The organism is Ralstonia sp. SET104, from assembly GCF_003851545.1.
In the GTDB taxonomy this organism is placed as follows: Bacteria; Pseudomonadota; Gammaproteobacteria; order Burkholderiales; family Burkholderiaceae; genus Ralstonia.
Genome location: NZ_BHVX01000002.1, coordinates 227011 through 283119, shown reverse-complemented (window position 1 = coordinate 283119; position 56109 = coordinate 227011). Strand labels below are relative to the sequence as shown.

The 56109-nt window shown below is 62.4% G+C and carries 53 protein-coding genes and 1 tRNA gene (1 of these 54 only partly in view); 13 read left to right on the top strand and 41 right to left on the bottom strand.

Annotated features, from left to right (window positions below; translation table 11 throughout):
- The first annotated feature begins 104 nt into the window (after positions 1-104).
- The 3 genes from PSUB009319_RS03930 (at position 105) to PSUB009319_RS03920 (ending at position 3252) form a co-directional block, all read left to right on the top strand.
- Positions 105-1832 (top strand): PhoH family protein, encoded by a 1728-nt coding sequence (locus tag PSUB009319_RS03930; protein ID WP_124380941.1) that lies wholly within the window; start codon positions 105-107, stop codon positions 1830-1832.
- Between the two features lie 118 nt (positions 1833-1950).
- Positions 1951-2376, top strand: coding sequence for a hypothetical protein (locus PSUB009319_RS03925; RefSeq protein WP_124381074.1), 426 nt, complete (start codon positions 1951-1953; stop codon positions 2374-2376).
- Positions 2377-2529: 153 nt separating this feature from the next.
- The gene (locus PSUB009319_RS03920) at positions 2530-3252 is read left to right on the top strand and encodes a C40 family peptidase (protein ID WP_124380940.1); all 723 of its coding nucleotides are present in this window, start codon (positions 2530-2532) and stop codon (positions 3250-3252) included.
- Between the two features lie 77 nt (positions 3253-3329).
- On the opposite strand, the gene PSUB009319_RS03915 is transcribed toward PSUB009319_RS03920, so the two are convergent.
- From PSUB009319_RS03915 to PSUB009319_RS03875, 9 genes are all read right to left on the bottom strand, one after another.
- Positions 3330-4340: an inorganic phosphate transporter gene (locus PSUB009319_RS03915; protein ID WP_124380939.1), complete on the bottom strand. Its 1011-nt coding sequence runs from the start codon at positions 4338-4340 to the stop codon at positions 3330-3332.
- Positions 4341-4354: 14 nt separating this feature from the next.
- Positions 4355-4981: a DUF47 domain-containing protein gene (locus PSUB009319_RS03910; RefSeq protein ID WP_124380938.1), complete on the bottom strand. Its 627-nt coding sequence runs from the start codon at positions 4979-4981 to the stop codon at positions 4355-4357.
- Positions 4982-5129: 148 nt separating this feature from the next.
- Complete coding sequence (locus tag PSUB009319_RS03905; RefSeq protein WP_012435397.1) at positions 5130-6518, bottom strand: replicative DNA helicase; 1389 nt, start codon at positions 6516-6518, stop codon at positions 5130-5132.
- Positions 6519-6660: 142 nt separating this feature from the next.
- The gene (gene rplI / locus PSUB009319_RS03900; RefSeq protein ID WP_124380937.1) at positions 6661-7113 is read right to left on the bottom strand and encodes a 50S ribosomal protein L9; all 453 of its coding nucleotides are present in this window, start codon (positions 7111-7113) and stop codon (positions 6661-6663) included.
- 24 nt (positions 7114-7137) lie between these two features.
- Positions 7138-7416, bottom strand: a complete 279-nt coding sequence (gene rpsR / locus PSUB009319_RS03895; protein ID WP_037022304.1) for a 30S ribosomal protein S18 — start codon at positions 7414-7416, stop codon at positions 7138-7140.
- A 12-nt stretch (positions 7417-7428) separates the two neighbouring features.
- Entirely contained in the window at positions 7429-7755 is a 327-nt protein-coding gene (gene priB / locus PSUB009319_RS03890; protein WP_124380936.1) for a primosomal replication protein N, read from the bottom strand.
- A gap of 41 nt (positions 7756-7796) precedes the next feature.
- Positions 7797-8165, bottom strand: a complete 369-nt coding sequence (gene rpsF, locus PSUB009319_RS03885) for a 30S ribosomal protein S6 (protein ID WP_124380935.1) — start codon at positions 8163-8165, stop codon at positions 7797-7799.
- Between the two features lie 93 nt (positions 8166-8258).
- Positions 8259-9251, bottom strand: coding sequence for an asparaginase (locus tag PSUB009319_RS03880; protein ID WP_124380934.1), 993 nt, complete (start codon positions 9249-9251; stop codon positions 8259-8261).
- A 137-nt stretch (positions 9252-9388) separates the two neighbouring features.
- A complete protein-coding gene (locus PSUB009319_RS03875) occupies positions 9389-10165 on the bottom strand; it encodes a ferredoxin--NADP reductase (protein WP_027677555.1) in 777 nt (258 codons plus the stop codon).
- A 253-nt stretch (positions 10166-10418) separates the two neighbouring features.
- Here PSUB009319_RS03875 and lexA point away from each other — a divergent pair, with 253 nt between their 5' ends.
- The gene (gene lexA, locus PSUB009319_RS03870) at positions 10419-11069 is read left to right on the top strand and encodes a transcriptional repressor LexA (RefSeq protein WP_124380933.1); all 651 of its coding nucleotides are present in this window, start codon (positions 10419-10421) and stop codon (positions 11067-11069) included.
- A gap of 120 nt (positions 11070-11189) precedes the next feature.
- On the top strand, positions 11190-11375 hold the full coding sequence (locus PSUB009319_RS03865) for a hypothetical protein (protein WP_124380932.1): 186 nt from the start codon (positions 11190-11192) through the stop codon (positions 11373-11375).
- A 24-nt stretch (positions 11376-11399) separates the two neighbouring features.
- Here PSUB009319_RS03865 and PSUB009319_RS22855 read toward each other — a convergent pair whose 3' ends face one another.
- From PSUB009319_RS22855 to PSUB009319_RS03855, 3 genes are all read right to left on the bottom strand, one after another.
- Positions 11400-11567, bottom strand: a complete 168-nt coding sequence (locus PSUB009319_RS22855) for a hypothetical protein (RefSeq protein WP_185453415.1) — start codon at positions 11565-11567, stop codon at positions 11400-11402.
- A gap of 152 nt (positions 11568-11719) precedes the next feature.
- Positions 11720-12031, bottom strand: a complete 312-nt coding sequence (locus PSUB009319_RS03860; protein ID WP_124380931.1) for a cupin — start codon at positions 12029-12031, stop codon at positions 11720-11722.
- Positions 12032-12047: 16 nt separating this feature from the next.
- Positions 12048-13778 carry a dipeptidase gene (locus PSUB009319_RS03855; RefSeq protein WP_124380930.1) on the bottom strand — a complete coding sequence of 577 codons (1731 nt, stop codon included), beginning with the start codon at positions 13776-13778 and terminating at the stop codon, positions 12048-12050.
- Between the two features lie 132 nt (positions 13779-13910).
- Here PSUB009319_RS03855 and PSUB009319_RS03850 point away from each other — a divergent pair, with 132 nt between their 5' ends.
- Entirely contained in the window at positions 13911-14303 is a 393-nt protein-coding gene (locus PSUB009319_RS03850) for a DUF4440 domain-containing protein (RefSeq protein WP_124380929.1), read from the top strand.
- 56 nt (positions 14304-14359) lie between these two features.
- On the opposite strand, the gene PSUB009319_RS03845 is transcribed toward PSUB009319_RS03850, so the two are convergent.
- The 3 genes from PSUB009319_RS03845 to PSUB009319_RS03835 all read right to left on the bottom strand — a co-directional run bounded on the left by PSUB009319_RS03845 (position 14360) and on the right by PSUB009319_RS03835 (position 16722).
- A tRNA-His gene (locus PSUB009319_RS03845) sits at positions 14360-14435 on the bottom strand.
- 88 nt (positions 14436-14523) lie between these two features.
- Complete coding sequence (gene dusA / locus PSUB009319_RS03840) at positions 14524-15522, bottom strand: tRNA dihydrouridine(20/20a) synthase DusA (protein ID WP_260392880.1); 999 nt, start codon at positions 15520-15522, stop codon at positions 14524-14526.
- A gap of 90 nt (positions 15523-15612) precedes the next feature.
- Positions 15613-16722: an enoyl-CoA hydratase/isomerase family protein gene (locus PSUB009319_RS03835; protein ID WP_124380927.1), complete on the bottom strand. Its 1110-nt coding sequence runs from the start codon at positions 16720-16722 to the stop codon at positions 15613-15615.
- 146 nt (positions 16723-16868) lie between these two features.
- Here PSUB009319_RS03835 and PSUB009319_RS03830 point away from each other — a divergent pair, with 146 nt between their 5' ends.
- A complete protein-coding gene (locus PSUB009319_RS03830) occupies positions 16869-17783 on the top strand; it encodes a sterol desaturase family protein (RefSeq protein ID WP_124380926.1) in 915 nt (304 codons plus the stop codon).
- Between the two features lie 66 nt (positions 17784-17849).
- Here the strand turns inward: PSUB009319_RS03830 and typA are convergent, their stop codons facing one another.
- Complete coding sequence (gene typA / locus PSUB009319_RS03825; protein WP_124380925.1) at positions 17850-19670, bottom strand: translational GTPase TypA; 1821 nt, start codon at positions 19668-19670, stop codon at positions 17850-17852.
- A 250-nt stretch (positions 19671-19920) separates the two neighbouring features.
- On the opposite strand from typA, the gene PSUB009319_RS03820 reads away from it, so the two are divergent.
- The 4 genes from PSUB009319_RS03820 (at position 19921) to PSUB009319_RS03805 (ending at position 24955) form a co-directional block, all read left to right on the top strand.
- Positions 19921-20442 (top strand): MarR family winged helix-turn-helix transcriptional regulator, encoded by a 522-nt coding sequence (locus PSUB009319_RS03820; RefSeq protein ID WP_185453409.1) that lies wholly within the window; start codon positions 19921-19923, stop codon positions 20440-20442.
- A gap of 74 nt (positions 20443-20516) precedes the next feature.
- Positions 20517-22049 (top strand): AdeC/AdeK/OprM family multidrug efflux complex outer membrane factor, encoded by a 1533-nt coding sequence (locus PSUB009319_RS03815; RefSeq protein WP_124380924.1) that lies wholly within the window; start codon positions 20517-20519, stop codon positions 22047-22049.
- Positions 22050-22105: 56 nt separating this feature from the next.
- Positions 22106-23395: an HlyD family secretion protein gene (locus tag PSUB009319_RS03810; RefSeq protein WP_124380923.1), complete on the top strand. Its 1290-nt coding sequence runs from the start codon at positions 22106-22108 to the stop codon at positions 23393-23395.
- A gap of 3 nt (positions 23396-23398) precedes the next feature.
- Positions 23399-24955 (top strand): DHA2 family efflux MFS transporter permease subunit, encoded by a 1557-nt coding sequence (locus tag PSUB009319_RS03805; protein WP_124380922.1) that lies wholly within the window; start codon positions 23399-23401, stop codon positions 24953-24955.
- Between the two features lie 65 nt (positions 24956-25020).
- Here the strand turns inward: PSUB009319_RS03805 and truB are convergent, their stop codons facing one another.
- From truB to PSUB009319_RS03765, 8 genes are all read right to left on the bottom strand, one after another.
- The gene (gene truB, locus PSUB009319_RS03800) at positions 25021-25977 is read right to left on the bottom strand and encodes a tRNA pseudouridine(55) synthase TruB (protein WP_124381072.1); all 957 of its coding nucleotides are present in this window, start codon (positions 25975-25977) and stop codon (positions 25021-25023) included.
- Position 25978: 1 nt separating this feature from the next.
- Positions 25979-26350, bottom strand: a complete 372-nt coding sequence (gene rbfA / locus PSUB009319_RS03795) for a 30S ribosome-binding factor RbfA (RefSeq protein ID WP_124380921.1) — start codon at positions 26348-26350, stop codon at positions 25979-25981.
- 126 nt (positions 26351-26476) lie between these two features.
- Positions 26477-29371 (bottom strand): translation initiation factor IF-2, encoded by a 2895-nt coding sequence (infB, locus tag PSUB009319_RS03790; RefSeq protein WP_124380920.1) that lies wholly within the window; start codon positions 29369-29371, stop codon positions 26477-26479.
- Positions 29372-29433: 62 nt separating this feature from the next.
- Complete coding sequence (gene nusA, locus PSUB009319_RS03785; protein ID WP_124380919.1) at positions 29434-30909, bottom strand: transcription termination factor NusA; 1476 nt, start codon at positions 30907-30909, stop codon at positions 29434-29436.
- Positions 30906-31394, bottom strand: a complete 489-nt coding sequence (gene rimP / locus PSUB009319_RS03780; protein ID WP_124381071.1) for a ribosome maturation factor RimP — start codon at positions 31392-31394, stop codon at positions 30906-30908. The genes nusA and rimP overlap by 4 nt, the downstream gene beginning before the upstream one ends.
- A 206-nt stretch (positions 31395-31600) precedes the next feature.
- The gene (locus PSUB009319_RS03775; RefSeq protein ID WP_124381070.1) at positions 31601-33400 is read right to left on the bottom strand and encodes a pseudouridine synthase; all 1800 of its coding nucleotides are present in this window, start codon (positions 33398-33400) and stop codon (positions 31601-31603) included.
- 90 nt (positions 33401-33490) lie between these two features.
- Positions 33491-34333, bottom strand: coding sequence for an SMC-Scp complex subunit ScpB (gene scpB / locus PSUB009319_RS03770; protein WP_124381069.1), 843 nt, complete (start codon positions 34331-34333; stop codon positions 33491-33493).
- Between the two features lie 486 nt (positions 34334-34819).
- Positions 34820-35563, bottom strand: a complete 744-nt coding sequence (locus tag PSUB009319_RS03765) for a sulfite exporter TauE/SafE family protein (RefSeq protein ID WP_124380918.1) — start codon at positions 35561-35563, stop codon at positions 34820-34822.
- A gap of 181 nt (positions 35564-35744) precedes the next feature.
- Between PSUB009319_RS03765 and fnr the strand changes: the two genes are divergently transcribed.
- Positions 35745-36473: a fumarate/nitrate reduction transcriptional regulator Fnr gene (gene fnr / locus PSUB009319_RS03760; RefSeq protein WP_124380917.1), complete on the top strand. Its 729-nt coding sequence runs from the start codon at positions 35745-35747 to the stop codon at positions 36471-36473.
- A 21-nt stretch (positions 36474-36494) separates the two neighbouring features.
- Here the strand turns inward: fnr and PSUB009319_RS03755 are convergent, their stop codons facing one another.
- From PSUB009319_RS03755 to PSUB009319_RS03715, 9 genes are all read right to left on the bottom strand, one after another.
- Positions 36495-36749 (bottom strand): hypothetical protein, encoded by a 255-nt coding sequence (locus tag PSUB009319_RS03755; RefSeq protein ID WP_124380916.1) that lies wholly within the window; start codon positions 36747-36749, stop codon positions 36495-36497.
- A complete protein-coding gene (locus PSUB009319_RS03750) occupies positions 36746-36973 on the bottom strand; it encodes a FixH family protein (RefSeq protein ID WP_124380915.1) in 228 nt (75 codons plus the stop codon). Before PSUB009319_RS03750 ends, PSUB009319_RS03755 begins: the two co-directional genes overlap by 4 nt.
- A 36-nt stretch (positions 36974-37009) precedes the next feature.
- Positions 37010-38479, bottom strand: coding sequence for a cytochrome c oxidase accessory protein CcoG (gene ccoG, locus PSUB009319_RS03745; protein ID WP_124380914.1), 1470 nt, complete (start codon positions 38477-38479; stop codon positions 37010-37012).
- Positions 38476-39399 (bottom strand): cytochrome-c oxidase, cbb3-type subunit III, encoded by a 924-nt coding sequence (ccoP, locus tag PSUB009319_RS03740; RefSeq protein ID WP_124380913.1) that lies wholly within the window; start codon positions 39397-39399, stop codon positions 38476-38478. The genes ccoG and ccoP overlap by 4 nt, the downstream gene beginning before the upstream one ends.
- Before the next feature lie 12 nt (positions 39400-39411).
- Positions 39412-39594: a cbb3-type cytochrome oxidase subunit 3 gene (locus tag PSUB009319_RS03735; RefSeq protein WP_124380912.1), complete on the bottom strand. Its 183-nt coding sequence runs from the start codon at positions 39592-39594 to the stop codon at positions 39412-39414.
- A 3-nt stretch (positions 39595-39597) separates the two neighbouring features.
- Complete coding sequence (gene ccoO, locus PSUB009319_RS03730) at positions 39598-40281, bottom strand: cytochrome-c oxidase, cbb3-type subunit II (protein ID WP_124380911.1); 684 nt, start codon at positions 40279-40281, stop codon at positions 39598-39600.
- A gap of 10 nt (positions 40282-40291) precedes the next feature.
- A complete protein-coding gene (gene ccoN, locus PSUB009319_RS03725) occupies positions 40292-41749 on the bottom strand; it encodes a cytochrome-c oxidase, cbb3-type subunit I (RefSeq protein ID WP_124380910.1) in 1458 nt (485 codons plus the stop codon).
- Between the two features lie 95 nt (positions 41750-41844).
- Positions 41845-42024, bottom strand: a complete 180-nt coding sequence (gene ccoS / locus PSUB009319_RS03720; protein ID WP_124380909.1) for a cbb3-type cytochrome oxidase assembly protein CcoS — start codon at positions 42022-42024, stop codon at positions 41845-41847.
- A 9-nt stretch (positions 42025-42033) separates the two neighbouring features.
- Entirely contained in the window at positions 42034-44577 is a 2544-nt protein-coding gene (locus PSUB009319_RS03715; protein ID WP_124380908.1) for a heavy metal translocating P-type ATPase, read from the bottom strand.
- 176 nt (positions 44578-44753) lie between these two features.
- On the opposite strand from PSUB009319_RS03715, the gene PSUB009319_RS03710 reads away from it, so the two are divergent.
- Positions 44754-45596 carry a 2-phosphosulfolactate phosphatase gene (locus PSUB009319_RS03710; RefSeq protein ID WP_124380907.1) on the top strand — a complete coding sequence of 281 codons (843 nt, stop codon included), beginning with the start codon at positions 44754-44756 and terminating at the stop codon, positions 45594-45596.
- A 13-nt stretch (positions 45597-45609) separates the two neighbouring features.
- Here the strand turns inward: PSUB009319_RS03710 and zapE are convergent, their stop codons facing one another.
- From zapE to ugpA, 8 genes are all read right to left on the bottom strand, one after another.
- Positions 45610-46707 carry a cell division protein ZapE gene (gene zapE / locus PSUB009319_RS03705; RefSeq protein ID WP_124380906.1) on the bottom strand — a complete coding sequence of 366 codons (1098 nt, stop codon included), beginning with the start codon at positions 46705-46707 and terminating at the stop codon, positions 45610-45612.
- A 91-nt stretch (positions 46708-46798) separates the two neighbouring features.
- The gene (lpdA, locus tag PSUB009319_RS03700; RefSeq protein ID WP_124380905.1) at positions 46799-48235 is read right to left on the bottom strand and encodes a dihydrolipoyl dehydrogenase; all 1437 of its coding nucleotides are present in this window, start codon (positions 48233-48235) and stop codon (positions 46799-46801) included.
- 70 nt (positions 48236-48305) lie between these two features.
- On the bottom strand, positions 48306-49556 hold the full coding sequence (gene odhB / locus PSUB009319_RS03695) for a 2-oxoglutarate dehydrogenase complex dihydrolipoyllysine-residue succinyltransferase (protein ID WP_124380904.1): 1251 nt from the start codon (positions 49554-49556) through the stop codon (positions 48306-48308).
- Between the two features lie 136 nt (positions 49557-49692).
- The gene (locus PSUB009319_RS03690; RefSeq protein ID WP_124380903.1) at positions 49693-52557 is read right to left on the bottom strand and encodes a 2-oxoglutarate dehydrogenase E1 component; all 2865 of its coding nucleotides are present in this window, start codon (positions 52555-52557) and stop codon (positions 49693-49695) included.
- Between the two features lie 291 nt (positions 52558-52848).
- Complete coding sequence (gene ugpQ, locus PSUB009319_RS03685) at positions 52849-53601, bottom strand: glycerophosphodiester phosphodiesterase (protein ID WP_124380902.1); 753 nt, start codon at positions 53599-53601, stop codon at positions 52849-52851.
- Complete coding sequence (locus PSUB009319_RS03680; protein ID WP_124380901.1) at positions 53598-54707, bottom strand: sn-glycerol-3-phosphate import ATP-binding protein UgpC; 1110 nt, start codon at positions 54705-54707, stop codon at positions 53598-53600. The genes ugpQ and PSUB009319_RS03680 overlap by 4 nt, the downstream gene beginning before the upstream one ends.
- 18 nt (positions 54708-54725) lie before the next feature.
- Positions 54726-55574: a sn-glycerol-3-phosphate ABC transporter permease UgpE gene (ugpE, locus tag PSUB009319_RS03675; RefSeq protein WP_124380900.1), complete on the bottom strand. Its 849-nt coding sequence runs from the start codon at positions 55572-55574 to the stop codon at positions 54726-54728.
- A gap of 18 nt (positions 55575-55592) precedes the next feature.
- Positions 55593-56109 carry the 3' portion of a sn-glycerol-3-phosphate ABC transporter permease UgpA gene (gene ugpA / locus PSUB009319_RS03670; protein WP_124380899.1) on the bottom strand. The gene runs 365 nt beyond the window's last position, so only the last 517 of its 882 coding nucleotides appear in the window; its start codon lies beyond the right edge, outside the window; it ends in the stop codon at positions 55593-55595.

The following is a 56109-nucleotide window of genomic DNA, read 5'->3' as shown; positions in this document are numbered from 1 at the left end:
ACATTGCGACGCGCCCATCCGTTTTCCCGCGTTTTCCGCCAGCGCCGCCCCGCCATGCGCGGGCGGTGTTTCGTTGTTGTTCCACCCAGAGAGGTAATCGAAGCATGCCGCTGCCGACCATGCCCACCCAGCCAGCCCAATTGCTTGACCCGGCTGAATTCAAGCCTTTCGGCAAAGCCGGAAAGCCGAAGGCGGGTCAGGAACCTCGAAAACCGGTGCCCGCGCTCGAGCGCGAGGCGTTGTCAGAAACCGGTCGTGCGCAACCCAAACGCAACGCAGCCAGTACGGCCCGCGCCCGCTCGGGCGAAGCATCGCCCATGGCGAAAGACGCGTCGCGCGAACACGCAGGCATTCTCGCCAAGGCCGTCGACAAGGTGAGCGCCACCGGCAAATCCACGGAAACCGCCGCCCGACGCCGTGCCCGACGCGATGAAGGCCCGACCAAGCTGTTCGTGCTCGACACCAACGTGTTGATGCACGATCCGACATCGCTGTTCCGCTTTGAAGAGCACGATGTCTATCTGCCGATGATGACGCTGGAGGAGCTGGACAACCACAAGAAGGGCATGAGCGAAGTTGCGCGCAACGCCCGCACGGTCAGCCGCACGCTCGACCAGCTTGTGGCCGGCACCGACGGCGTGATGGATGACGGTCTGCCACTCTCCAAGCTGGGCAATCGCGATGCGCAGGGGCGCCTGTTTTTCCAGACGCGCCTGAATGACATCAAGTTGCCCGACGGTCTGCCGCAGGGCAAGGCCGATAACCAGATTCTGGGCGTGGTGGCCGCGTTGCAGCAGCAGCGGCCGGATCGCAGTGTCGTGCTGGTGTCCAAAGACATCAACATGCGGATCAAGGCGCGCGCCCTCGGCCTGCCGGCGGAGGACTACTTCAACGACCGCGTGCTGGAAGACACCGACCTGCTCTACAGCGGCATCATGGCCCTGCCGGCCGACTTCTGGCAAAAGCACGGCAAGAACATCGAGAGCTGGCAGGATCCGAAGACGGGCACAACGTTCTACCGTCTGTCCGGCCCGCTGGTGCCGTCGTTCCTGGTCAATCAGTTTGTCTTCCTGGAGCCAAATGACGGCAGCCTGCCGTTGTACGCGCAGGTCAAGGAGCTGAACGGCAAGACCGCCGTATTGCAGACGCTCAAGGACTACACGCACCAGAAGAACAACGTCTGGGGCGTAACCGCGCGCAACCGCGAGCAGAACTTCGCGCTGAACCTGCTGATGCATCCCGAGGTCGATTTCGTCTCGTTGCTCGGCCAGGCCGGTACGGGCAAGACGCTGCTGGCACTGGCGGCAGGCCTGGAGCAAGTGCTGGACCAGAAGCTCTACAACGAGATCATCATCACGCGCGCTACAGTGCCCGTGGGTGAAGACATCGGTTTCCTGCCGGGCACGGAAGAAGAAAAGATGCAGCCGTGGATGGGCGCCTTCGACGACAACCTCGAAGTGCTCCAAAAGTCTGACGACAACGCTGGCGAATGGGGTCGTGCAGCCACGCAGGAACTGATCCGCTCGCGCATCAAGGTCAAGAGCATGAACTTCATGCGCGGCCGCACGTTTGTGAACAAGTTCCTGATCATCGACGAAGCGCAGAACCTGACACCCAAGCAGATGAAAACGTTGGTCACGCGTGCCGGCCCTGGCACCAAGATCGTCTGCCTGGGAAACATCGCGCAGATCGACACGCCGTATCTGACGGAAGGATCGTCCGGCCTGACCTACGTGGTGGATCGCTTCAAGGGATGGAGCCACAGCGGCCACATCACGCTGGCGCGTGGCGAGCGTTCGCGACTCGCGGATCACGCGTCAGACGTGCTTTAACAGTCATGTCGCGGCAAATTCATCTGCCGCAAACCGTTGCGCCATCAGGCCGCGCTTTTGCGCGGCCTTTTTCTTGCTGCGCGTGGGGCACCTCTCCCTTTTTCTGATGGAGGCCATGATGCCCATGCAGCAAAACCTGCAGACCCGATCGCGCTTGACCCTGACGTCGGCCGCGCTGGCGATGATGCTGTCCGCCGGCGCCTCCATTGCGTTCGCCGACAACCTCACGCCAAAGACCGCCGGCCAGATCAGCTACGTCTGCGGCGGCGTTGCACAGGACGAGCAGCAGGCATTGAACAGCGAAGCGCGCGACTACAACCTGTCTCTGCTGTTCACGCAAGGTGCGCGCGGCGAATATCTGGCCGACGTGGACGTCAAACTTACGCGGCACGGCAAGGAGGTCGCAAGCTTCCGCGCCGACGGTCCGCGCTGTCTGATCAAGGCCCCGCCGGCAAGCTACAACGTCATCGCCACCTACCAAGGCACGACAAAGCAGGCTACGGTGCAGACCGGCAGCACCCGCAATGTCCAATTGCGCTGGTAAGGCCGCGAAATAAACGGCCCGCAAATCGCGACGCCATCGGGGCAAAGCTCGCAGAGCCGCGCCCCGCTTGGCGTTGCGCCCCGCCAACACGCTGTTTGGCTTTATGACGCCAACCGCATAGCATGCGATCTATCCGGACCTTCTTGATGGCGCATGCTGACGCGGCACAGCTTTGCTCAAGGCAATACCCGACTGGCAGGCGCTGCCCTGCTTGCGCTGGTGTGCCTGCTGTCCGCTTGCTCGTCGACACCCACACGCTCCACCGCTTCGCGCGACGCCGGATTGCGCACACGCGGCACGCCGATCAACGATCCGAGCGCGGGCCTTGAAGAGATCTCCATCGAAGCCATGGCCTTGGTGGGTACGCCGTATCGCTACGGCGGCAACACGCCGGATACCGGCTTCGATTGCAGCGGGCTGGTGCGCTACGTCGTGCAGCGCGCGGCTTCCGTCAATCTGCCCCGTACTGCGGCTGAGATGAGTCGTCGCGGTGCTTCGCTGGAGCGCCGCGACGTTGCATCGGGCGATCTCGTCTTCTTCAACACGACCGGTCAGGCGAACTCGCATGTCGGCATCTATGTGGGTCAGAACCGGTTTGTCCACGCGCCAGCCACGGGCGGTACCGTTCGCCTGGAAGACATGACCAAGTCTTATTGGGCGAGCCGCTACATGGGCGCACGCCGCGTGGTGGCTGCGAGCAATCTGCCCGACGCACCTGCACCGGCCAGCCCTGCCCGCCCTATCGACGATGATCCGCTAGGCACACTCGCCCGAGCACGTGGCGCCCAGTCGAACAACCTGATGTCGACGCGCACGCCAGCCATCAGCGCTGAGCCCGCGGACGACGACCCCATCGCTCGCTTCGCCGCGCAATAACGCTTCGCTCGCTGCAAAGTAAAACGCCCACCGATTGGGTGGGCGTTTCGTTCTTGAGGAGTCGCTCTGCGGTCGGCTTACAGCACGTGCCGGCCGATCCACCAGGCGATGGCCGCCATGAAGGCCGACGCGGGAATCGTCAAGACCCAGGCCCAGACGATGTTGCCAGCCACACCCCAGCGCACCGCCGAAGCCTTCTGCGCCGCACCCACACCGACGATGGCGCCGGTGATGGTATGCGTGGTCGACACCGGCACGCCCAGCGCTGACGCGAAGAACAACGTCATTGCGCCACCTGTTTCAGCGCAGAAACCGCCCACCGGCTTGAGCTTGGTGATCTTCTGGCCCATCGTGCGCACGATCCGCCAGCCACCCAACAGCGTGCCAAGGCCAATCGCGACGTAACAGCAAACGATCACCCAAATCGGCGGTTCAGTCGCCGTGGCCGATGCATAGCCACCTGCAATGAGCAACATCCAAATGATGCCGATTGTTTTCTGCGCATCGTTGCCGCCGTGGCCCAGGCTGTATAGCGAGGCCGACAGCAGTTGCAGGCGCCGGAACCACCGGTCCACCTTGGAAGGCGGTGTTCGGAAGAACAGCCAGGACACCGCCACCATCAGCAGCGAGCCCAGGATAAAGCCCAGCAGCGGCGAAATCAGGATGAACGCCACGGTCTTGAGCAGGCCGCTCGCCACCAGCGAACCCGTGCCAGACTTGGCCACGGCCGCGCCCACCAGGCCGCCGATCAGCGCGTGCGACGAGCTAGACGGAATGCCGTAGTACCACGTGATGACGTTCCACGCGATGGCACCCATCAACGCCCCAAAGATGACGTAATGGTCGACGATCGACGGATCGATGGTGTCCCGGCCCACCGTCGTGGCCACCTTGAGGTGGAAAATGAAAATGGCGATCACGTTGCAGGCCGCGGCCATCGCCACCGCCTGCTGCGGCTTGAGCACGCCAGTCGACACGACCGTCGCGATGGAGTTGGCCGCATCGTGGAAGCCGTTCATGAAGTCGAACACGATGGCCAGCGCCACCAGCAGGACGACCACCCAAAGACTGATCTGAAGCGTATGCATGAGGCGTCGTCTCGTCAGGCGTTTTCGAGCACGATGCCTTCGATGATGTTGGCGACATCCTCACAACAGTCGGTCACGCTTTCCAGTTGCTCGTAGATCGCCTTGAGCTTGATCAGCAGCTTGATGTCGTTCTCGGTGCGGAACAGCTTGGCCATGGCGGCACGCATCACGCGATCGGCTTCCGACTCAAGACGATCGATTTCCTGCGCGATGGTCAGGATCTGGCGGCCATTGTTCATGTCGCTCAGCAACGCCACAGCCTTGCGGACCTCCTCGCAGCACGCCACGCAAATGGCCGCAAGTTGGCGCGATTCGTCCGTCACGTTGGTCACGTCGTACAACGAGATGGTGAGCGACACGTCTTCCATCAGGTCGAGGATGTCATCCATCGTCGTGATCAGCTTGTGGATCTCGTCTCGGTCAAGCGGTGTGATGAACGTCTTGTGCAGCAGCTCGATCGTGTCATGCGTGATGCGATCGGCCTTCTTTTCAAAGTTCTGCACGTTGCGTGCATGCATTTCGGCATTGGGCAAGTCATTGACCAGCTCCTTGAGCGCATGAGCTGCCTTGACGGCGCACTCGGCGTGCTGGTTGAAGTACTCAAAAAACTTGCCTTCGGTGGGCATGAAGCGACCGAACATGATGATCCTTGGGAACGGAAAAAGCTGAAGTCGTAAAAACAACGCCGGACGGGGTCACCGCCGGCGTTGTCATTAAAACGCAATAGTTTACCGGAACCAGCCCCGCACGATGCGTGGCACGTTGTGGCAGGCCGACACGAAATACAGATTACGTGTCGTTGTCAAAGAAGGCGTTGCCACCTGTGAAGTTGTCGAACTTCGTGTATTCGCCCAGGAAGGTGAGACGAACGGTACCAATCGGGCCGTTACGCTGCTTACCGATAATGATTTCGGCCGTTCCCTTGTCCGGAGAGTCGGGGTTGTAGACCTGATCACGATAGATGAACAGGATCACATCGGCATCTTGTTCGATAGCGCCGGATTCGCGCAAATCCGACATCACGGGACGCTTGTTCGGACGCTGCTCCAGGCTTCGATTCAACTGCGACAACGCAATCACCGGACAGTTGAGTTCTTTGGCCAGCCCCTTGAGCGAGCGTGAAATTTCCGAAATTTCAGTCGCGCGGTTTTCACCGCTGCCTGAACCCGACATGAGCTGCAGGTAATCGATGACGATCAGGCCGAGCTGCCCGCACTGACGCGCCAGACGGCGCGAACGCGCGCGCAATTCCATCGGGTTGAGCGCGGGTGTCTCATCAATGAAGAGCTGCGCGTCGTTCATCTTCTGGATGGCGTGCGTCAGGCGCGGCCAGTCTTCGTCGAGCAGCCGGCCGGTGCGCAAGCGGTGCTGATCCAGCCGGCCGACCGAACCCAGCATACGCATGGCGAGCTGCGTGCCCGCCATTTCCATCGAGAACACTGCCACCGGCAGGCCCTGCTCGACCGCCACATGCTCGCCAATGTTCAGCGAAAACGCCGTCTTACCCATCGACGGGCGGCCAGCCACGATGATCAAATCACCGCCCTGCATACCGCTGGTCATGCGGTCGAGGTCGACGAAGCCTGTCGGCACACCGGTGATATCGCTCTGGTTGTCGCGGTGGTACAGCTCGTCGATACGCTCGACCACCTGCGTCAGCAGCGGCTGGATCTCCAGGAAACCCTTCTGCCCGCGCGAGCCTTCTTCGGCAATCGCAAACACCTTGGATTCGGCTTCGTCCAGCAGTTGACGCACGTCGCGCCCCTGCGGGTTGAAAGCGCCAGCGGAAATCTCGTCGGCAATGGTCACCAGTTGCCGCAGTACGCCACGATCACGGACGATTTCGGCATAGCGTCGGATGTTGGCCGCGCTCGGCGTGTTCTGCGCCAGCGCATTCAGGTAGGCCAGACCGCCCACCTCCTCCGCCTTGCCCGCAGCCTGCAACTGCTCGTACACCGTGATCACGTCGGCCGGTTTGGCCTGCGAAATCAGCTTGCCGATGTTATGAAAGATCAGCCGGTGATCGTAGCGGTAGAAATCGTGCTCGTTGATGAAATCGGCGATGCGATCCCAAGCGGCGTTATCCAGCAGCAACCCGCCGAGCACCGACTGTTCGGCCTCAATGGAGTGCGGAGGAACCTTGAGCGAATCGAGCTGGGGATCGGAGGGCGCGTTCATGGCGGGATTATAACGGCGCTGCTCAGTCTTCAATCTGAACCCCTGACACAAAGAACAACAAAAAAAGGCAGAGACTTTCGTCCCTGCCTTCTTCACTCGCGCCGGCCGGTTTCCCGGGCATCGCGAGCTACAGCATACGTGCTTAGACGGTCTCGCCCAGCACCGACACGTTCACGTCGACTGCCACGTCGGTGTGCAGCGACACGACGACCGGGTGGTCGCCCGTGGTCTTCAGCGGGCCGTTCGGCAGACGCACTTGCGCCTTCTCAACCTTGAAGCCTTGCGCAACCAGTGCGTCAGCGATGTCGTGGTTGGTGACGGAGCCGAACAGACGGCCATCCACACCAGCCTTTTGCGACAGTTGCAGCGTCAGGCCGTTCAGCTTTTCGCCTTCGGCTTGCGCAGCAGCCAGTTTTTCAGCGGCCAGCTTTTCCAGTTCAGCGCGACGGGCTTCGAATTCCTTGATGGCGGAATCGGTAGCGCGGCGGGCTTGCTTGTTCGGGATCAGGAAGTTACGAGCGTAACCGTCCTTCACGCGCACCACGTCGCCCAGGTTACCCAGGTTGACGACCTTCTCGAGCAGAATAATTTGCATTGTGAGTTCTCCTTATCCCGCTGATTAGTGCTTGTGCTGATCGGTGTACGGCATCAGCGCGAGAAAACGTGCGCGCTTGATGGCCGTGTCCAACTGGCGCTGATAGATCGCGCGCGTGCCGGTCAGGCGGGCCGGGGTGATCTTGCCGTTCTCGCCGATGAAGTCCTTGAGCGTGTCCAGATCCTTGTAGTCGATCTGCTCAACGCCAGCCACGGTGAAGCGGCAGAACTTCTTGCGCTTGAACAACGGGTTTTGTTGCTGGAAGCGCTTTTTGTTCTTCGCGTCGCGCTGCTTCTTGTTCATGAATGCCATGATTCAATCCTTTACGAATACGTTACATCCGGAGATGTGAAAGACCAGTGTCTTGCTGCTGCGGTGCTTGCGAGCCAGGAATCCGACGCAATCCAGGACGGTGCCCGGAGCGATGCGGTCCAGAACGGAAGCCATCTTGCCGGCTGCCAGTGCCTCCATCGAAAACTCGTTCTGTCGCACTGTCTGCGCTTCTATCGCCTGTCCGCTGTAGGTCAGCAGACAATTGACGATCGGCACGCCGGCTGGGGTGTATCGCATCACCTCGCGCTCGACCAGAGTGGCGACGAGCTGCAGGCGGTTGATAGCGTTGTCCCCGAGGGCTTCGTTCATGCTGGTGATGCGCGATCAGGCTTGCGCAGCACCGCGCGGCATCAGGCGGCCTGTTCGGTCTGAGCGGCGGCCTTCTTGGCCTCTTCGCGTGCGACTTCCTTCATCATCGGCGACGGCGCCGTTTCAGCTTTCTTGGTCTGAACGATGAGGTGACGCAGCACAGCGTCGTTGAACTTGAACGCGTGCTCGAGTTCAGCCAGGGTGTCCTTGCCGCACTCGATGTTCAGGCACACGTAGTGAGCCTTCGCGAGCTTCTGGATCATGTAGGCCAGTTGACGACGGCCCCAGTCCTCGACGCGGTGCACTTGACCGCCTTGCGAGGTGACCGTGCTCTTGTAGCGCTCGATCATCGCGGGCACTTGCTCGCTCTGGTCCGGATGGACGATGAATACGATTTCGTAATGACGCATTGACGCTCCTTGTGGATTAAGCCGCCCGGGCGTCACACTCCGGTGCAGCAAGGTTGGTTAGCCTGACATTATAGACAGGCCTTGGTGATTTTTTCAATACCGATCAATGACTTGCTGCAGAGAGGCAATTTCTGCCTGGGCGCGCCCGGAGGCCAGAAGCAACGCCAGCAGCACACGGGCCTTGTACGGATTCAGCGAGCCGCTGGACGCCCAGCACTGTCCATCGGGCTGCGCCGGCACAACACCGGCACCGGTGCGCGTCGAACGCAGTACGAAAACGCCCTGCTGGCTGGCCCGGTCGAGCGCCGCTTCCAGGTTGACGTGGATGGAGCCCGCGCCAGTTGCCGCAATCACGAGGCCTTTCACGCCAGCAACGACCAGCGCATCCACCACGCGCGCATCGGGCTGCGCATAGCTCGCCACAACTTCGACCCATGGCCACCCGCCCGTATGCGGCATTGGTAGCACATCCGCCGCAGCCAAACGTTGCCCGGCACGCTGAAACTGCACTTGGGTGTCAAGCACGAAACCCAGCGGACCTGTTTCAGGCGAGACAAACGCCTCAACCGAGTAGGTGTGACCCTTCTGCACGTCTCGCGCTGCATGCACGCGCTGGTTAATCGCCACAAGTACGCCTCGCCCGCGCGCAGCCGGACTGGCCGCCAGCCGCACAGCATTCAGCAGATTCAGCGGACCATCCGCCGACAGCGACGTCGATGGCCTCATTGCCGCCGTCATGACGATGGGCGTATCGGTCTGCTGCGTCAGATGCAGCAGCATCGCGGTTTCTTCCAACGTATCAGTGCCGTGCGTGATGACCACGCCGTCCACGCGCTCGACGTCAATCCAGTGCCGGATGCGCGCAACAAGCTTTTCCCACACGTCGAAGGTCAGGTCCTTGCTGTCGATCTGGGCAACCTGCTCGGCGCGCACGTTGGCGATGCGTTCCAACCCCAGTTTGCTCGCGGCGAGCAATTGATCGATGGGCACGGCACCCGCGCGGTAGCGCGCGGCGGAGCCCGCGTCGTCAGCGGAGCCGGCGATCGTGCCGCCGGTGGCGAGGATGGCGATGGTAGGCAAGGGCATCTTTGCGGACATGCGTGGTGGGCAAGGCGCGCATTGTATCCGCCCACCCCGCCTTTGCCGACGCGGGATTGCCCTTGACGCCCGCGCAAAACAAAACGCCGGCACTCAGGCCGGCGTTTGCAGCAATGCAGCGTCAATTACTTTTCGACGAAGGCGCGTTCGATCACGTAGTCACCGGCCTCGCCCATGCGCGGCGAGATCTTGAAGCCGCGCGCATCAAGCAACTTGCAGGTGTCTTCCAACATGGCCGGGCTGCCGCAAATCATCGCGCGGTCCACGGCCGGGTCCATCGGCGGCAGGCCAATGTCGGCAGACAGCTTTCCGCTATCCACAAGGTCAGTCAGACGGCCCATGTTGCGGAACGGCTCACGCGTGACGGTCGGGTAGTAGATCAGCTTCTCGCGCACCTGGTCGCCGAAGAATTCGTTGTTCGGCAGCTCGCTGGTAATGAAGTCTGCATAAGCCAGCTCACTCACTTGGCGCACACCATGCAGCAGCACGACCTTTTCGAAGCGTTCGTAGGTGTCGGGGTCTTGAATGATGCTCATGAACGGCGCCAGACCCGTGCCAGTACCGAACAGGTAGAGATTCTTGCCAGGCAGCAGGTCATCCAGCACGAGCGTGCCAACCGGCTTTTTGCTCACCAGCAGCTTGTCGCCCACCTTCAGATGCTGCAGGCGCGACGTCAGCGGACCGTTCTGCACCTTGATGCTGAAAAACTCCAGGTGCTCTTCATAATTGGGGCTGGCGATACTGTACGCGCGCATCAGCGGCTTGCCCTCAACTTCCAGTCCGATCATGACGAAATGGCCGTTATGGAAGCGCAGCGCCTGGTCGCGCGTGGTCTTGAAGCTGAACAGCGAGTCGTTCCAGTGATGGACGCTCAGAACGGTCTCTTGATTGAAGGCGGACATGGTGACGTTCGGGCCAACCCAACGAGGCTCAATCGGGCTATGTGGCGGTGCAAAAATCGGTCAAGGTCTTGATTTTATGCGATTCCCCGCGGCCGCGCCTGCATGGATTGCGCATAAGCTTCTAACCAGTCGCATGGGTTTTGACGCCGGTCATGAGCACCGGGTGCTCGCGCAACACGTCACAACAAAATCACTTGCGCTTCCTGCGTCACTGTATAAAATCACAGCACCTGTTCAAATATACAGTGCACCGATGGCCACCCTCACCCCCCGCCAACAGCAGATTTACGATCTGATCCGCCAGACGATCCAGCGCACGGGCTTTCCGCCCACGCGCGCCGAAATTGCGGCGGAGTTCGGCTTCTCGTCGCCCAATGCAGCGGAAGAGCATCTGCGCGCGCTGGCACGCAAGGGCGTGATCGAACTGACGCCGGGCGCTTCGCGCGGTATCCGGCTACGCGCCGCAGGCGACGCTGCCCAGCACCAGTTCTCGCTGCCATCGATGGGGTTGATGCAATTGACGCTACCGCTCGTGGGCCGCGTGGCCGCCGGTAGCCCGATCCTGGCCGCGGAGCATATCGACCGCCAATATCAGGTCGATCCATCGCTGTTTTCTGCACAGCCCGACTTCCTGCTGAAAGTGCGCGGCATGAGCATGCGCGACGCCGGCATTCTGGATGGCGATCTGCTGGCCGTGCAGCGCGCCGCTGAAGCCACCAACGGCAAGATCGTCGTCGCGCGGCTGGGGGACGACGTCACGGTCAAGCGCTTCCAGCGCAAGGGCCGTCATGTCGAGCTGATTGCCGAGAACCCCGATTTCGAACCGATCCACGTTGATCTGGATCGAGACGAGTTTCACCTGGAGGGCTTGGCCGTCGGTCTGATCCGGCCTGCTGCTCCGTAAGTCTCAGGCGCATATCGGCGCCCAATCCCTTGCTGCTTGAATCAACCTGAAGGTGAGCCACCGGCTCGCCGGGGCAGCGTCTTGCCGCTTGCTTTTCCACCCGAACTCACGAGGTCTGCCATGCGACTCGGATCGATGTCCTCCCAACGCCGCCCGGTGCATCCGGTGCCCTTCCGCCAAACCCAAGGCGTGCGTATCTATCAGGGGGAGCAACGCCGCACGATGGTCGGCAGCATGGCCGCCATCTGCCGCATGCTGGATGCGATTCCGGCAGCCTCGCGCACGGCGAGCGCCGAAAGCTGCTGAAGACAGCGAAAGCGATGAGGGGTTTTAAATCAAGCTGCCGCGACCGATCAGGGCATACCCCAATGCTGCCGCCGCAACTGATTTCATACACTTGCCCTGCCCTGAGGACAGGGCTTTCTTCAACTGATTTTCGGCCCGCCGTTTGAGCGGGCTGTTTTTTCTGTTCGCAAGTTGACGCAGCGGCACATTCACCTACGTTCCGCCAGAAAACGGACGTTTACCCGGATTTTGTTTGGCGTACGTGACAGTAGTATTGCCAATGCCCTCAGGGGCAATGAGATCGCTGAATTCGAAGCCCGCACGTTGCGGGCTTTTTTTTTGCGCCACAACCAGCGGGCGCGCCGCTAAACGCTTCCCGCTTTCTCGATAACGAGAATCCGCGCTTCACCGCGCGGGTGGGCTACATGTTCGCAGCCAACACCGGCAAAGAAGATATCGCCAGGTGCCAGCACTGCGATTTTCTCTTCGCCGGCTTCGCGATAACGCATGTCGACCGTGCCGTCGAGCACCGCGAAGACTTCCTCGCCGTCGTTCACGTGCCAGCGGTAAGGCTGATCCGTCCAATGCAGGCGCGTGGTGATGCCGCCCATGTTGGCGATATCGAGTGCACCCCAGGCACGCTCGGCGGTAAATGATTTGGCGCGGATGATCTTCATGGCGGTCGTGCGGCGCTTACTGCATCGACTGCAGATTGCCGATGCGCACCAGCATCTCGGTGAACATTTGCATATCCAGGTCGAGGTCCGGCGCCTCCTTGTACTCGTTGGCGTTGTGCGCGGTGTACTTCTTGCCGGGCATGGCGGGGCCGAAGTTGATGGCATTCGGCATCAGCTTGGCAGTCGTGCTGCCAGCGGTCGGGACGGGCTTGGCATCCAGACCTGTAGTGTCGCCATAAATGTTGAGCAGCGTAGACAGCCACGCACCCTTCGGATCGCGCGCCATCCAGTTGCCCTGGTCGTGGTTGATCTCAAGTGCAACGTGGTTGGTGTTGGCCCATGCATTGACCTTGCTGGCAATCTCCCCACGCAATGCTTCGGGCGTTTTGCCGCGCGGCATGCGCACGTTGGCGGTCACCTCCACGCGCCCGTTCTTGTCGCCGATCACCGTGGGCGAAATGGTCAGCGGGCCCATGAAGTCGTCCTTGTAGGCCAGGCCCATGGTATTACCGAGGTAGTCGGTACCGTAGAGGTCGGTCAGGTAGCGTACGGCGTGGGCGTAAGCGTTGTCGGCCAGGCCAAGATCTGCCGCGCGCAGGAACAGCGCCAGGCGCGGCAGCGGGTTGACGCCCTCTTCCGGGCGCGAGCCGTGCGCCGATGCGCCGGTGACCTTCACGACGATGCTGTCCGCACTGCGCGTGATGTCGATCGAGAACTTGCCTTGCGCGGCCAGGCTGCTCACAAACGCATCGCGCTTGGCTTCGAGCGCGGCAGCCGCGACGCCCAAATCGCCGCCCTTGAGCGTGGCGGTGGCCGTCTGCGGGACAGAACTTGCCGACGCTGCGCCCGTCATCGAAACGATGGCCGTGTGCGAGGGGTCGCCAGCCTGCGCGGGGAAGAACACCTTCAACGCACCTGTGCCCTTTTCGGCGACCACGGCCGGGTACTTGCTGTCGAGCACGATGTTGTATGCGGGCAGTTGCGTGTGCTCGCGGTAATACTTCATGCCGTCGCCACCGGTTTCTTCGGTGGTCTCGATCATCAGGCGGATCGTGCGCGCGAGTGGCACACCGCTGTCCTTGACCGTCTTCATGGCATACATTGCGGCGGCGATCGAGCCCTTATCGTCGATCGTGCCGCGGCCGTATAGCAGGTTGCCAACGCGCGTGACCTTGAACGGGTCAAGCTTGGTGCCGTCGCTGAGCACCCATTCCTCGGCCTTGGCGGGCACGACGTCGGCGTGCGTCAGGATGCCGAACTCGTCTGAGCCGGTGCCCGGTAGCACGACTTCAAACACGCGGTTATCAACGTTGCGGAATTTCAGGCCAAAGTCGTGCGCCATGCCTTCGACCAATTTGCCGAACGCCACGATGGCCGGGTTTTCGTACTGCGGAATCTTGTCGTCGCGCACGGTGGGCAGCGCAACCATTTTCTCGATTGAGCCGATCACGGCTTGCTGGTTGTGCAGGCGGTTGTACAGGCCCAGCAGTCGGCCGATGTTGATGAGGTCGTCGCCGGTGAGCGGCGCCTTCTTCTGGTATGCAACCACGCTGCCGGCAACTTGCGGCTCGGCCTTGGCGGCGGCCGCGAGGAAGCGGTTCAGGTCAGCCGATGCCTTGGATTGCTCGGCGCCGAGCAGCGCATCGAGCTGCGGTTTCTGAAGCGTGGCGGCAAAAGCGCCGGTACCGCACGCAAGCGACAGTGCGATCGTCAGCGAAGACAGGCCAATACGGGCAGTGCGTTGCATCGAAATGTTTTCCGGAAAAGGCGAAGGCGCCATCATAGGGGCGATGCCTTGCGCGCGCATTGTGCAGCGCGAAAAACGCTAAGCCACACCGGCTGCACGGTATGCTTGGGCCTTTCCCAGGAGCCTTGCCGCATGGAACCCTCTCTGGACACTGCCCCCGGCCTGCTCAACGTGCTGGAAGAATTGCGCCGGCGTGAGCCCATCTTTCACCGCCCGGAATTGGGCACGCGCCGCGAAGATTTCGAGCGCATGACCACGGAAGACTTCTGGGAAACCGGCGCATCGGGCCAGCGCTACAGCCGGAGCTATGTGCTCGGCGTGCTGGATGCCCGGCATGGTCATATCGGCGAGGAATTCTGGCAAACGCGCGATTTTCGCTGCCAGGAGATTGCACCGGACAACTATTTGCTCACGTACACGCTGTTGCAATCGAACCGGACTACGCGCCGGGCGACGTTGTGGCGGCGGACGGGGGATGGTTGGAAGGTGGTGTACCACCAAGGCACAGTCGTCGCCAGTGCGTAGAACAAACCCATAGACGCAAAAAAGCCCGCTTTTGCGGGCCTTTTGCTGAATTTTTTTGGGGTGACTGATGGGACTCGAACCCACGACGACCAGAATCACAATCTGGGACTCTACCAACTGAGCTACAGCCACCGTCGTACGAACAACTGGAACTGATTGTTGCTCGGCGAAAAGGTGATTATACAAACATTCTTTCGGCGTGCCTAGAGGGTGGCGCAATTTATGCGGGGACAGCCTCCTCGCCTGATTCTTCGCCGCGCCGCAGGTGAGCCCTCGCCTCTTCGAACAACGCGTGAGCGGTGGCCAGCGTCTTGACCCGGCCCAGCGCCTTGGAATCCGACAGCACGCGCCGCCAGCCTCGGGCACCCGCCACGCCACGATACAACCCCAGCATATGGCGCACTGCTGCGCCGGCATAACCGCCCCGCTCCACCCAGCGGCCAACGTAGGCGATCATCTTGTCCTCGATCTCTGCACGTGTCGGCGCCTTGGTGCCAGCGCCGTAGTAACGCGCATCGAACGCGGCCATCAGATGCGGATGGTGATACGCCTCTCGGCCAATCATCACGCCGTCAATGTGCGCGAGATGCGTGTCGATCTGCTCCAGCGCCTGCACGCCACCGTTGAGCAGGATTTCCAGATGCGGAAAGTCGCGCTTGAGTTGGTAGACCACCTCGTAGCGCAACGGCGGAATCTCTCGGTTCTCCTTCGGGCTCAGGCCTTTCAGGATGGCGTTGCGCGCGTGGACGATGAATGTCTCGCAACCCGCGTCGGCGATGGTGCCGACGAAATCGCGCACGAAATCATAGGTCTCAATCGCGTCAATACCGATGCGGTGCTTGACCGTCACCGGAACCGACACCGCATCGCGCATCGCCTTGACGCCTTGGGCAACGAGTTTGGGTTCAGCCATCAGGCATGCGCCGAACGCGCCGCGCTGCACGCGCTCAGACGGACAACCACAGTTGAGGTTAATTTCCTTGTAACCCCATTGCTCGCCCAGGCGTGCGGCTTGGGCCAGGTCATCAGGCTCACTGCCGCCGAGTTGCAGCGCTACGGGGTGCTCGACCTCATCGAAATCGAGGTGGCGCGGCACATCGCCGTGCAACAGCGCGCCGGTGGTCACCATCTCCGTATACAGCCAGGTGTGACGGCTGATCTGCCGGTGGAAGTAGCGGCAATGACGGTCCGTCCAATCCATCATGGGGGCGACGGACAGACGGCGGGCATTCGGTGCAAGACCGGGCGTGGGGCGTTCAGCAGTCACAGCAAAATCAACGATTCAATCCAGGCGCGCAGTTTACCCGTTCTAATCCGACAGCCCCAGCAGCGGATGTTGCGCATGGCGCCATGGTGAAACAAAGAACGCGGCCACCTCATCGTCACGCACGGCATCGATGCTGGCGTGCTTCCACTTGGGCGCATGGTCTTTGTCGACGGCCAGGGCGCGAATGCCTTCAATGCCGTCACCCTCGGCAAACACGTGCGTCATCATGTCCAGCCCGCGGCGCAGTTCGTCGGCCAGCGTGGTGTGGCGGCCGCGACGGATCAGCTCCAGCGTTACGGCCATCATCAGCGGCGAGCGCTTGACCATGTGCGCGGCGGTCTGCGCGGCCCATTCGGCGTCGGTACTGCCAGCCAGATCGGCCAGGATGCCCTGCACAGTGGTCTGACTGAAACACGCATCGATGGATTCACGATGTGCGGCGATGATGGCCTTGGAAGCATCCGGCTCCGATGCGGCGTCCGTAAAGCACGCTGTGATCTGCTCGGCGCTGCTCCAGGTGCCATCGCGCAGGCGCTGGACGATGGCCGCCAGCGCGTCAGCGGTGACATGGCAATCGGCAAGGCCAACTGTCAACGCATCCGCCGCTTCGATCATCTGCCCCGTCACGCCCAGGTATTCGCCCACATGGCCCGGCACGCGTGCCAGGAACCAGCCGCCGCCCACATCGGGGAACAGGCCGATGTTGGTCTCGGGCATGGCCATTTTCGTGCGTTGGGTCACCACACGCAGCGACGCGCCTTGCGAGATGCCCATGCCACCACCCATCACCACGCCGTCCATCAGCGCGATATAGGGCTTGGCATAGCTGAAGATCAGGTGGTTGAGGCGGTATTCCTCGGTGAAGAAGGTGACGAGCTGCGGGTCTGCGGCCATGGCGGCGCGATGGAAGAAGCGAATGTCGCCGCCGGCGCACAGGGCCTTGCCGCCTTCTCCGCGCAGGATGACGGCGTGAATTTCCGGATCGTGCTGCCACGCCAGCAGTGCGTGCGACAGTGCGCGGATCATCTCCAGTGACAGCGCATTGAGCGCCTGCGGCCGGTTCAGCGTCAGCCAGCCGATGCCGCCGCGTACTTCGGCGATCACGTTGGGTTGGACTTCTGCTTCGGGCGCGGTGGAAACAGTGGATTGCATGTCTCGGATGTTGTTGTGGGAATAACGGCTCGCACTGTACACGACAGCGTATTTAAGCGAGGAAGGGCTCTACTCCGCCCCCTTTCCCACCGCAGGTGTTGGGCGTATATCTGCCGGCTGGAGACAACACACATCACAACAATCAGATGACCCCCGCCAATAGCGCCCCAGGCGCATCCAGTTTCGACCCAGGCCTGATCCTGCTGGCCTTTGCACCGGTCTTTCTGCTGACCATCGGTGCAGAGGCGTGGTACTGGCGCAAGCGCGATCCGTCCGTCTACAGCTTCAAGGACACCGTTTCAAACGCCTGTCTCGCGCTCATGCACCAGGCGTCGGATGCGTTCTTCCTGTGGCTGATGATCAAGACGGTCTACTCATGGACGTACAGCCACGGCCTGCGCGCGATGCCCGAAACGTGGTGGTCTTTCGTGCTGCTCCTGCTGCTGCAGGATTTTCTGTACTACTTCTTTCACCGCGCCAGCCATCGCGTGCGCTGGATGTGGGCGTCGCACGTGACGCATCACTCGTCGGAAGGCATGAATTTTTCGACGGCGTTCCGCCAGAGCCTGACCTATCCGATTTCTGGCATGTGGCTGTTCTGGATTCCGCTGGCGTGGATCGGCTTTACGCCGGATTGGGTGATTCTGGCGGTGGGCCTGAACCTGGCATTCCAGTTCTTCGTGCATACACGACTGGGAGCGCTCGATTCACGCTACGCGGGCTTCTGGCGCTGGCTCGGGCAGTACGTGAATACGCCTTCGGTGCACCGGGTGCACCACGCCAAGAACCCGCAATACGTCGACCGCAACTACGCTGGCGTGCTGACCATCTGGGATCGCATGTTCGGCAGCTTCGTCCCCGAAGAAGAGGCGCCGACCTTCGGCATTACGCGGCAGGTCTACACGCACAACCCGCTTACCCTCACTTTCCATGAATGGCGCGATATGTGGGCCGATGTGTTCCGCGATCGGGATTTGCGCTACCTGTGGAAACCGCCTGAGTGGCGTAGCCCGCGTTCTGCAGCGACAGTCGAACCGAGCAGCGTCGGATCGCCTTCCTGAACACGGCTGGTCAAAGTAAAACGCCCCGACGAATCGGGGCGTTTCTGTCGGCAGATCGCTTGGCGATCAAACCGCCTCTTCACGCGATGCGCGCTTGCGCTCATGTTCTTTCAGGTGACGCTTGCGCAGACGGATGCTCTTCGGCGTGACTTCCACCAATTCGTCGTCAGCAATGAATTCCACGGCGTACTCCAGCGACATCTGGATCGGCGGCACCAGTCGCACGGCTTCGTCTGTGCCCGAGGCGCGCACGTTGGTCAGTTGCTTGCCCTTGATCGGGTTGACGACCAGATCGTTGTCGCGGCTGTGGATGCCGATGATCATGCCTTCGTACAGCGCATCGCCTGGCGACACGAACATGCGGCCGCGATCCTGCAGTTTCCACAGGGCGTAGGCCACAGCAGCGCCGTCATCTTGCGAGATCAGCACGCCGTTGTGGCGCTCGCCCAGGTCGCCTTCCTTGACCGGGGAGTAGTCGTCGAAGATGTGGCTGATCAGGCCCGTACCGCGCGTGAGCGTCAGGAATTCACCCTGGAAGCCGATCAGGCCGCGTGCCGGAATGCGGTATTCCAGGCGGGTGCGGCCCTTGCCGTCCGATGCCATGTCGAGCAGTTCGCCCTTGCGGCGGCCGAGCTCTTCCATCACGCCGCCCTGGTGGCCGTCTTCCACGTCCACGGTCAGGCGCTCGAACGGCTCGTGCTTCACGCCGTCAATTTCCTTGAACACCACGCGCGGGCGCGACACGGCCAGCTCGTAGCCTTCGCGGCGCATGTTTTCCACCAGAATCGTCAGATGCAATTCGCCACGGCCCGACACTTCGAAGATCGTGTCGTCGCCGGTGTCCTTCACGCGCAGCGCCACGTTGGATTTCAGCTCGCGGTCCAGACGGTCGCGCAGTTGGCGGCTCGTCACGAACTTGCCTTCACGGCCAGCCAGCGGCGAGGTGTTGACGCAGAAGTTCATGGTCAGCGTCGGTTCGTCCACCTTCAGCATCGGCAGCGCCTCTTGATTGTCCGGAGCGCACACGGTGCAACCAATGCCCAGTTCTTCAATACCGTTGATCAGCACAATGTCGCCGGCTTCGGCTTCCTGCACCAGCTCGCGCTCCAGACCACGGAACTTCAGCACCTGGTTGATGCGCCCCTTGATGGGGTTGCCTTCCGGACCGAACTTGACCACCACGTCCTGCAGCGGACGCACACGGCCACGCGTGATGCGGCCCACGCCGATCTTGCCGACGTAGCTGGAGTAATCGAGCGAAATGATCTGCAGTTGGAACGCGCCATTCGGGTCGTCGTTACGCTGCGGCACCTTATCGAGAATGGTCTCGAACAGCGGCTTCATGTCACCTTCGCGCACGTCGTCGGTCAGACCGGCGTAGCCGTTCAGGCCCGACGCGTACACCACCGGGAAGTCGAGCTGGTCGTCATTGGCGCCCAGCTTGTCGAACAGATCGAAAGTTTGGTTGATGACCCACTCCGGGCGCGCGCCCGGGCGGTCCACCTTGTTGATCACGACGATGGGCTTCAGGCCCAGAGCCAGTGCCTTGCGCGTCACGAAACGCGTCTGCGGCATCGGGCCTTCCACGGCATCCACCAGCAGCAGCACACCGTCGACCATCGACAGCACACGCTCCACTTCGCCGCCAAAGTCCGCGTGCCCCGGCGTGTCGACGATGTTGATGTGCGTGCCGTTGTATTCGACCGCGCAGTTCTTGGCCAGAATCGTGATACCGCGCTCTTTTTCGATGTCGTTCGAGTCCATCACGCGCTCGGTGAGCTGCTCGTTCTCGCGGAACGTACCGGCTTGGCGAAGGAGCTGGTCGACCAGTGTGGTCTTGCCGTGGTCAACGTGGGCAATGATGGCGATGTTGCGAAGCGCGCGCATGGGATGTGAACTCGAAAAGACGTGAGACGAGCCGGGGACATCACCCAAAAACAGCTCGCGGAATAACCTGACATTCTAGCATGTTGCGATGCGCAAGAGATGACACTGCTTGACCAATCCATGAAAGAACGTTGCGCAGGAGATCAATAAATCACACATTATTTCCAAAAATGGAATCACGCATTCAGTACCTTGCTGTTTGCTGCGTCAATTCGTATATTTGTCCGGACAATGATTGTGCATACATAAGATGTCCGAACAGACAAGATCCGCCACCGAAGTTGCTGCCGCCGGAACACTCTTCCGGGTGGAGGACTACCGCATGTGCGAAAGCGTGGGCTACCTCGTCGGGCGCACCAAGACAGCGCTGTCCATGGCGATCGAGCAGGAAGTCGCGCAGATGGACGTGACGCATTCCCAGGCGAGTTGCCTGGTGCTGCTCGCCAACGGCCGCTGCCAGACCGCTACAGACCTCGGCCGCGAACTGAATACCGACATCGGATCGCTCACCCGCATGCTCAGCCGCATGGAAAAGCGCGGCCTGATCGAGCGCGTGCGCAGCGAGTCCGACCGCCGTGTCGTGCATCTGGAGCTGACTGAAGCCGGCCGAGACTTGGCCGACCGCATGCCAGCCATCTATACGCGCGTGCTGAACCGTTTCTTTGCCGGCTTTACGCCGGGCGACGTCGATACGCTGCGCGAGCTTCTCAAGCGCGTTCTCGACAACTGTGCCGCCACTGAAAGCCACCGCATGCGCCCCGCGGATCACTGACGCTGTTCCGGCTGCATGACACCTAACGCGCCGAACGCTTTTCGCTCTCCCGATCGCTTGACACATCAAACAACATGAACGCCTCGAACTCCGCCCCTCACCAGGCACCTTCGCCCCTAGGCCGCGCCGGCAACGCGCGCGTGCAATGGCCGGCGCGCCTGGGCGTGGCGCTTTCCGCCGTGACGCTGGCCATGCTGGCTGGCTGCGCCAACCTCGGTAACTCACACAGCACGCAGACGCTGACAACACCGGGACAACTGGCGAGCGCGCAATCGCTGCCGTCCCAAGGGGGTCAGTGGCCGTCGCAGAACTGGGTCGACCAGTTCAACGATCCGCAACTGCGCGCACTGGTGGATGAGGCGATCAAGGACAACCCGAACCTGCAAGTCGCTTTTGCCCGCGTGCGCGCCTCGCGTGCGATGGCCGATGTGGTGCGCAGCAATCTGTATCCGAGTGTCGGGCTCGATGCCGAGATGACGCGCCAGCGCCTGTCGGAGTACGACCTGTTTGAAGGCACGCCGCTGGCGGGCCGCTGGTTCACGGAATCGAAGATCCAGCTTGGCGTGAGCTACGACCTGGATTTCTGGGGCAAAAACCGCTCCGCGCTGGAGGCCGCGCTGTCCGACGACAAATCGATGGAAGCGGAAAGCCAAGCCTCGCGGCTGATGCTATCGACCACTGTGGCCCGTACGTACGCCAAGCTGGCCGCGCTGTACGCGCAGCGCGACGTGGCCGAACGTTCCATCGTGCAACGCAAAGATTTGACCAACCTTGCAGGCCAACGCTTGCGTGCCGGCCTCGATACGCAAGTCGAGACCACGCAGGCCCGCGCCAACGTGGCTGCCGCACAAACGGAACTTGAGCAAGTCGATGAGCAGATCACGCTGGCGCGCAATCAGTTGGCCGCGCTGCTCGGCAAAGGCCCAGACCGCGGCTTGGCAATTACACGCCCGACGCTGCTTGCACAAGACACCCCCAAGCTGCCGAACAATCTGACCATCGACCTGATCGGCCGTCGTCCGGATCTCGTGGCTGCGCGCTGGCGCGTGGAAGCCGCGTCGAAGGATATCGACGTGGCCAAGGCAGAGTTTCTGCCCGACGTCAGCCTGACCGCGTTCTTGGGGCTGGCTTCGATTGCGCCGGAAAACCTGCTGCTTGGCGCGTCGCGCCAGCTTGGCATCGGCCCTGCGCTCAAACTGCCAATCTTCGAGGGCGGCAAGCTGCGCGCCAACCTGCGCGGCAAGTACGCCAGCTATGACGCAGCTGTTGCCAGCTACAACCAGACGCTGACCGAAGCCCTGCATGACACCGCTGACCAGATCACCACGCTGCACAGTATCGACTCGCAGATCACCATCCAGCGCACCGCCCTGAGCGAAGCCGAACGCGCCTACAGCCTCGCCCGCACGCGCTATGGCGCCGGCCTTGGCACGCAACTGGTCGTGCTGAATGCCGAGACGACGGTGCTGCAGCAACGCAAGCTCGCGACTAACCTGCAGGCACGCCGCCTCGACGCGCAGATGGCCCTCATCAAGGCCCTGGGCGGCGGCTATACGGCAGAAGACCTGCCGGGCGCCAAACCCGAGGCCGCCGCACCGCATAGCTGATCTGTACTGAATTGAACTGAACAAGCCGTTCCAACGCATTCTTTCGAGCCAACATCATGAGTGACAACAAGCCCCAAGCCGCACCGTCAGCGGCCCCCACGCCAGCAGCCCCCGCCGCAACGCCCACCGGCAACGGAAATGGCAACGGGAAGCGCAAGCGCATGCTGACCACGCTGGCCGCCGCACTGGTGGTCGCCGGCGTCGGCTACGGCCTCTACTGGGGCCTGTACGGCCGCTGGTTCGAGTCGACCGACGATGCATACGTGCAAGGCAACGTGGTCCAGGTGACACCGCAGGTGGCCGGCACCGTAGTGGCCATTCGCGCCGACGACACGCAGCTCGTCTCTTCCGGCCAACCTGTGATCGAACTGGACCGCGCCGACGCCCGCGTCGCGCTGGAGCAGGCCGAAGCCGCGCTCGCGCAGACGGTGCGCCAGGTGCGCACGCTGTATTCGAACACCAGCGCTTTCACCGCCACGCTGGCCATGCGCGAAAGCGATCTCGCCAAGGCGAAGGATGACCTCGCACGCCGTAAGCAGATCGCCGGCTCGGGTGCGGTGTCGCAGGAAGAAATCTCGCACGCGCAGACCGCCGTGCAGGCTGCGCAATCCGCACTGGAAGCCGCCAAGGAACAGTTGCAGGGCAATCGTGTGCTGACCGAGCAGACCACGCTGGAACGTCATCCGAACGTGCTGCAAGCCGCCGCCAAGGTGCGCGAGGCGTACCTCGCCTACGCGCGTACCAGCCTGCCGGCATCGGTCACAGGCTACGTGGCCAAGCGTTCGGTGCAGGTCGGCCAGCGCGTTGCCCCGGGCACGCCGCTGATGGCCATCGTGCCGCTGGACCAGCTCTGGGTGGACGCCAACTTCAAGGAAGTCCAGGTGCGCCACATGCGCGTGGGCCAGCCGGTTGAACTGGTGGCCGACGTGTATGGCAGCAGCGTGACATACCACGGCAAGGTGGTCGGTTTCTCGGCAGGTACGGGCTCGGCGTTTTCGCTGCTGCCGGCACAGAACGCCACGGGCAACTGGATCAAGGTGGTGCAACGCCTGCCGGTGCGCGTGTCGCTCGACGCGAAGGAGCTGAAGGACCATCCGTTGCGCGTGGGCTTGTCGATGGAAGCCAAGGTCGATATCCATGACGAAGGCGGCCAGAGCCTGGCCACCGCACCGACCGCTTCGCCGCTGCAAACGACGGTGTACGACCAGGCCGGCAAGGATGCCGATCAGGTCATCGCCAGCATCATCTCCGCCAACGCCGGCCGCGGCGCAGCCACGACACCGGCCGCCACCAACCTGCCGGCCACATCGGCTCCGCGCGCTTCACAACCCGCACCCAAGGTCTGACGCATGGCAACTGCCGCGCCCAAGCCACCACAGCCACTGACCGGCGCCAAACTGGCGATCGGTACGGTAGCGCTGTCGCTGGCGACGTTCATGAATGTGCTGGATTCGTCCATCGCCAACGTGTCGATCCCGGCCATCTCGGGCGACCTGGGCGTAGCGCCGAACCAGGGCACGTGGGTCATCACCTCGTTTGCGGTGGCCAACGCCATCTCGGTGCCGCTCACGGGGTGGCTGACGCAGCGTTTCGGACAGGTGCGCCTGTTCATCACGTCGATTCTGCTGTTCGTGCTGTCGTCGTGGGCATGCGGACTGGCGCCCAACATGGGCATGCTGATCGCCGCCCGGATCATCCAGGGTGCCGTGGCCGGCCCGATGATTCCGCTGTCGCAATCGTTGCTGCTGTCGACATATCCGCCCGCCAAAAGCTCAATGGCATTGGCACTATGGGGCATGACTACGCTGGTCGCGCCGATCATGGGGCCGATCTTCGGCGGCTGGATCTCTGACAACATGAGCTGGCCGTGGATCTTCTATATCAACATCCCGGTGGGCATCCTCGCCGCGTATGCAACGTGGGTTATCTATAAGGACCGAGAATCACCCACGCGCTCACTGCCCATCGACAAGATCGGCTTGGCGCTGCTGATTCTGTGGGTCGGCTCGCTGCAGTTGATGCTGGATCGCGGCAAGGAACTCGATTGGTTCAACTCGACCGAGGTCGTAGTGTTGACCGCCGTCGCCATCGTGGGCTTCGCGTTCTTCCTGGTGTGGGAACTGACCGAAGATCACCCCGTAGTGGACTTGACGCTGTTCAAAGGCCGCAACTTCAGTGCAGGCGTGGTCGCCATCTCGGTGGCGTACGGGCTGTTTTTCGGCAACCTCGTGATCCTGCCGTTGTGGCTGCAGACCATCGTCGGCTATACCGCCACCGATGCGGGTCTGATCATGGCGCCGGTGGGCATTTTCGCCATCCTCCTCTCGCCCGTGATCGGCAAGAACCTGCCGAAGATGGACGCGCGTTGGGTGGCAACGAGTGCATTCATCACCTTTGCATTGGTGTTCTGGATGCGCTCGCACTTTACCGTGCAGGTGGATACCTGGACGCTGATGGTCCCGACGTTGATCCAGGGCGCGGCCATGGCGATGTTCTTCATCCCGCTCACGTCGATCATCCTGTCGGGCCTGCCGCCCGAGCGGATTCCCGCGGCATCGGGCCTGTCGAACTTCGTGCGGATCATGTTCGGCGGCATCGGTGCATCGATCTCGACCACGGTGTGGGACAACCGTTCTGCCCTGCACCACGCGCAACTGGTCGAGCACGTGAACCCGTACAACCCGGCCTATTCGTCGTCAATCAACCAGTACACGCAACTGGGCATGCCCAGCCTGCAAGCCAACGGTGTGATCGAACGTACGATCTCGCAGCAGGCCGCAATGCTGGGGGCCAACGATATCTTCTGGATCTCTGCGGTGCTGTTTATCGTGCTGATCGTCTTCATTTGGTTGACCAAGCCGGCGAAATCGGCGGCCGGGGCGGAAGCAGCAGCCGGCGCGCACTGAGTAAAGATCGCGCAAACGAAAAAGCCACGCGTAGCTGCGTGGCTTTTTGTTGCCGATCGATCTGTTCAAAGATGCACGAGCCGCTCCGGCCGCAGCACACCGCCTTGCCAAGCAGCCACACCGAGCAGCGAAGCAGTGGCATCCGAAGCAATCGCGTCACGCACGCCGTACACGCGCACCTGATCTGCATTCGGCAATGCCAATCGCAACGGCAAGCGCTGACCATGCAGGAAGCGGCGGCTCTCATCTGCATCCAGCTCCACGCGCGGCAGCGTCTGCAACAGCGCATCGACCGGCGCCAGCAATGCGGCGCGTGCATCGTCAGCGGCTGCATCCAACGATTCGAGTGTCACGGCGCCATCCAGCGTCAGGTTGCCCACCTGCGTGCGACGCAGTGCCACCAGATGTCCGCCGCAGCCCAGCGCCTCGCCAATGTCTTCACCCAACGTGCGGATGTACGTTCCCTTGCTGCATGACACGCGCAACGTGATCGTCGGCTCGGCCGATTCCAGGTTGGTCGCCAGCACATCAATCGCGTGAATCGTTACCCGACGCGCAGCGCGTTCCACGGTCTGGCCCGCGCGCGCATATTCGTACAACGGCTTGCCGTCCTTCTTCAGCGCAGAATGCATCGGCGGCACCTGGTCGATCTCGCCGACAAAGCGGACGACGGCAGCCTGCAGTTGCTCCGGCGTGACCGATACCGGGCGCTCGCTCAGCACCTCGCCTTCAGCGTCCGCGGTGCTCGTCTTGATACCAAGACGCACGACGGTTTCGTACGTCTTGTCCGCGTAGAGCAAATCCTGCGAAAACTTGGTCGCCTCGCCAAAACACAGCGGCAGCAAGCCCGTAGCGAGCGGATCAAGCGTGCCGGTATGCCCCGCCTTCTTGGCCCACAGCAAGCGCTTGGCGCGAATCAGCGCATCGTTGCTCGACCAGCCGATCGGCTTGTCCAGCAGCAGCACGCCGTGCACATCGCGGCGCGGCGGCTTCTGTGGCCTGGGCGCATGTTGCTCGGCCATCTCAATCGTCTTTGGCACGCGTGGCGTTGGCCTCGTCGATCAGGCGCGACATCTCGATACCGCGCTCAACCGAACCGTCAAAGTGGAAGTGCAGCGTCGGCACCGTGTGGATGTGCAGGCGCTTGAACAGCAGCGAATGCAGGTAGCCCGCCTTCTCATTCAGGATGGCACCGGCAGCTTCCGGTTCGGCACCCAGCACCGTGAAGTAGATCTTGGCGTGCGCGTAATCCGGCGTGAGCGTAACGGATTGCAGCGTCACCAAGCCCATCGCCGGGTTCTTGATTTCGCGCTGGATCAATTCGGCCAGATCACGCTGGATCTGATCGGCGATACGCACGTTGCGGCCAGCGGCCGATCCCGATTTCTTCGGCATAGTGTGTTCCTCACATAGGCTCGCCGACACACGCCAGCCGGCCCAAAAAGACAAAACGGTGGCGCGGGACGCGCCCGGGCCACCGTCGCAAAGTCGAGCCGGACACCGCAGCGCCCGGCCAACGTATTACAGCGTACGCGCCACCTCGGTGATCTCGTAGATCTCGAGTTGATCGCCTTCCTGAACGTCGTTGAAGTTCTTGATCGACAGGCCGCATTCGAAGCCTTGCTTCACTTCCTTCACATCGTCCTTGAAGCGCTTGAGCGAATCGAGTTCGCCGGAGAAGATGACCACGTTCGCACGCAGCACCCGCACCAGCGAATTGCGCTTGACGAAGCCGTCCAGCACCATACAACCAGCCACCGCGCCAACCTTCGGCACGTGGAAGACCTGACGCACCTCGACAAGGCCCGTCGTCTCCTCGCGCTTTTCCGGCGACAGCATGCCCGACATCGCAGCCTTCACCTCATCCACAGCGTCATAGATGATGTTGTAGTAGCGAATGTCGATGCCCTGATGCTCGGCCAGCTTGCGTGCGCCCGCATCGGCCCGCGTGTTGAAGCCGATGATGACGGCCTTCGACGCAGTTGCCAGGTTGACGTCCGACTCGGTGATACCGCCCACGGCAGCGTGCACAACCTGCACACGCACTTCGTCGGTCGACAGCTTCTGCAGCGAGTGCACCAAGGCTTCCTGCGAACCCTGCACGTCGGCCTTGATGATCAGCGGCAGCGACTTCACGTCGCCTTCGCTCATCTGCTCCAGCATGTTTTCCAGCTTGGCAGCCTGTTGACGCGCCAGCTTCACATCACGGAACTTGCCTTGGCGGAACAGCGCGATTTCGCGCGCCTTGCGCTCGTCCGGCAGCACCAGCACTTCTTCGCCAGCGCCCGGCACTTCCGACAGACCCTGGATTTCCACCGGAATCGACGGACCGGCTTCCTTGGCCGACTTGCCGTTTTCGTCCAGCATGGCACGAACCCGGCCATAGGCTGTGCCCGCGAGCACCACATCGCCGCGCTTGAGCGTACCGCTCTGCACCAGCACCGTAGCGATCGGGCCCTTGCCCTTGTCCAGTTGCGCTTCCACCACCAGACCCTTGGCCGGCGCGTTGACCGGTGCCTTCAGTTCCAGCACTTCGGCTTGCAGCAGCACGTTTTCCAGCAGGCTGTCGATGCCTTGGCCAGTCTTGGCCGACACCGGCACGAACGGCACATCACCGCCGTACTCTTCCGGAATCACGCTCTCAGCCACCAGTTCCTGCTTGACGCGGTCGGGGTTGGCTTCAGGCTTGTCAACCTTGGTGATCGCCACCACGATCGGCACCCCAGCCGCCTTCGCGTGCGCAATGGCTTCCTTCGTCTGCGGCATGACGCCATCATCTGCCGCCACCACCAGAATCACGATGTCGGTCGCCTTGGCACCACGTGCACGCATGGCCGTAAAGGCCTCGTGACCCGGGGTGTCCAGGAAGGTGATGACGCCGCGATCGGTCTCGACGTGATACGCGCCAATGTGCTGCGTGATGCCGCCAGCTTCGCCCGCCGCAACCTTGGCGCGACGAATGTAGTCCAGCAGCGAGGTCTTGCCATGGTCAACGTGACCCATGACAGTCACGACCGGCGGACGGGTTTCGGCTTCGGCATTCGCCGGTTCTTCAACGCCGCCAATCAGCAACGCTTCCGGATCGTCCAGCTTGGCCGCGACCGCCTGGTGGCCCATTTCTTCGACCACGATCATCGCGGTCTCCTGGTCCAGCACCTGGTTGATCGTGACCATCTGACCGAGCTTCATCATCTGCTTGATGACCTCGGCTGCCTTGACCGACATCTTGTGCGCCAAATCGGCCACAGAAATGGTTTCCGGCACGTGCACCTCGCGCACGACCGGCTCGGTCGGGGCCTGGAAGGCATTGCGATTGTCGTCGCCATGCCGGTTGCGCCCCCCCTTAGAGCCGGAACGCCAGCCGTCGGCACCACCGCCGGTGTCACCGCGCGTTTTCAGGCCACCACGTTTACCGGTACGGTTGTCGTCCTGCCAGCCCGACTTGCCGCGACCGCCCTTCTTGTCGCCGGACGGTGAACTCGGTGCAGCAGCAGCGGGAGCCGGAGCCGCCGGCTTCTTGGCAGCCGCAGCCGGACGCGCTTCTCCAGCCGGCTTGACCGGCTTGTGCAGCGTGCCCGATTGCTCGGCCTTCTTAACCTCTTCAGCCTTGCGCTCGGCGGGCGTCTTCAGCACGCGTGCCGGGGCGCTCATCATTTCACGGATGGCGCGAGCTTCGGCTTCGGCAGCTTCGCGGCGCTTGCGCGCGGCGTCTTCCTCAGCCTTGATCTTGTCAGCGGCAACGCGCGCTTCGTCAGCAGCCTTCTGCGCGGCTTCGCGCTCGCTTGCCAGACGTGCGGCGTCTTCCTCGGCCTTGCGGCGCGGGGCTTCATCCGACGCTTCAGCGGCAGCACGGGCAGCAACAGCTTCCTCTTCCGCCTTCTTGGCGGCGAGTTCAGCCTGACGCTTCTGCTCGGCTTCAGCGGCTTCCTGGCGAGCGCGGCGCTCGGCCTCCTCGCGTTCCATTGCTTCCTGACGCGCCTTCAGTTCGGCTTCCTGGCGGGCCAGCAATTCGGCCTGACGGCGTTGTTCTTCCTCGCGACGCGCGACCTCCTCGGCATCGACGACCGGAGTCTCCTCTGCGGCCTCCGATTCAACCTGCGCCGCGTTCGGTTCATCACGCTTGACCAGCACGCGCTTCTTCTTGACTTCCACTTGCACGGTGCGCGTCTTGCCGGTGGCATCCGCCTGGCGGATTTCGCTGGTTTCGCGTTTGGTGATCGTGATCTTCTTGCGCGCGCCATCCTCGGCGCTACCGTGAGCTCGCTTGAGATAGTCGAGCAGACGGGTCTTGTCCGATTCGGTGATGACGTCTTCCGGCGTCGCCTTTTGCACGCCCGCGGCCTGCAATTGTTCCAGCAGCGCCGAAGCGCTACGGTTCAATTCGCCAGCGAGTTGGGCAACTGTTGTGCTTGCCATTCAAACCCTTTCGATGCTTGGTTTCAGTGAGGATTCCGATAAACGATCAACGCTTATGCGACTCACGAAAACCAGTGTTCACGCGCCTTCATGATCAGCGCCTTGGCTTGTTCTTCGTCGACACCGGTCATTTCGACCAGTTCGTCGACGGCCAGCTCGGCCAAGTCGTCACGCGTCTGGATGTTCCCCTCGGCCAGCTTGCCGATCAGCTCCGGGGTCAGCCCCTCGAGGTCGCGCAGGTCTTGCGACACCTTCTCGACCTTTTCTTCCTTTGCCAGCTCCATCGTCAACAACACGTCGCGAGCGCGATTGCGCAGCTCGTTGACGGTGTCTTCGTCGAACGCCTCGATTTCCAGCATTTCCTGCAGCGGCACATAGGCCACTTCTTCGAGCGAGCTGAAGCCCTCTTCGATCAGGATGTCGGCAACCTCTTCGTCCACGTCCAGCTTCGCCATGAACAACTGGCGAACGACGGAGCTTTCTTCAGCTTGCTTCTGTGCAGACTCGGCCGGCGTCATGATGTTGATCTGCCACCCAGTCAACTCCGACGCCAGGCGAACGTTCTGGCCGCTACGACCGATGGCCACGGCGAGGTTTTCCTCGTCGACCACCACATCCATGCTGTGCTTTTCCTCGTCCACGACGATGGACTGCACTTGCGCCGGTGCCAGCGCGCCGATTACGAACTGCGCCGGGTCTTCCGACCACAGCACGATGTCCACAGCTTCGCCACCCACTTCATTGCGTACAGCCGTCACGCGCGTGCCACGCACGCCGACACAGGTGCCGATCGGGTCGATGCGCTTGTCGTGTGCAACGACCGCGATTTTCGCACGCACGCCGGGGTCACGCGCGGCTGCCTTGATCTCCAGCAGACCTTGTTCCATTTCCGGCACTTCGTTCTCGAAGAGCTTGATCAGGAAGTCGGGGCAGGTGCGCGAGAGTTCGATCTGCGGGCCGCGTGCAGTACGGTCGACATTCAGGATGTACGCGCGAACGCGGTCGCCCGTGCGCAAGTTTTCCTTCGGGATCATCTGGTCGCGGGCCAGCAGCGCTTCAACGCGACCGGTCTCAACGATCAAACCCTTCTTGTCGGCGCGCTTGATCGTGCCGGTCATGACCTTTTCGCCACGATCCAGATAGTCGTTCAGGATCTGCTCGCGCTCGGCATCGCGGATGCGCTGCAGGATCACCTGCTTGGCGGCCTGCGCGCCGATGCGGCCGAACTCGACCGATTCGATCTGCTCTTCGACGAAGTCGTCGACATCGATGTCAGCGTCCTGTTCTTTGGCTTCGAACAACAGAATCTGCTTGTCCGGCTCCTGCAGGCCTGCATCGTCGGGAACGACGAGCCAGCGACGGAAGGTTTCGTGTTCGCCCGACTCACGGTCGATCGCCACGCGCACATCCACGTCTTCTTCAAAGCGCTTCTTGGTCGCGGAAGCCAATGCGGCCTCCAGCGCCCCGAACACCACATCCTTGTCGACGTTTTTTTCGCGCGCAAGCGCATCGACGAGCAACAGAACTTCGCGGCTCATTGCTTGTTCCCTTTGTTTCGATTTCCTTTGAAGTCCAGCACGGGCACCAGCCGGGCACGGTCGAGTTCCGACAGTGTGAATTCCAGCAGCGCGGGGCCTTCCTTGCCCTCAAACTCGAGGCCGATTCGTTCCTGGCTTGGCTCCCCTGTCGGAGCCTGAATGATTCCCGTGAAATTCTTTTGCCCGCCGACAGGCAAGCGCAGCGTCACCTTGACCTCAAGGCCGGCGAAGCGCGTGAAATCGGCCAGCGTGCGCAGCGGGCGGTCAAGCCCCGGCGACGACACTTCCAGCCGTTCGTAGTTGACGTTCTCAACTTCGAACACGCGCGTGAGCTGATGGCTCACCTTCTCGCAATCTTCAATGACGATGCCATTCTCTGCCTGATCGATATACACGCGCAGCAACCCAGCCGGCGCGCGTTCCACTTCCACCAGCTCGTAACCCATGGCGGTGAGGGTTTTTTCAATCAGATCAGTCAGATGCACGTTTTTCCTGAAGAATTTCCCGGTATGGCCAACCTGCTGAAGCAAAAAAAAATGGGCGCAACGCCCATATCATTCGCTTATCTTCTGCAGGATGACTTTTGATTAGACTCACATTGTAATACGCCTTGAGGCAAAACGCAAAAATTGCCCCGAAGCCGCCACAAAACGGGGCGTTGCGACGAGTGCCGCACACAACGCCCGCATTTTCAGCGCTTACCGCCGCGTTTGGCACCACTGCGCGGCGCCTTGTTGCCGTTCGGCATGCCGCCACCACCCTTTCCGGGACGCTTGTTGCCGGGCGCGCGGTTGCCATCACGCATGCCACCACCAGCCCCTGCACCGCCACGGCCGTTCGCGCGGTCACCCGTGCGGGTGCGCGCTGTCAGCGTGGTCGGGCCACCCACATTGATGTAGCCCATTGATGTTTGCATCGGATCCGGCTGACGCGGATTGGACTGGCGGCGCTGCGCGGGTTGCACGCGGTTGCCATTTTCAACCCCCATGCCGCGTGACTGGAAGTTTGCTTCGCCGGTAAAGCCCGACGACATCGGCCCCATCAGTACCGGCGCGGGGCCGCGGCGACGGTTGCCCTGGCGATCCTGCCCGCCTGAGCTGGCCGTCGGCACCTTCATGCCCAGCGTGCCCATCAGCGTACGCACATCCTCGGCCGACACCTCTTGCCAGCGGCCGCGCTTGAGACCGCGCGGCAGTACGAAGCTGCCATAGCGCGTACGAATCAGGCGCGACACGGTCAGATTGACCGCCTCGAACATGCGCCGCACCTCGCGGTTACGCCCTTCGGTCAGGGCGACGTGGTACCAGTGGTTGACGCCTTCACCGCCGCCATCAACGCAGCGCAGGAAGTTGGCTTCGCCGTCCTGGAGCGGAATACCGTGCAGCAGTTTCTGACGGTCGGTCTCGGCAAGCTCGCCCAGCGTGCGCACCGCATATTCACGCTCGACGCCATAGCGCGGGTGCATAAAGCGGTTGGCGATATCACCGGAAGTCGTGAAGATCAGCAGGCCTTCGGTATTGAAGTCCAAACGACCGACGGCGACCCACTTGCCGGTCTTCATGCGCGGGAGCGCATCGAACACGGTCGGGCGACCTTCAGGATCGGACTGGCTGACGATCTCGCCCGACGGCTTGTGGTACAGCAGTACGCGCGGCGGCTTGTTGGGCAGCTTGCGCTGGATCAGCTTGCCATTCACGCGGACCTGGTCGGTGGCAAGAATGCGCTGGCCGATGTGCGCCGGCAGGCCATTCACGGAAACACGGCCTTGCAGGATCAGGTCTTCCATGTCGCGGCGCGAGCCGAGCCCGGCGTCAGCCAGGATCTTGTGCAGCTTGGGCGCGTCATCGTCAGAGGTCAGTTCGCGCGCTTTGGAGGGCTGCGATGCGCCGCCGGTGTCGGCTTCTGTATCGTACGCACCGGAAATCACGTACTGGAAGACATCTTCGGAACCCTTTGCACCCTTCGGACCCGTGCCACCGCGATTCTGATTGGGGCCACCAGCCTTGCCTTGCGGCTTGCCGTTGCGGTTTTCATTGCGGTTCTGCGGCTTGCCTCGCCCGCCAGCATTGGCATTCCTGCCGCTGGCGCCTTCTGTCCGCTCAGCACGTTCGGCACGTTCCGCTGGCTGGCCTTCGCCCTGACGGGGGCGATTCTTGCCAAAACGTCCACGCGGGCCGCGTCTCTCGCCTTGGCCCTCTGCCGGCACTTGTTCAACTGGCGCGGCGCCTTCTGCAGCAACGACCGCAGGCTCGCCCGCTACCTCCTTCGGCTTGCGCGCCCGCGGCGCGCGGCTCTTGCGCGGCTGCGCTGGCTGGCCGGCATCCGCCCTACCCGCCTCAGCGGCTTCGCCTTCGGGGCGACCGTCCTGCTGCGGGCGGCGCGAAGCCACGAGGTTGCGCAGGCCCCGGCGCAATCCCTTGCGACGAGGCGCGGCCTCGGTCCCATCGCCGCCGTCTTGGCGGGGCGGCTGAGCGTCGGCGTCGGCCGGCATACGTGTATCCATGGAATCTGGCTGAGTACTCACAACGTCTTTCAAATCTAGGGGTTCAGGCCATGCGCCAACTGCGCGGCTGGCATGGTGTTACGAATGCTCGTTAACGGGAGCCGCAGGCGGCTCGGCCGGTGTTTTGTGTTCGCCTTCCGGCGCAACCTCGTTCGCATTCACCGCTTGCGACTCGGTTTCCAGCGCGGGCTCGTCGGCCGACATCACCTCAGGCTGCGCTTGTGTATCGGCGACGGCTTCAATGGAAGCGTTGTCGACCGGCGATTCGGTCGCGCCTGCGGCCGGAACTCCCGCGCTTTCGGCACCTTCCGGCGCCTCATTGACCAGCGTGGTCAGTTCTTCCACCGCAATTGCACCGCCCTCGAACTCGATGGCGCCCTGCTCCAGCAGGCTCGCCTGCGCCTGCGCGCGGGCATCTTCCAGCGGCGGCAGTTCGTCGAGCGAGCGCAAGCCCAGGTCGTCAAGAAACTGCTTGGTCGTCGCATACAGCGCCGGGCGGCCCGGCACGTCACGATGGCCGATGACTTCGATCCAGCCACGGTCTTCAATCTGCTTGATGATCTGCGTGTTGACCGTAACGCCGCGAATGTCTTCAATATCGCCGCGGGTGACCGGCTGGCGATACGAAATAATCGCCAGCGTTTCCATCACTGCGCGCGAGTACTTGGGCGGCTTTTCCGGATGCAGACGATCGAGATACACACGCATCTCGGGGCGGCTCTGCAGGCGCCACCCGGAGGCAAGCGCAACCAGCTCCACACCGCGATTCAGCCAGTCCTGGCGCAGCTCTTCGAGCAGCACACGGATCGTGTCGGCCGAAACATCTTCGTCGAACAGCTTGCGCAAGTCATTGACTCGCAACGGGTCCTGCGCGCAGATCAGCGCGGTCTCGAGGACGATTTTCGCCTCTTGGGTATTCATCGGGTTGAGCGGCTCGTCATTGCTCGCGCTCGGCCAGTCGCCGTCACGCTTGAGGTTTGTCGTCCCGCCGCGAAGCACGCGGCATTTCTGAATGCTGTTGCCCGCCCGGGCCCGGCGCACAAAGGCCCATTGATTCAATTGGGCCCTGCACCAAAACGCAGTGGCTGTGCCCGCAAAGTAGGGCCGGAGGAGCGAGTTGATCCGGTGCCGGTCAGGCACCACAAGGGCAATTTCTTCCGCCGCCATGGGGACGGATACTGCACCGAACGACCGCCAACGAAGAAGGCAGCTCGCCCGAATCGACTGTCCAGGGTGACTCTACCGCTGGATGGCATCGCTTGGCGCCGCGCTTGGGATTGTTGAGTTGCGCGGGTGGCGAATCGAATTGTTGTCGATTGTAGGGCAATTTCGCGCGGCGCCGCAACCGGGAAGATGTCCTAGCACCCCCTCCCAGACTGGATAACGATCTGGGCGCGCTTTAAACGGCTACAGCACCAGACAAAAGCCGTGTGCGTTAAGCATCTCAGGCAGCCAGATCGCGTGCACCAACCCCCAAACGCCGAATACGGCGATGGCGGCACCGGCCACGCTACGCGCCCATCGCCGGCGCGACAGTCCGCGCAGCCACCCGGCCAAACCGGACATCATCAGAAGATTCGGAAGCGTGCCCGCACCAAAGGCGAGCATGACGACGGCTCCCGAGGCAGCGTTGCCTGCCAACAACGCCACAGCCAGTGCGCCATACACCATGCCGCACGGCACCAGCCCCCAGGCCATTCCCGTGACATAGCGGCGCAGCAACGGCGGCTGGCGCTGCAACTTGCCGCCTAGCGCGGCACTCACCCGAGACAAACCGCCGGCGACGCGACCGAGCAACCGCTCAAGCCACACACTGCGCCACGTATCTCCGGCAGAGCGAACGAGCAGCAAAACACCGTAGGCGAGGAGCAACGCGCTGGCGAGGGCAAACAAGCCACGCTGAATCGGCAGCCATTGCTGACGCCAGACAGTCGCGCCCATCGCCCCCATGACTGCGCCGAGCAGCGCATAAGTTGTCAACCGCCCCGCATGCATGACGATCTGCTCGAACCACAGCCGGCGTCGCGACACGATCCGCACTGCCACGGTTGCGCGTTCGGCCGCGAGTGCGATACCGCTGCACATCGCCAGACAATGCACGCCGCCGAGCAATGCAATCAAAAAAACGCTCACAAGCGCCGCGGCACTCATCTTTTCGACGCTCTTTTGATATGGACCAAAGTTTTCGTTCTGCTGTTGCGAACCAAGCTGAATTCGCGCATTTTGTCACATCGGAAATGTCCGATGGCAAGACGGCCGCCGTTATAATATGCGCGAGTCGTACCAGAAGAATTATTCATCTCACTTTCTCGAAATTCAGTCGCCCCCGCCCGTGCTCACTCGAATCGCACTTACCGATCAAGCCTCGCGTTGTTCCACCTGCGTACTCGGGCAAATTTGCCTGCCAGTGGGAATGAATTCGGACGACGTGCGCAAAATGGACGATTTGGTCAACGAGCGCATCCGAATCAAGAAGGGGCAATCGCTCTACTCCCTTGGTGAGCCGCTTGAGGCGGTTTACGGTATTCGTTTCGGCACGCTCAAGACACATGTGACGCTTGAAGACGGTCGCCACCAGATCACGGGGTTCCACCTGCCGGGGGAAATCGTCGGGCTCGACGGCATTGGCGACATGCGTCACGTGTCGGACGCCACCGCGCTGGAAGATACCGAAGTCTGCGTCGTGCGCTACGACCAGTTGCAACAGCTTTCGCGCCGGCTGCCTTCGCTGCAGCATCAGTTCCTGCGCATCATGAGCAAAGAAATCTCGCAGGATCATCTGATGCTGCTCACGCTGGGTTCCATGCGTGCGGAAGAACGTCTTGCGGCATTCCTGCTCAACCTTTCCAAGCGTTCGGCCCAGCGCGGGTATTCGTCGACGGAGTTCGTGCTGCGCATGAGCCGCGAAGAACTGGGCAGCTATCTCGGCCTCAAGCTCGAAACCGTCAGCCGCCTGTTCTCGCGCTTTGCCGAGGCCGGCCTGATTCAAATCCGCCAGCGTCACGTCAAGCTGATCGACCTGGCCGGCCTGCGCCAGGTGATGAGCGGTCAGGCCGCCTAAGCGGCTTTCCATGATGCCCGCTCACACGAGCGGGTGTTCATGCGCTTCCAGTTTGCCGATACCCGGCGACACATAGAGCGTCAGCGCGCTCGACAATCCGCACAGCAGCCAGAACACAAAGAACGATACGGTGTAGACCGCCTGGGCCGACACCGCAATCTGTTCACCAAAAAAACGCAGGTCGGCCGGATCCACCACCGCAAAAACGACCAGCTCCGCCAGTGCGGCCGACAGAAACGCCGGCCACAGAATCCACATCAGCAGTCGCCGCTTCATCGCGCCTCCGCATGAATGGCATGTGCCGGCGCGGCGGCCGGCTTTTCGATGACCAGGCCGCGTCGCACGACGTTGTCGTGGATAACGGCATCAGGATGTGACGTCGCCAGCCAAATGGTGACGCCACAGCCAACCATGGCAACAAACGGCCCGGCCATCAGCAGCCACGGCCAGGGCTCACGCCACCACGGCCGGGCGGGTGCGGAAGTTTGCGTTGCGTGCATCGATGCCTCCTGTTGGGGATACCGCTGAATACCGCGTTAGCGCGGCACGATGAAGCTCGACGGCTCGCGCAGCACGAGGCTGCCGCTGCCGTTATCTGCATGAATGACGAAACGGATCTTGTGCGAGCCGGGGGCGGCATCATCGGCCGGGCGACGCACGCGCACCGGCAACAAGCGGTTGGCGGCGGGCGGCAATTCAAGCGTGGTGGATTCGCCGCGACCGCCCTGCACGTCCAACTCAGTCATGCCTTCTGCGGTGATGGTCACGCGCATGGGTTGCTCGGAGGCGTTCATCAACTGCAGGCGATAGACGTTCTCGATCTTGCCGCCGTCGACTTCGCGCGCGAGTGCGCCACGATCGCGGATCACGTCCACCTTGAGCGGCTGGCGCATCATCAGTGCGGTGATGAAGCCGACCACGAGCATCAGCATGATCCCGCTGTAGATCAGCACGCGCGGGCGCAGCAAGTGCTGCCGGGTCTCCTTCGGGTTGAGCCGGTCGCGTATGGCGCGCTCAGACGTATAGCGGATCAGGCCGCGCGGATAGCGCATCTTGTCCATGACTTGATCGCAGGCGTCGATACAAGCGCCGCAGCCAATGCATTCGTACTGCAGGCCCTGGCGGATATCGATGCCAGTTGGGCACACTTGCACACAGATGCTGCAATCGACGCATGCGCCCAGGCCCTGTGCTTCGAAATCCGCATTGCGCGAGCGGCTGCCGCGCGGCTCGCCGCGTTGCGTGTCATACGTGACGACGTAGGTATCGGGGTCGACCATCACGCTCTGGAAGCGTGCGTATGGGCACATGTAGCGGCATACCTGCTCGCGCATGAAGCCGGCGTTGCCCCACGTGGCGAATGCATAAAACAGCATCCAGAAGGTTTGCCAGGGGCCGAGGGAGAACGTCCAAGTCTCCATGCCCAGATCGCGAATCGGGGTGAAGAAGCCGACGAAGGTGAAGCCCGTCCACAGTGCGATCAGCACCCAGGCCGAATGCTTGGCGGCTTTCAGACGCAGCTTGCGCGGGCTCCAGCGCTCGCCGTCGAGACGGATGCGGGCAAAGCGGTCGCCTTCGATATGCCGCTCGATCCACATGAAGATTTCGGTGTAGACCGTCTGTGGGCAGGCATAACCGCAAAAAAGCCGTCCCGCCACTGCCGTGAACAGGAACAGCCCTAGTGCCGATAGCACGAGCAGCAGGGTGAGGTAGATCACGTCCTGGGGCCACAGCACCAGGCCGAACAGATAAAACTTGCGGGCGGCCAAATCGAACAGCACCGCCTGTCGACCATTCCACTGGAACCACGGCAAGCCATAAAAGATGGCTTGCGTGGCCAGCACCAACCAGACGCGCCAACGCGCGAAGGCGCCTGTCACGGAGCGCGGATAGATCTTGCGCCGCACTTCATAGAGCATCTGCTCGGTCGGGGCGTCGTCGGCACCTGCCGCCGCTGCGGCGGAGGCAGGCGTCATGGGGCGCCAGGCGGGTTCTTGGTCGCTCATTGCTGGGCGCTCGGGTTGTTGTTCGACAGGCCCCACACGTAGGCGGCCAGCATGCGGATCTTCTCGGGCGAGAGCAGATTCTCGTGCGCTGGCATGGTGTTGTCACGGCCCTTGAGAATGGTCTCGACGATGGTCGCTTCCGCGCTGCCGTACAACCACGTGCGGTCGGTCAGGTTCGGCGCGCCCAGCGCCTGATTACCCTTGCCGGTAGCCATGTGGCAGGCCGCGCAGACAGATTTGAAGGTCGGCTCACCACGTGCGGCCTTGATCGGGTCATAAGCCAGGCCCGACAGCGAACGCACGTAGTTGGCAACGTTCACTGCCTGATTGCCGTCTACCACAGCAGCCAGCGACGGCATGACACCATGTCGGCCCTTGGTGATGGTGGTGAGGATCGTCTCCGGCTCGCCGCCATACAGCCAGTCGCTGTCGGTCAGGTTCGGGAAGCCCTTCGAGCCGCCTGCGTCCGAGCCATGGCATTGCGCGCAGTTGTTCAGAAACAGGCGCTGGCCGATCTCTCGTGCCTGCGGATCTGCGGCGATCTGCTTGATGTCCATGCTCGCGTAGCGTGCATAGAGTGGACGCACTTTCGCATCGGCTGCCGCACGCTGCGAGGCCAGTTCGCCGCGCGACGAGAAACCCAGCACGCCACCATAGGCACCCAACCCCGGATACAGCACCAGGTATGTCGCCGCAAAGATGCACGCCAGCAGGAACATCCACATCCACCAGCGCGGCAGCGGGTTATTCAGCTCGCGCAAGTCGTCGTCCCACACGTGGCCGGTATCGCCACCGGCGCTTTGCCCCGGTGCCATCTGAATGCGCCGCTGCGAGAACAGCAGCCACACACACCACACGATGCCCACCAGGGCAATCGCCGCAATGTAGTACCCCCAAAACTCCGAAATGAAGTCGCTCATGATTCTGTGTCCTTATTGATGCGGTCGCGACGCGTCTGCGCGCGCACCGGCGACCTCGGCCTCGTCGGGCAGCATGAACGGCAGCATGGCCGATTCAGCATTTGCGGCGCGGCGATGTGCCGAGAACGCCCACCAGCTGATGCCGACGAACAGCACCAGGAAGACCGCCGTGGCAATTGCACTCAATGTGGCCATGACTCACTCCTTTGCGGCAGCAACGGTGGCCGGTGCTGCTGGCTCGACCGCTACGTCATGAACGTTGCGCATTTCCACACCCAGGCCTTGTAGATAGGCAACGACGGCATCTTCTTCCGTCTTGCCTGCGAGTTGCTCGCGCGCGCCGGCAATCTGCGCATCGGTGTACGGCACGCCGAGCTGGCGCAGCACGTGCATCTTCTTCTCGATGTCGCCGCTGTCCAGCTGCGTCTTCGAGAGCCATGCATATGAAGGCATGTTCGACTCAGGTACCACCTCGCGCGGATCACGCAAGTGGATGCGATGCCAATCATCGGAATAGCGCTGACCCACGCGCGCCAAATCCGGGCCAGTGCGCTTGGAGCCCCAGAGGAACGGGTGGTCAAACACGGATTCTCCGGCCAGCGAATAGTGGCCGTAGCGTTCGGTCTCAGCGCGCAGCGTGCGCACCTGCTGCGAATGGCAGCCGACACAGCCTTCGCGGATGTAGATATCGCGCCCAGCCAGTCGCAACGGCGAATACGGTGCGATGCCCTTGACCGGCTCGGTTGTCGAATGCTGGAAGAACAGCGGCACGATCTGCACCAGCCCTGCGATGCTGACCACAACCAGCGTCGCCGCGATCAGGAGGCCGATGTTCTTTTCCAGTGTCTCGTGCGAGAAGAAGCTTTTCTGTTGATTGCTCATGTTCATCCCCTCACTGCGCTGCGACCAGCGGAGCCTGGGCCGGTTGAGGAATCGGCGCGTCGATCGCCTTGCTGCCCTGGATGGTCTTGAACACATTGAAGGCCATCAGCAGCATGCCGCCCAGGAAGCACAGGCCACCCAGTAGACGAATGATGTAGAACGGGTACGTCGCCTTCACCGCCTCGACAAAGCTGTAGGTAAGCGTGCCGTCAGCCTCGGTGGCGCGCCACATCAAGCCTTGCATCACGCCGGCGATCCACATGGCGGCGATGTAGAGCACCACGCCAATGGTGGCCACCCAGAAGTGCACTTCGATCAGGCGCGTGCTGTACATCTTCTGGCGCCCGAACAGGCGCGGGATCATGTAGTACATCGAGCCGATGGTGATCATCGCGACCCAGCCCAGCGCGCCGGAGTGCACGTGGCCGATCGTCCAGTCCGTGTAGTGCGACAGCGCGTTGACGGTCTTGATGGACATCATCGAGCCCTCAAACGTCGCCATGCCGTAGAACGACAGCGCCACCACCAGGAACTTCAGAATCGGATCGGTGCGCAGCTTCTCCCAGGCACCCGAGAGGGTCATGATCCCGTTGATCATGCCGCCCCACGACGGCGCCAGCAGAATCAGCGAGAACACCATGCCCAGCGACTGCGCCCAGTCCGGCAGCGAGGTGTATTGCAAGTGGTGCGGGCCCGCCCACATGTAGGTGAAGTTCAGCGCCCAGAAGTGCACGATCGACAGGCGATACGAATAGATCGGACGCTCGGCCTGCTTGGGCACGAAGTAATACATCATCCCCAGGAAGCTGGTGGTCAGGAAGAAGCCCACCGCATTGTGGCCATACCACCACTGCACCATTGCGTCCTGCACGCCAGCGTAGGCCGAGTACGACTTCCACATCGTCACCGGCAGTTCGGCGTTGTTGACGATATGCAGCAGCGCAATCGTCAGGATGTACGCGCCGAAAAACCAGTTGGCCACATAGATGTGCCGGGTCTTGCGCTTGACGATGGTACCGAAGAACACCAGCGCGTATGCCACCCACACGACAGTGATCAGGATGTCGATCGGCCATTCCAGTTCTGCGTATTCCTTCGAGCTGGTGTAGCCCAGCGGCAGCGTGATGACTGCCGCCACGATCACCGCCTGCCATCCCCAGAACGTGAAAGCCGCCAGCGTGTCGGAAAACAGACGCGCCTGACACGTGCGCTGCACAACGTAGTAAGACGTCGCAAACAACGCGCTGCCGCCAAAGGCGAAGATGACGGCATTGGTATGCAGCGGACGCAGCCGGCCATACGTCAGCCAGGGCACCCCGAAGTTCAGTTGCGGCCAGATCAACTGGGCCGCGATCAGCGCACCGACCGCCATACCGACAATGCCCCAGACGATCGTCATGATCGAGAACTGGCGGACAACGCGGTAATTGAAGGTCTGGGTGGGCTGCAACGCGCTGGACGATTGCATGCTTGCTCCCCGAGTGTGTTGGTTTGATACGGTCATGTTAAGAATCGGGCTGCATTGAAGTCTTGACGTGCGTCAAGGCACCCCGGCCAATGTGGTCAAGTAGTTCCGTCCCGCGACATTGCGTCGCGTGCTGGGGTATCGGGGTCGAGCAGAATCGATTCCGCGGGCGCCTTGAGATCGTCGTACTGCCCCGAGCCAACAGCCCACCACAGCACGCCAACAATCGCCATGACCAGCATCAGCGACAGCGGAATCAGCAGAAACAGCGTTTCCATTTCGATCCTTTAAACCGCGCTGGACAAACGCCACGCATTGAGCGCCACCAGCAGCGACGACACCGACATGCCGATGCCCGCCGCCAGCGGCGACAGCCACCCCAGCGTGGCGAGCGGAATGCTGATCGCGTTGTAGACAAACGCCCAGCCGAGGTTCTGACGCACCACGCGCAACGTCCGGCGGCCAATCGATACGGCTTCGGTGATGGCGAACAGGCGCGGCTCGGTGAGGATGGCGTCGGCGCCAGCCTGGGCCAGCGGCGCCCCCGACCCGATGGCGATGGAGACCTGCGCCTGCGCGAGCAGCGGCGCATCGTTGATGCCGTCGCCGACGGCCAGCACACGTGCGCCGTCCGCCTGCAGCTTGCGCACGTATGCGCGCTTGTCTTCGGGGCTGGCACCGCCCACCGCATGGTCGATGCCAAGGCGGTTGGCCCACCAGTGCACGGTCTCCGGCGCATCGCCAGAAACAAGGTGCAAGCGCAGCCCTTGTTCACGCAGCGCGCTCAGGCACGCAGGCGCATCGGCACGCGGCGTATCAGCCAGCGTGAAGCGCGCGAGCGGTTGGCCATCACGGCCGAGCCAGACCGACGTGCATGCGGCCGCCGGCGGCACCTCTTCCATCGGCGCTTCCGTGCCGTAACGGATGGAAGCGACCGGCTGATCAGCGTAGTGCACGGCTGCGAACGGTTGCGTGCCCAACCGCATCAGTCGGTTATCGACCACGGCATACACGCCCTGCCCCGGCACGTTAGTTGTCCGCTCCAACGTGGGTAACGGCATTGCCTTGGAGGTGGCGGCACGCAGCGATTGAGCGATCGGGTGGTTCTCTGATTGCTCCATCGCGCACGCCAATGCTAGGCAATGTTCAGCATCCACATCGGCGAATGTCTCGATGCTCAGCAGGCACAGGCGCCCTTCGGTGAGCGTGCCCGTCTTGTCGAGGAGCACATCGGTGACGGCCGCGAGGTTTTCGATGGCATGGCCGCGCGTGACCAGCACACCGCGCCGCGCCAGCGCGCCACTGGCCGCCGCCAGTGCAGACGGCGTGGCCAGCGACAGTGCGCACGGGCAGCTCACCACCAGCACCGCCACCGTAACGGCAAACACGCGCGTCGGGTCCACCCACCACCACGCAATCGCGGTAAGCAACGCCCAGCCGAGCAGTACAGCCACAAAGCGCCCGGCCACGCGATCAGCAAGTTCAGCCATGCGGGGCTTGTCGGTCAACGCGCGCTCAAGCAGATCGACGATGGCGGCGAGGCGCGTTTGCGCACCTACGCGGTTCACACGCACGCGAATCGCGCTGACGACGTTGTAGCTGCCGGCCAGCACGGTCGCGCCCACGTCGCGCGAGCGCGGCACGCTTTCACCGGAGAGAAGCGATTCGTCGATTTTGGTCGTGCCGTGTTCGACGATGCCGTCTGCTGGCAGGACTTCACCGGCGCGCACTTCCACGCAATCGCCTGGCTGCAACGTCGCGACGGGAATGGTTTCGAGCACCCCGCTTGCAGGCTCGATGCGCCGGCAAGTGGCCGGCAGTTGGCGCACGAGCGCCTCGGCACCGGAAGCCGCGCTCTGCCGTGCGCGCAGTTCGAGATAACGCGCCGCCAGCAAGAATGCGACGAACATCGTCACCGAATCGAAGTATGTTTCGCCGTGGCCGCGCAGGGTCGCAACCACACTGGCGATGAACGCCGCGCCAACCCCAAGCGCTACCGGCACGTCCATGCCAACGTGCGCATGCCGCACTTGCCGCCACGCGTTGATGAAAATGGGCCGCGCCGAAATCAGCACCACCGGCACCGTCAACACCAGGCTGGCCCACTGCATCAGGCGGGTCTGGCTGAGCGGGATATCGCTGCCGTGCAAGTACACCGGCCACGCGTACATCATCACCTGCATCATCCCGAGCATGGCGATGCCGAGGCGGATCAGCAGGCTGCGGCGTTCTCGCGCCTCGGCCATGCGGCGCGCGGATGGCTGATCGGGCCACGCCTCATAACCCACATCGGCAATCGCAGCAAACACAGCGGACAGGCGCATGGCGCCGGCATTGCCCACAATGCGCACACGTTCGGTGGCGTAGTTGACGGTCGCTTCACGCACGCCCGGCACACACGAGAGCGCGCGTTCGATCAACCAGACGCACGCGGCGCAGCGCATGCCGCTGATGGCGAGGCAAAGTACTTCCGCGCCGTCTGCACGCATGCGCACGAAGCGCTCGCGCATGACAGGCAGGTCGTAGGTAGCCCAGACTGCTTCGGCCTCGGCGCGGCGATCACCTTCGATGGGCTTGGCAAAGGCGATCGGGCCGCTATAGACGTGCCCCATGCCGGAGGCGTGCAGCGTTTGCGCGACGGCTTGGCAGCCGGCGCAGCAAAACGCACGGGATTGGCCTGCAACGTCAGCGTGGAGCGCGGTGGCACCGTCCAACGGTGAGGCGCAGTGATAGCAGGTGATATGCGACGCACCCGCCTCGCCCATGGCAATGGGCGAGCCTGTACCGGCAACCGGCGCTGCTGGGTAGCTGGGGGCGAATGTCGTCGTCATTATGAGAACAATGCTAACCAGCATCCCCCGACCCGCCCTTGATACGAATCAAGCACCGCGCAATAAAAAACAACTGGGAATGCGGCCCGCAGCGCACCCCGAGCACCCCGACCCTCCCACAAAAAAATAAGCCGCCTATAGTTGATAGCTGCACCAGGCAAACAGGAGGGCGCGACATGGCAACCGAATTCAGCCTGTACAACATCCACTGCGAATGGGGCGAGCACGGTGCATCGGCGTTGGCACCGCATTGCGACGCCGTCATCGTGGTGGACGTCCTGTCCTTTTGCACCTGTGTGGATGTGGCCGTGGCGCGCGGCGCACGTATCTATCCGTACCCATGGCGCGATAGCAGCGCAGAAACCTTCGCGCGTCGAGCCGGCGCCATGCTGGCGGGCCACAACCGCAGCCAGGCGGGCTATACACTCTCGCCCGCGTCGCTGCGTGAGTTGCCGATCGGCAGCAGCTTGGTCTTGCCCTCACCCAATGGCGCAACGCTGGCACTCGCCACCGGATCAACGCCGACGTTTGCCGGCTGCCTGCGCAACGCTCGCGCCGTGGCGGAAGCCGCGTCCCGGCTCGGTCGACGTATTGCCGTGGTAGCGTCAGGAGAGCGCTGGGCTGATGGCAGTCTGCGCCCCGCCCTGGAAGACTGGCTAGCCGCTGGTGCGATCGTGCATCACCTGTCGGAAACAGTGGCGGGCTTCCTGCCGCAAGCACTATCGCCCGAAGCACTGGCCGCCCGCGCGGTCTATCGCGAGGCGTCGCAGACCGGCATGATGAAAGCCTGGTTGCTCGACTCGGTGTCGGGCCGCGAACTGTGTGAACGCGGCTTTACTGAAGACGTGACCATGGCCTCGCAGACCGATGTGAGCAACGTCGCCCCGATGCTGGTCGAAGGTGCGTTCCGCAACGTCAATCGCAAGACCGAGCGCCTGCCGCAGGATTTCTTTGGCGCAAACCTGCGGCCCTCACAGGCCCCGACGTCGCACCGCAACCCGCCGCCGACGTCGCACTAGGCACTGGATGAAATCAGGTCAGTGACGTATCCACTTCGCGGCGAGGTGCCTCGAGGTATTCGCGCGATTGCATCTCGACAATACGAGACACGGTGCGCTGGAATTCATTGGCCATCTGCCCCTCGGTGTATAGCTCCTCGGCCGCCACTTGCGCCGACATCAGCAGCTTGACCTTGTGATCGTAGAACACGTCGATCAGCCACGTGAAGCGACGCGCTTCAGACGCCATGCGCGGCGTCATCTTCGGCACATCGGCCAGAATGACGGTGTGAAAGCGCGAGGCGATTTCCAGATAGTCGTTCTGTGAACGTGGGCCACCGCACAGCGTGGCGAAATCGAACCACACTACGCCGCCGGCCTTACGCGCCGCGCGAATTTCACGGTGTTCGATACGCAGCACCGGCGATTCGTCCGGCACTTCCGCCACCGCCGCAAAAGCATCGCGCAACGCCGAGTTCGCCTTGGCGCCCAACGGCGTGTAGTACGCCTGCACCTGCTCCATCGCGCGCTTGCGATAGTCGATGCCGGCATCGACGTTGAGGACGTCGAGCCTCTCCTGCAGCAGTCCGATGGCAGGCAGCACACGGTCGCGGTGCAGGCCATCCGGATACAGCAGATCCGGACGGTAGTTGGAGGTCATCACAAACTGCACGCCGTTGGCGAAGAGCTGATCGAGCAGGCGGTGCAGAATCATCGCGTCAGCCACATCGCTGACATGAAATTCGTCAAAGCAGATCAAGCGGTAGCGCTTGGCGATGCGGCGGGCCAGTTCATCCAGCGGATCCGCGCGCCCGCGCAACTCTTCCAACTGGCGATGCACCTCGCGCATGAATTCATGAAAGTGCAGGCGCGTCTTGCGCACCACCGGCACGCACGCATAGAAGGCGTCCATCAGGAACGACTTGCCGCGCCCCACCCCGCCCCACATGTAGACGCCGCGCGGCAACTCCGGACGCACCAGCATCTTGCGCAGTGCGCTGGAACGCCGGGCCTTGTAAGCGACCCATTCGTCGTAACACTGCTGCAGGCGATCGACGGCGCGCTGCTGCGCCTCGTCGGGCTGATAGCCGCGCGCCTTCAGTTCCTTGAGGTAGGTTTCCTGGACGTTCATCTGCGTGGGGCCGGCCGTTTGGTGGCCCAAATGGACTGATGCCCGGCATCTTGTGGATGGCCGGGCATCGTGCTTGCCTCGCGGCGAGCAGTTACATATTGAGCTGACGCTTGTCGACCGCCAGCGCTGCTTCGCGCATCACTTCCGACATCGACGGGTGCGGATGGCAGATACGGCCGATGTCTTCAGCCGCAGCCTTGAACTCCATTGCCACGACGGCTTCAGCCACCAAGTCCGACGCGTTGGCCGCCACGATGTGCACGCCCAGGATTTCGTCGGTCTTCGCATCGGCGATGATCTTGACGAAACCGTCGGATGCGCCCATGCCCAGCGCACGGCCGTTGGCCATGAACGGGAACTGGCCAGCCTTGGTCTCGCGGCCTTCGGCCTTCAGTTGTTGCTCGGTCTTACCGACCCATGCGATTTCCGGGAAGGTGTAGATCACCCACGGAATGCAGTTGTAGTCGATGTGCGGCTTCTGGCCGACGATGCGCTCGGCCACGGCCACGCCCTCGTCTTCCGCCTTGTGCGCCAGCATCGGGCCACGCACCACGTCACCGATCGCCCACAGGTTCGGCAGCTTGGTCGCGCAGTGGTCGTCCACCTCGATAAAGCCACGCTGATCCGCCGCCAGGCCGATCGCTTCCAGGCCCAGGTTGTCGGTGTTCGGCACGCGGCCGATCGAGACGATCAGCTTGTCGCACTCCAGCACTTGCGCGGCACCGGCAGCGTCGGTGTAGTTGACCTTCACGCCCTTGGCCGACGATTCGATCTCACCCACCTTCACGCCAACGTTGATCTTCAGGCCCTGCTTGGTCAGCAGCTTGTTGGCTTCCTTGGCAACCGATTCGTCCGCCGCGCCGAGGAAGCTCGGCAGCGCTTCGAGAATCGTCACTTCGGCACCCAGACGGCGCCATACCGAGCCCAGCTCCAGACCGATCACGCCGGCGCCGATCACGCCCAGCTTCTTCGGCACCTCGGCAAACTTCAGTGCGCCTTCGTTGTCGGCAACGATCACGTTGTCGACCGGCACGTTCGGCAGATGGCGCGCCTTCGAGCCCGTGGCGATGATCACGTGCTTGGCTGTCACGACTTCCGTGCCGGCCTTGCCTGCCACCTCAACCTGGTAGCCAGCGTCGGTCTTGCCGACGAACTTGCCGTAGCCCTTGAGCAGCGTCACCTTGTTCTTGCGGAACAGGAACTCGATGCCCTTGGTCATCTTGCCGACGATGTCGTCCTTGCGCTTGAGCATCTTGGCGACGTCGACCTTCGCGCCTTCCACCGTGATGCCGTGGTCGGCCAGGTGGTGGTTCACGTTCTCGAACTCTTCCGACGAGGCCAGCAGCGCCTTGGAAGGAATGCAACCGACGTTCAGGCACGTGCCGCCCAGACGCGGCTCGCTCTTCGGATCGTCGTAGGCGTTGCCTTCGCAGCAGGCCACGTTCAGACCCAACTGGCCAGCGCGGATGGCGGCGATGTAACCGCCGGGGCCGGCGCCGATCACCAGCACGTCAAATTCTTTGCTCATGGAGAAATCCTCGATTCGGACGCCGCCGCGCGTGGCGCGCAACGGCGTCTCGTGTCATCAACGTGGTCGATTACAGGTCCAGCAGCAGGCGAGCCGGATCTTCCAGCGCTTCCTTCATGGCGACCAGGCCCAGCACGGCTTCGCGGCCGTCGATGATGCGGTGGTCGTAGGACATGGCCAGGTAGTTCATCGGGCGAACCACGACTTGACCGTTCTCCACCACAGCGCGGTCCTTCGTGGCGTGCACGCCCAGGATGGCCGATTGCGGCGGGTTGATGATCGGGGTCGACAGCATCGAGCCGAACGTGCCGCCGTTCGAGATCGAGAACGTGCCGCCGGTCAGGTCGTCCAGCGTCAGCTTGCCGTCCTTGGCCTTCTGGCCGAATTCAGCGATCTTCTTTTCGATGTCGGCCAGGCTCATCTGGTCTGCATTGCGCAGAATAGGCACCACCAGACCGCGCGGCGAGCCGACAGCGATACCGATGTCGAAATAGCCGTGGTAGACGATGTCGTTGCCGTCCACCGAAGCGTTGATGATCGGGTACTTCTTCAGCGCATGGACAGCAGCCTTCACGAAGAACGACATGAAGCCGAGCTTCACGCCGTGGGTCTTCTCAAACTGGTCTTTGAACTTGGCGCGCAAGTCCATCACCGGCTTCATGTTGACTTCGTTGAAGGTGGTGAGGATGGCGTTGGTCGATTGCGACTGCACCAGGCGCTCGGCGATACGGGCGCGCAGGCGGCTCATCGGCACGCGCTCTTCCGGACGGTCGCCCAAGGCGGCGAAATCTACCGGCGCAGCGACTTGCTGCAAGGCCGGACGTGCGGCTTGCGGAGCAGCGGCGGCAGCCGGCTTGGCACCACCAGCCACGGCACCCAGCACGTCACCCTTGGTAATACGTCCATCGCGGCCCGTGCCGGCCACTTGGCCCGCCGACAGGTTGTTCTCGGCCATCAGCTTGGCAGCCGACGGCATCGCCACGCCACCCGTGGCAGCAGCGGCCGGAGCGGCAGCAGCCGGTGCGGGGGCAGCAGCAGGCGCCGGTGCGGCAGCGGCCGGTGCAGCAGCGCCCGCCTTGCCTTCGGTGTCGATCTTCGCCAGCAGTTGCTCCGACGTGACGGTTGCGCCGTCCGCCACCAGCACTTCCGCCAGCACGCCAGCCGACGGAGCCGGCACTTCCAGCACGACCTTGTCGGTCTCGACTTCGATCAGGATTTCGTCCTGGGCCACGGCTTCGCCCGGCTTCTTCTTCCAGGAGATCAGCGTGCCCTCTTCAACGGACTCGGAAAACTGCGGGACCTTGACTTCAACGATAGCCATTTCGATGGTTCCTTGGATTCATGTGCGCCCGCTCCCTCTTCTTGTGGAGCGGCGCTTCAATTCGATTACGGTGGAATTCGGGAGCGAAGATGCGCCAAGGCGACAGCCGAAGCCGCCGCCTTGGTGCAGATACCGCTTACTTGTTCAGCACGAAGCCCTTGAGCTTGCCGAACGCGGCATCGATCAGCGCCTTCTGCTGCTCGTTGTGCTTCGCGTAGTAGCCCACAGCCGGCGATGCCGATGCCGGACGGCCTGCATAGCCCAGCTTCTGACCCTCGGTCATGTTTTCCAGAATGTAGTGCTGCACGAAGAACCAGGCGCCCTGGTTCTGCGGTTCGTCCTGGCACCACACCACTTCGGCGAGGTTCGGGTACTTCTTCAGCTCGGCCGCGAACGCCTTGTGCGGGAACGGATAGAGCTGTTCCACACGGATGATGGCGGTGTCGGTCAGGCCACGTTCCTTACGGGCGTTGACCAGGTCGTAGTAGACCTTGCCCGAGCACGCCACGACGCGCTTGACCTTGGCGGCGTTCAGATCCTCGGCCGTATCGGCGATCACCGTTTCGAAATGACCCTTGGCCAGATCCGACAGCGGCGACACAGCGTCCTTGCTGCGCAGCAGCGACTTCGGCGTCAGGATGATCAGCGGCTTGCGGAACATGCGGATCATCTGGCGACGCAGCAGGTGGAAGATCTGCGCCGGCGTGGTCGGCTGCACCACTTGCATGTTGTGGTCTGCGCAGAGCTGCAGGTAACGCTCCAGGCGCGCCGAGCTGTGCTCCGGACCCTGGCCTTCGTAACCGTGCGGCAGCATCAGCGTCAGGCCCGAGGCGCGGCCCCACTTCACTTCACCCGACGAGATGAACTGGTCGATCACGACCTGTGCGCCGTTGGCGAAGTCGCCAAACTGGGCTTCCCAGATCACCAGCGTGTTCGGCTCAGCCGACGAGTAGCCGTATTCGAAGCCCATCACGGCCTCTTCCGACAGCACCGAGTCAATCACGGTGAACGGCGCCTGGCTTTCCGACACGTTCTGCAGCGGGATGTAGCTGCCGGCGTCCCAGCGCTCGCGGTTCTGGTCGTGCAGCACAGCGTGGCGGTGCGTGAACGTACCGCGGCCAGCATCCTGACCGGTGATACGCACCGGGTAGCCCGATGCCACGAGCGAGGCGAACGCAAGGTGCTCCCCCATGCCCCAGTCCAGCGACAGCTCGCCCTTGCCCATCTTGGCGCGGTTGTTGACGACGTTCTCAACCAGCGGGTGCAGCTTGAAGTGATCAGGAATGGCGGTAATGCGCTCGGCCAGACGCTTGAGTTCGGCCATCGGCACAGCGGTGTCGGCAGAATCCGTCCACTTGCGGTTCAGGAACGGCAGCCAATCTACGGCGAACTTGTTCTTGAAGTTCGAGAGCACCGGGTCAACCGTGTGCTTACCGGCATCCATGGCGGCGCGGAATTCCTGCACCAGGCTGTCCGGCTCTTCGGTCTTCAGCGTGTTTTGCGTGACGAGCTTGTCTGCGTACAACTTGCGCGTACCGGGGTGCGTGCCGATCTTCTTGTACATCAGCGGCTGCGTCATCGCCGGCGTGTCTTGCTCGTTGTGGCCGAGCTTGCGGAAGCAGATGATGTCGACTGCGATGTCCTTCTGGAATTCCGTGCGGAAGTCCACGGCCAGTTGCATAGCCAGCACGACAGCTTCCGGATCGTCGCCGTTCACGTGCAGGACCGGCGCTTCGATCATCTTGACCACGTCAGTACAGTACAGCGTCGAGCGCGTGTCGCGCGGGTCCGACGTCGTAAAGCCGATCTGGTTGTTGATGACGATGTGGATCGTGCCGCCCGTGCCGTAGCCGCGCGTTTGCGCGAGGTTCAGCGTTTCCATCACGACGCCCTGGCCCGCGAAGGCCGCGTCACCGTGCACCTGCACAGCCAGCACTTGCGCGCCGTGCTTGTCGTCACGGCGTTCCTGGCGTGCCTTGACTGAGCCTTCCACAACCGGGTTGACGATTTCCAGGTGCGACGGGTTGAACGCCAGCGACAGGTGAACGGGGCCGCCCGGGGTGGTCACGTCGCTCGAGAAGCCCTTGTGGTACTTCACGTCGCCGGCCGGCAGGTCGTCCACATGCTTGCCTTCGAATTCGGCAAACAGATCGGCGGGCATCTTGCCCAGCGTATTGACCAGCACGTTCAGACGGCCGCGGTGCGCCATGCCGATCACGATTTCCTGCACGCCCTTGGCGCCGGAATGCTGGATCAGCTCGTCCATGGCCGCAATGAAGCTTTCGCCGCCTTCCAGCGAGAAGCGCTTCTGACCGACGTACTTGGTATGCAGGAAGCGCTCGAGGCCTTCAGCGGCCGTCAGGCGTTCCAGGATGTGCTTTTTCTTTTCAGCCGAGAACGTCGGCTTGGAGCGGATGGTTTCCAGACGCTCCTGCCACCAGCGCTTCTGCGCCTGGTCGCTGATGTACATGAATTCGGCGCCGATCGAGCCGCAGTACGTTTCGCGCAGGTTGTTGACCAGCTCGCGCAGGCTCATCGATTCCTTGCCGAAATACGTGTTGCTGGCGTTGAAAACGATGTCCTGGTCGGCTTCGGTGAAACCGTAGAAAGCCGGGTCCAGATCCGGAACCGGGGGGCGCTCCTGACGCTTGAGCGGGTCAAGATCGGCCCAACGCAGGCCCACATTGCGGTACGCGGCAATCAGTTGCGTGGCCGACACACGCTTGCGGCCCATGTCGGAATCGGCAGACGCGACGATCGTCCTGATCGGGCCGGACTTGGCGCGCTCAGCAAACGAGGTAACGATGGGGGCGTGGGGGATATCCCGGGCGTTGGAACCGTCGACGGCGGGGACGTTCTGCAGCGCATCGAAGTACGCGCGCAATGCCTCGCTGACGGACGTGGGATCTTGAAGGTACGCTTCGTACTGATCTTCAACGTAGGCGGCGTTACCGCCGGACAGGTACGAAGTGTCCAGGTACTGCTTATACAGCTCAGTCATGGGGCGCTCACTTTTCTCCGGGTCTGCCGGAGTTCAGCGGGTTCATCAACCTTCCGCGACACGGCTTGACCGGTTAGCGGATCGCAAACTAAATCGCCTGAAATCACCTGGTCGGACCGGATCGCGCATGGCAAAAGGGAGGCACCGAGACAGCTTTTACAGACAAGTTGTGCGGGAAGGACCTAAGTCTTCACGGGCGAGAAGCATAGCACGTTTATAAGCAATATTCTGATTCTTTGACGTGACAAACGACCCGCGTTGTGCCACGTCAAAGCAGTGCTTTCATCACATTCAGGCGGGCGAAATGCGGTCCACCCAATCGGTGATCAGGCCGTCCAGCCCTGCGCTCCAGAGCAACTGGGCGCGATCCAGGTCGTTGACGGTATAGCAGCAGACGCGGAAGCCCGCTGCGTGTGCCTCGTCAATGATCTCGGGCGTCAGTTCGCGGTGGTTGGCGTCGAGCGCAGCGCAATCCAATGCGCGCAGACGGTCAAGCCAATCGGCGGGCAGTTTGTCGAGCAGCAACGCGCGCGGTAGCTCAGGAGCGGCTTCGCGTGCGGCGGCCAGTGCTTCTTCCGAAAAGGACGACAGCAGCGGTGGCACGTCAGCGTTTGCCCACAGCATGCGCGCGTCGAGCGCGACGGCCGCTCCAGTGCGCCGCTCTGCACCCGGCACCGGTTTGATCTCGATATTGGCGAGGAAGCTATTGGCACGCAGGTAGCGAGCGATGGCTGCCAGCGTGGGCACCGGCTCACCGGCGTAGTCGGGGCTGTGCCAGCTGCCGGCATCCAGTTGCGCGATCTGGCCAAGCGTGAGCGCATCGAGGCGGCCAGCGCCATTCGTTGTGCGATCGAGCGTGGCGTCATGCAGCAGCACAGCCGCGCCGTCGCCCGAGAGCTTCACGTCGAACTCGAACATGCGATAGCCGAACGACGCACCATGGCGGACTGCCGCTAACGTGTTCTCCGGCGCCAGCTTGCCAGCGCCGCGGTGCGCAATGGCGCGCGGATACGGCCAGGCCGGCAAGGCGCGGGCGTCGGTCATGCCAGGGCCTCGATGCGGCGCGTGCTCTCTGGATCGAACCAGTGCAGGTGTTCGGCCGAGGCCGTAATGGGCAGCTTGTCGCCAGCCTTGACGCTGGCGTGCGGCTCCAGGCGCACCACAACAGGATGACCCGCCAGCGCACCGTATGCGAAGGCATCTGCGCCAAGGGCTTCGACCACACGTACGTCGATAAAGGCGATGGCCTGGTCGGCCGAGCACGGCTCGATGTGTTCCGGGCGCAAACCCATCAGCGCGCGCTCCGGCAGGTGAAGCCCCATCGGCAGATGACCGAGCGTGGCAGCCTCATTGCCCACATTCGCGCCCTCCTTCGCACCATCCACGCGGATTTGCGAGCCCCCGCCGGCATTACGCGACACGGGCACGAGGTTCATCGGCGGCGAGCCGATAAAGCTGGCGACAAAGGTGCTGGCCGGGCGCGAGTACACCTCCAGCGGTGTGCCGATCTGCTCGACCCGGCCGCCATTGAGCACCATCATGCGGTCGGCCAGCGTCATGGCTTCGACCTGATCGTGCGTTACGTACAGGCTGGTTGTACGCAGACGGCGATGCAGATCCTTCAGTTCCAAGCGCATCTGCACCCGCAGCTTGGCATCCAGGTTGGAGAGCGGCTCGTCGAACAGGAACACGGCCGGCTCACGCACGATCGCACGGCCCATGGCCACACGCTGGCGCTGACCGCCCGAGAGCTGGCGGGGCTTGCGATCAAGCAGTTTGCCGAGCTCCAGAATGCCCGCCGCCTGCTCCACACGCGCTTGAATATCGCTCTTGGGCAAGCCGCGAATCTTCAAACCGTAGGCCATGTTGTCGAACACGCTCATGTGCGGATACAGCGCGTAGTTCTGGAACACCATCGCAATATCGCGCTCGGCCGGTTCCAGTTCGTTGACAACACGATCGCCAATCCACACTTCACCGCCAGTGATGGGCTCCAGACCCGCCACCATGCGCAGCAGCGTAGATTTGCCGCAGCCCGACGGGCCGACGATGACGATGAACTCCCCGTCGCCAATTTCCATGTCGATGCCATGCACGACCTGGAGGTTGGCGTAATGCTTTTGGACGTTGCGTAGAGACAGTTTTGCCATCTTGAGTCTTCGATTCTTTTATTTCTCGGTTTCCACCAGGCCCTTCACGAACCACCGCTGCATGCCGATCACGATCGCAGCGGGCGGCAGCATGGCCAGCATGACAGTGGCCATCAGCAGGTTCCAGTCGGTGGCGGAATCGCCGGAGCGGGAGATCATTTGCGTCACGCCCAGCACGATCGGGGTCATGTTCTTTTCGGTGGTGATCAGCAGTGGCCAGAGGTACTGGTTCCAGCCGTAGATGAACTGGATCACGAACAGCGCCGCGATGCTGGTGCGCGAGAGCGGCAGCACCACGTCCCAGAAGAACTTGAGCGGGCCAGCGCCATCGATGCGTGCGGCCTCTGCCAGTTCATCGGGAATGGTCAGGAAGAACTGCCGGAACAGGAACGTGGCGGTGGCCGACGCGATGATCGGGATCGTCAGACCGAAGTAGCTGTTCAGCATGCCTAGATCCGACACCACCTTGTAGGTGGGCAGGATCCGCACCTCCACCGGCAGCATCAGGGTGACAAAGATCAGCCAGAAGAACGTCTTGCGCAGCGGAAAGCGGAAATAGACGATCGCAAACGCCGAGATGATGGAGATCGCGATCTTCCCGAGCGAGATGCCCAGCGCCATGATCAGGCTGTTCATCAGCATGGTGCCCACCGGCGTGGCCGAATTGCCCATGCCATGCGTAAGCACTTCGCGGTAATTCTCGATCAGGTGCGGGCCGGGGATCAGCGTCATCGGAGCTTGCAGCACCTGCTCGGTCGTCAGCGACGACGCGACAAAAACCACATACACCGGAAACGCCACGACGATCACACCGAGGATCAGCACGACGTGGGTGAGGAAGTCCAGGAATGGACGGCGTTCAATCATGGTTCTTGTGCCCTCCTTTTAGTATTGGACTTTGCGTTCAACGTAGCGGAACTGCACGATCGTCAGCACAATCACCAGCCCCATGAGGATCACCGACTGCGCTGCGGAGCCGCCGATATCGAGCCCGCGCACACCGTCCTGGTACACCTTGAACACCAGCGTCTCGGTCGCCTTGAACGGCCCGCCCTGCGTGACCGAATCGATAATGGCGAAGGTGTCAAAAAACGCGTACACAACGTTCACTACCATCAGGAAGAACGTGGTGGGCGAGAGCAGCGGAAACACGATCGACCAGAAACGCTTCCACGGCCCGGCACCGTCGATGGCCGCCGCTTCAATCAGCGATTTGGGAATGCTCTGCAGCCCCGCGAGGAAGAACAGGAAGTTGTAGCTGATCTGCTTCCACGCCGCGATGATGACCACCAGCGTCAGCGCTTGCCCACCATTGAGTACGAAGTTCCAGTCAACGCCCATCTTGCGGATCACGAACGACACGATGCCCAGCGACGGGTTGAACAGGAAGCTCCACAGCACG

Excerpts from the sequence above, each read along its gene's own strand:
- PSUB009319_RS03930 (WP_124380941.1), top strand. The coding sequence starts at position 105 with ATGCCGCTGCCGACCATGCCCACCCAGCCAGCCCAATTGCTTGACCCG.
- PSUB009319_RS03925 (WP_124381074.1), top strand. The coding sequence starts at position 1,951 with ATGCCCATGCAGCAAAACCTGCAGACCCGATCGCGCTTGACCCTGACG.
- PSUB009319_RS03920 (WP_124380940.1), top strand. The coding sequence starts at position 2,530 with ATGCTGACGCGGCACAGCTTTGCTCAAGGCAATACCCGACTGGCAGGC.
- PSUB009319_RS03915 (WP_124380939.1), bottom strand. The coding sequence starts at position 4,340 with ATGCATACGCTTCAGATCAGTCTTTGGGTGGTCGTCCTGCTGGTGGCG.
- PSUB009319_RS03910 (WP_124380938.1), bottom strand. The coding sequence starts at position 4,981 with ATGTTCGGTCGCTTCATGCCCACCGAAGGCAAGTTTTTTGAGTACTTC.
- PSUB009319_RS03905 (WP_012435397.1), bottom strand. The coding sequence starts at position 6,518 with ATGAACGCGCCCTCCGATCCCCAGCTCGATTCGCTCAAGGTTCCTCCG.
- rplI (WP_124380937.1), bottom strand. The coding sequence starts at position 7,113 with ATGCAAATTATTCTGCTCGAGAAGGTCGTCAACCTGGGTAACCTGGGC.
- rpsR (WP_037022304.1), bottom strand. The coding sequence starts at position 7,416 with ATGAACAAGAAGCAGCGCGACGCGAAGAACAAAAAGCGCTTCCAGCAA.
- priB (WP_124380936.1), bottom strand. The coding sequence starts at position 7,755 with ATGAACGAAGCCCTCGGGGACAACGCTATCAACCGCCTGCAGCTCGTC.
- rpsF (WP_124380935.1), bottom strand. The coding sequence starts at position 8,165 with ATGCGTCATTACGAAATCGTATTCATCGTCCATCCGGACCAGAGCGAG.
- PSUB009319_RS03880 (WP_124380934.1), bottom strand. The coding sequence starts at position 9,251 with ATGCCCTTGCCTACCATCGCCATCCTCGCCACCGGCGGCACGATCGCC.
- PSUB009319_RS03875 (WP_027677555.1), bottom strand. The coding sequence starts at position 10,165 with ATGTCCGCCTTCAATCAAGAGACCGTTCTGAGCGTCCATCACTGGAAC.
- lexA (WP_124380933.1), top strand. The coding sequence starts at position 10,419 with ATGGCCACCCTCACCCCCCGCCAACAGCAGATTTACGATCTGATCCGC.
- PSUB009319_RS03865 (WP_124380932.1), top strand. The coding sequence starts at position 11,190 with ATGCGACTCGGATCGATGTCCTCCCAACGCCGCCCGGTGCATCCGGTG.
- PSUB009319_RS03860 (WP_124380931.1), bottom strand. The coding sequence starts at position 12,031 with ATGAAGATCATCCGCGCCAAATCATTTACCGCCGAGCGTGCCTGGGGT.
- PSUB009319_RS03855 (WP_124380930.1), bottom strand. The coding sequence starts at position 13,778 with ATGCAACGCACTGCCCGTATTGGCCTGTCTTCGCTGACGATCGCACTG.
- PSUB009319_RS03850 (WP_124380929.1), top strand. The coding sequence starts at position 13,911 with ATGGAACCCTCTCTGGACACTGCCCCCGGCCTGCTCAACGTGCTGGAA.
- PSUB009319_RS03835 (WP_124380927.1), bottom strand. The coding sequence starts at position 16,722 with ATGCAATCCACTGTTTCCACCGCGCCCGAAGCAGAAGTCCAACCCAAC.
- PSUB009319_RS03830 (WP_124380926.1), top strand. The coding sequence starts at position 16,869 with ATGACCCCCGCCAATAGCGCCCCAGGCGCATCCAGTTTCGACCCAGGC.
- typA (WP_124380925.1), bottom strand. The coding sequence starts at position 19,670 with ATGCGCGCGCTTCGCAACATCGCCATCATTGCCCACGTTGACCACGGC.
- PSUB009319_RS03820 (WP_185453409.1), top strand. The coding sequence starts at position 19,921 with ATGTCCGAACAGACAAGATCCGCCACCGAAGTTGCTGCCGCCGGAACA.
- PSUB009319_RS03815 (WP_124380924.1), top strand. The coding sequence starts at position 20,517 with ATGAACGCCTCGAACTCCGCCCCTCACCAGGCACCTTCGCCCCTAGGC.
- PSUB009319_RS03810 (WP_124380923.1), top strand. The coding sequence starts at position 22,106 with ATGAGTGACAACAAGCCCCAAGCCGCACCGTCAGCGGCCCCCACGCCA.
- PSUB009319_RS03805 (WP_124380922.1), top strand. The coding sequence starts at position 23,399 with ATGGCAACTGCCGCGCCCAAGCCACCACAGCCACTGACCGGCGCCAAA.
- truB (WP_124381072.1), bottom strand. The coding sequence starts at position 25,977 with ATGGCCGAGCAACATGCGCCCAGGCCACAGAAGCCGCCGCGCCGCGAT.
- rbfA (WP_124380921.1), bottom strand. The coding sequence starts at position 26,350 with ATGCCGAAGAAATCGGGATCGGCCGCTGGCCGCAACGTGCGTATCGCC.
- infB (WP_124380920.1), bottom strand. The coding sequence starts at position 29,371 with ATGGCAAGCACAACAGTTGCCCAACTCGCTGGCGAATTGAACCGTAGC.
- nusA (WP_124380919.1), bottom strand. The coding sequence starts at position 30,909 with ATGAGCCGCGAAGTTCTGTTGCTCGTCGATGCGCTTGCGCGCGAAAAA.
- PSUB009319_RS03775 (WP_124381070.1), bottom strand. The coding sequence starts at position 33,400 with ATGCCGGCCGACGCCGACGCTCAGCCGCCCCGCCAAGACGGCGGCGAT.
- scpB (WP_124381069.1), bottom strand. The coding sequence starts at position 34,333 with ATGAATACCCAAGAGGCGAAAATCGTCCTCGAGACCGCGCTGATCTGC.
- PSUB009319_RS03765 (WP_124380918.1), bottom strand. The coding sequence starts at position 35,563 with ATGAGTGCCGCGGCGCTTGTGAGCGTTTTTTTGATTGCATTGCTCGGC.
- PSUB009319_RS03755 (WP_124380916.1), bottom strand. The coding sequence starts at position 36,749 with ATGAAGCGGCGACTGCTGATGTGGATTCTGTGGCCGGCGTTTCTGTCG.
- PSUB009319_RS03750 (WP_124380915.1), bottom strand. The coding sequence starts at position 36,973 with ATGCACGCAACGCAAACTTCCGCACCCGCCCGGCCGTGGTGGCGTGAG.
- ccoG (WP_124380914.1), bottom strand. The coding sequence starts at position 38,479 with ATGAGCGACCAAGAACCCGCCTGGCGCCCCATGACGCCTGCCTCCGCC.
- ccoP (WP_124380913.1), bottom strand. The coding sequence starts at position 39,399 with ATGAGCGACTTCATTTCGGAGTTTTGGGGGTACTACATTGCGGCGATT.
- PSUB009319_RS03735 (WP_124380912.1), bottom strand. The coding sequence starts at position 39,594 with ATGGCCACATTGAGTGCAATTGCCACGGCGGTCTTCCTGGTGCTGTTC.
- ccoO (WP_124380911.1), bottom strand. The coding sequence starts at position 40,281 with ATGAGCAATCAACAGAAAAGCTTCTTCTCGCACGAGACACTGGAAAAG.
- ccoN (WP_124380910.1), bottom strand. The coding sequence starts at position 41,749 with ATGCAATCGTCCAGCGCGTTGCAGCCCACCCAGACCTTCAATTACCGC.
- ccoS (WP_124380909.1), bottom strand. The coding sequence starts at position 42,024 with ATGGAAACGCTGTTTCTGCTGATTCCGCTGTCGCTGATGCTGGTCATG.
- PSUB009319_RS03715 (WP_124380908.1), bottom strand. The coding sequence starts at position 44,577 with ATGACGACGACATTCGCCCCCAGCTACCCAGCAGCGCCGGTTGCCGGT.
- PSUB009319_RS03710 (WP_124380907.1), top strand. The coding sequence starts at position 44,754 with ATGGCAACCGAATTCAGCCTGTACAACATCCACTGCGAATGGGGCGAG.
- zapE (WP_124380906.1), bottom strand. The coding sequence starts at position 46,707 with ATGAACGTCCAGGAAACCTACCTCAAGGAACTGAAGGCGCGCGGCTAT.
- lpdA (WP_124380905.1), bottom strand. The coding sequence starts at position 48,235 with ATGAGCAAAGAATTTGACGTGCTGGTGATCGGCGCCGGCCCCGGCGGT.
- odhB (WP_124380904.1), bottom strand. The coding sequence starts at position 49,556 with ATGGCTATCGTTGAAGTCAAGGTCCCGCAGTTTTCCGAGTCCGTTGAA.
- PSUB009319_RS03690 (WP_124380903.1), bottom strand. The coding sequence starts at position 52,557 with ATGACTGAGCTGTATAAGCAGTACCTGGACACTTCGTACCTGTCCGGC.
- ugpQ (WP_124380902.1), bottom strand. The coding sequence starts at position 53,601 with ATGACCGACGCCCGCGCCTTGCCGGCCTGGCCGTATCCGCGCGCCATT.
- PSUB009319_RS03680 (WP_124380901.1), bottom strand. The coding sequence starts at position 54,707 with ATGGCAAAACTGTCTCTACGCAACGTCCAAAAGCATTACGCCAACCTC.
- ugpE (WP_124380900.1), bottom strand. The coding sequence starts at position 55,574 with ATGATTGAACGCCGTCCATTCCTGGACTTCCTCACCCACGTCGTGCTG.